Source organism: Corynebacterium uberis (assembly GCF_020616335.1).
GTDB classification, from domain to species: domain Bacteria; phylum Actinomycetota; class Actinomycetes; order Mycobacteriales; family Mycobacteriaceae; genus Corynebacterium; species Corynebacterium uberis.
The window spans coordinates 688,633-745,136 of record NZ_CP085051.1; the positions used below are offsets into that span (position 1 = coordinate 688,633).

Consider the following 56,504-nt stretch of genomic DNA (forward strand, 5'->3'; position numbering starts at 1 on the left):
TGTCGCAGGCGCTGCGCTGCTCGGCTGCGCGCGCCGCGGAGCTTGGCGGCGGCCCGCGCCCGTGCCTGGTGGAGGGCGGCGGTGGCGTCGTCGATCACGCGGGCGAGATCCGCCCCGGATTCGGGGGTGGCCGCGCGGTCTTCGTAGTCGTCGTAGTAGCCGTTGCCGGCGCCGATGCCTAGCTGTGCGGTGGCGGTGCTGGCCAGCTCATCAACGGTCATCCAGCCTGCGGTGCGCGGTTCGTCGATTTTGGGTTCGGGGCGGCCGTCGACGGCAAAGGCGGCCACGTTGATATCGGGGCCGGTGGGGGAGATCTCGACGCCGAGCCACGCGGTTTGGGCCGCGCGGGCGAGGTGGGCGGGGACGAAGGGGAGGTTGATGCCGCCGAGGGGTTCGTCGTCTTCGCCTGCCCAGAAGGGTCCCTCGAAGGGCTCGGGCAGGCCGATGTCTTCATAGACGGCGTCGCGGTGGGCGGCAAAGCTGCGTTGGAGGCGTCCGCCAGTCCAGTGGGCGAAGGCCCCGAATCCGTCGGGGTGGGTGGAAATGGCGTAGATGTCGTCGGCGGGCAGGGCGGTGAGCAGGTCCGGGCTCAGGCGGGAGGGGCGCTCGATGGCGTCGAGAAGCGTATGAACAACCGCAACCCCGGGGTAGGCGGCGATGTAGAACTCGCCGCGGGAAGCGTCGGTGGAGCGGTTGAGGGGGAACTGCCCGATGGGGGTCACCGGCCAGTCGGGGCGCAGCTGGGCGAGGAATTTTCGGCCGAATCCGCGGTCGGCGCGGGGTTCGTCGTGCAGGACGGCGGCCACGTCGGGGGTGCTGATGTACCACAGCGTCGTCGCGGCGCTGACTACTCCGCGGGTCCGGTGGCGGGGGTCAAACATGGTCACCGTGGCGTACCTGCCTCTCCGTTATTTGCGGGGCCGCTTGGTGTTGGTGCGCACCCCAAGCAGCACGTCCTCCCAGTGCGGGGTGACCGCTTTTCGACGCCGCTGTGCCGGCGGCTCCTGCTCCCGCGCCTCCGGGTGGCGCAGGAACTCGTCTTCTTCCGCCGCATCCTCGCCGCCCACCGCGGGCAGGTCATCGAGGGTCTTTTCCGTTTCCGATTCCGCGGGGGAATTGTTCATGTACCCCCTGCTCACGGCCGTCAGTGAGCGCACCGGCTGCAAAAACTCCGGGTTGATCAGGTCCGCGGCCATGGGGTCGCGGGGGGTGGCGGTAGCCGCCGAGGTGGCGTGGAGATCGATCGCCCATTCGGCGGTGTTATGGCTCAGCCCCGCATCCCAGGCGACCACGGCCACCCATTGTCCCGAGTCGTCGCGGTAGGAGTCCCACGTTGCCGCGGCCAGGTGCGCGCCGCGGGCGGCGAAGGCGGTGGCCAGGATCTCCCACAGCGTCAACGAGGCCGGGCCGTCGTCGCGCACCGGATGGGCCTGCTTAGCCAGGCCCGCCATGCGGGAGCGCTCCAGGAGCACCGGGTGGGCGAAGGGCTCCACCCGGGACTGGGCCACGCCCATCTCCTCGGCCAACTGTGCAATCGAGGCGCCGCCGCGGATGCGCTCCTGGATCTCGCGCGGGCGCATGGTCAGCGGCGCGGACAGCCCGGGGTCCACCTGGCGTACGGGGCGCGCCGGAGCGGGGGTGTCCGGCTTGTCGTCTGCATCGGATGCCGCGGTGTCCTTAGCGGTGGATTCCGCCGGGGGAGTAGGGGTGGCGCCGAGCAGGGTGCGCAGGGCGTCGGTGACCTCGATGCGGAACTGCTCACCGGCCGTCGGCTCGGTGTCTGGGCCCGCCGTGGTCACCACCAACTGTGTTGGGGTGGACTCGTCGGGCACGAGGTGCAGCTCACGCATGGGGTCTCCTCCGCTTCCGGTAAGTGGGTACGTATCGCACACCTTAACGCACGTCGGGCCCGGAAGCGGTGCAGCAGCACCCGAGTTGAGCAGCCAATTTACGGACTACTCCTGGGTAGAAGCCACTCCGGAGTCCAGTATGGCGTCAATGCACTGGGTCAGGGCAACAATATCCGCGGTGTCTATCGCCGGGAACATGCCCACGCGCAGCTGGTTCCTGCCCAGCTTGCGGTAGGGCTCCACGTCGACGACGCCGTGGGCGCGCAGCACCTTGGCCACGACCGCGGCATCAACGTTATCCGCGAAGTCAATGGTGCCTACCACCAGCGACCGTGCGGAGGGCTCCTCCACAAACGGCTGGGCCTCCGGGCGCTGGGTCGCCCATTCGTAGAGCGCCGTGGAGTTGGCCGTGGTGCGCTCGACCATGCCGGCCAGTCCGCCGTGGGCATTCATCCACTGCACCTGGTTGGCCAGCATGACCAGCGTGGCCACCGCGGGGGTGTTGTAGGTCTGGTTCTTGCGGGAATTGTCCACGGCGGTGCGCAGAGACAAAAACGCGGGGATGAAGCGCGAGGCATCCGCATCGAGCTGTTCGATGCGGTCGAGTGCGGCCGGGCTCATCGCCGCGAGCCACAGGCCGCCATCGGAGGCGAAGCACTTCTGCGGGGAGAAGTAGTAGACGTCCGTGGCGGCGATGTCTACCGGCAGCCCGCCGGCCCCGGAGGTGGCGTCAATGACCACCAGGGCGTCCTCGGGCAGACCGTCGGGGCGGGTGGGGGCGACCATCGCGCCGGTGGAGGTTTCATTATGCGCCCAGGCCACTACGTCGGCGTTGGCGAACTCCGGGGCGGCCAGCGCGGCTGGGGCGGGCACCGTCCCGGGCTGGGCGGTGACGATGTGCGGATCAGCAAGCCAGGGGGCGCGCGTGGCGGCGGTGGCGAACTTCGCGGAAAACTCGCCAAAGCTCAGGTGTGCGGAGCGCGCGCGGATCAGCCCATAGGTGGCCGCGTCCCAGAACGCGGTGGCCCCGCCTAGGGAGAGCACAATTTCATAGCCTTCGGGCAGCGCAAACAGCTCGGTCAGACCGGAGCGGATGTCGCCGACCAGGTTCTTTACCGCCGGCTGGCGGTGGGAGGTGCCCAGGACGGTGCGTCCCGCAGCGGCCAGGGCGTCCAGCTGCTCAGATCGCACCTTGGAGGGGCCGCAGCCAAAACGGCCGTCGGCCGGGAGGAGATCGGAGGGTAACTGGAAGGCAGGCGTAGACACGGTGCGCTCCTTAAAGCACTGGTAGGGGGTGGATGGTCTTCTCACCCTAGCTTGGAGTCTTCACCTGCGGGGGTGGATGCACAATTCTGTAGCCTCGATCACAGATGCTGGTACTATGTGCTGAGCCCCATCTTTTTCGGGGGTGGTCCCGTATTTCCTGCCGGGCGCGTTGTTTGCGCAGGTGGTGCGGCGGGGCTGCGTACCCAGGGCCGGCCGGGCTGTACCCCCGTTGCGGAACTGTCCATCCAGTACGCGTGTACGGTTATGGCAACGGCGGCCCACCATAATGGTGGGCGGCCACATAACTTCATAGCCGGCCAAACCGAAGGTCATTCTCCGGCGAGGAGTCGCGCTCGTGGGCCCTCCCCTTCGCCTTCGGCACGGATGTCCAAAGACACTTGGGGTCCTTGAACCGTCCCCACACTGTAGGAACCAGGAAGGGAAACATCGTGGCAGACAACACCAACGCCGACAACAAGGCGGTATTGCACTATCCCGGCGGCGAGTTTGAAATGAACATCAAACAAGCCACCGAAGGCAACTCCGGCATTGAACTGGGAGGACTGCTCTCCCAGACCGGCTACACCACCTTTGACCCAGGCTACGTCAGCACCGGATCCACCGAGTCGAAGATTACGTTCATTGATGGCGCCGAGGGCATCCTGCGCTACCGCGGCTATGACATCGCAGACCTTGCGGAAAACGCCACCTTCAACGAGGTCTCCTACCTGCTGATCAAGGGCCACCTTCCCACGCTCGATGAGCTGCACAAGTTCAACAATGAAATCCGCCACCACACCCTGCTGGATGAGGATTTCAAGGCCCAGTTCAACGTGTTCCCCCGCAACGCGCACCCCATGTCCGTGCTGGCGTCCTCGGTCAACATTTTGTCCACCTACTACCAGGACCAGCTCAACCCGCTGGATGAGGCGCAGCTGGACAAGGCCACCGTCCGACTCATGGCCAAGGTGCCCATGCTGGCGGCCTACGCCCACCGCGCCTCCCGCGGCGCCCCCTACATGTACCCGGATAACTCGCTGAATGCCCGCGAGAACTTCCTGCGCATGATGTTCGGCTACCCCACCGAGCCCTATGAGATCGACCCCATCATGGTCAAGGCCCTGGACCGCTTGCTGATCCTGCACGCCGACCATGAGCAGAACTGCTCCACCTCCACGGTGCGCATGATCGGTTCGGCACAGGCGAACATGTTCGTCGCCGTGGCTGGCGGCATCAACGCCCTGTCCGGCCCGCTGCACGGCGGCGCCAACCAGGCGGTGCTGGAGATGCTCGAGGAAATCCGCCGCAACGGCGGGGACGCCACCGACTTTATGAACCGCGTGAAGAACAAGGAAAAGGGCGTCCGCCTGATGGGCTTTGGCCACCGGGTGTACAAGAACTATGACCCGCGCGCAGCCATTGTCAAGGACACCGCCCATGAGGTGCTGGAGCACCTGGGTGGGGACGAGCTGCTGGATCTGGCGCTCAACCTGGAGGAGATCGCCCTCAAGGATGACTACTTTGTGGAGCGCAAGCTCTACCCCAACGTGGACTTCTACACCGGCCTGATCTACCGGGCGATGGGCTTCCCCACGGACTTCTTCACTGTGCTCTTTGCCATCGGCCGCCTGCCGGGGTGGATCGCCCACTACCGCGAGCAGCTGGAGATGAACACCAAGATCAACCGGCCGCGCCAGGTCTACACTGGCGAGACGCTGCGCAAGGTTATCCCCCGCGACCAGCGCTAATTCCCGGTTCTTCGGGCCCGGCCCACCACCCCGCGCCGACCCGGGTGGTGGGGTGCCTATAATGGACCGCACTGTGTTCCTCGTCGCAGCCACGTGCTGCGCTGAGAAATCCCAACTCCAAGGAGCCTTGTTTTTACATGGAAAAGCCCGCTATCGACGTCCCCACCGGCCCCGCGCCGTCAGATCTGGTCATCGAAGACATCACCGTCGGTGACGGCGCGCAGGCCACCCCTGGCGCCACGGTTGAGGTCCACTATGTGGGGGTCGATTTCGAGTCCGGCCAGGAGTTTGACTCCTCCTGGGACCGCAAGCAGACCATCGAGTTTTCGCTCGACCGGCTCATCGCCGGCTGGCAGGAAGGCATCCCGGGCATGAAGGTCGGCGGCCGGCGCAAGCTGATTTGCCCGCCGGAGAAGGCCTACGGCCCCGTCGGCGGGGGCCACCCGCTGTCCGGCCGCACCCTGGTTTTCATCATCGATCTGCTCGATGTGAAGTAACCAGCGTTCGAACCGCCTGACGTGCCCGCAGCCCCTCGCGCCTTTAGAGGCCGAGGGGCTGCACGTATCCCAGGTCGGGGCGGAAGGAGCCGCGCAGGGCGACGGGGGCGTCGATAAGCACCCATTGTCCAGAAAGGGATACCCGAATCTGGAGCAGATCGTCTCTAGGGGAGGCGACCACCTCCGCGCGGCAGGTGGGGGAGAAGGAGTGCACCTCCCGGACGTGGGCGTCGTCTAGCAGCGGGCCGAGGGCGACGCACTGCGGGTGGGACTGCGGCGGCGCGGCCTCGCCGGCGGGGGCGTGCTCGCCGAGGACAGCGGGAACGCCCTCGATGCACAGTGCCCACAGGGTGCGCTCGGGGGCGTCGGCAAATGGGGCCAGGCCGACGAGCGTGACATCGGAGCCAAAATCCGCCAGCGGGGTCACGGCCACCTCCTGGCCGGTGGGCAGGGGATTGCCGCACAGGGACAGCGCGTAGGCATGCTCATCGACGCTGTGCAGCAAGACATCACCGCGCGAGGTCACCCCCAGCAAGCGTGACGCATCACGCGGAGGGGTCTTGCCGTCTGCATAGGCGCGGGCGGCGGTGAGCAGTGCTGTCAGTTCCGTCATAAACGTCAGTTTTACCCCATCGCCGCCGCGGGGCTGTCACAATGGAACCCATGACCACCCCACGAGTGCCCACCGTCACCCTCAATGATTCCACCGAGATGCCCCAGATTGGGCTGGGAACCTGGAAGTTACGCGGCGACGAGGCCATTACTACCATCCGCACCGCCATCGAGCTGGGCTATCGGCACATCGATACCGCCAGCCTCTACCGCAATGAGGAAGAGGTAGGCACCGCCGTGCGCCAGGCCATCGCCGCCGGCGACGTCACCCGCGACGAGCTGTTTATCACCTCCAAGCTGTGGAACACCGACCAAGGATCCCAGCGAGCCGCGCAGGCCTTCCAGGAGTCACTGGGCCGCCTCGGCCTGGACTACCTGGATCTTTACCTGGTCCACTGGCCGTGCCCGCGCGCCGATCGCTACGTGGAGAGCTTCCAGGCGATGGCCAAAATCCAGGGCCTGGGCACCGTGCAGTCCATCGGCGTGTCCAACTTCTACCCCGAGGTCCTGCGCACGCTCATCGAGCGCACCGGCATCACCCCGGTACTCAACCAGGTGGAGCTGCACCCCGGGTTCTCGCAGGCCGAGCTGCGCGCGGAGCACGCCCGCCTCGGCGTGCTCACAGAGGCATGGTCGCCGCTGGGCCGCGGCATTGCGCTGAACAACCCAGTGGTCGAGCAGATTGCCGCCGAGCTGGACGCCACCGCCGCGCAGGTGATCCTGGCGTGGGAACTGGGCCACGGCATCTCCGTGGTACCCAAGTCCGTCGACCCACAACGCCTGGCCTCCAATCTGGCGGCCGGGACGATCACCCTGAGCGAGCAACAGGCCCAGGCCATCGACGCCCTCGACGACCAGCCCGGATTCGGGCGCATCTTTGACGACCCGGAGGTAGTCGAGCCCTAACACCGGGCCGCGTGTATTACTATTGCCTGGTGTTTGTCCCGGATCCCAACAATCCCGCCCACGGCGTCACCTGCGCGGTGGCGTTGGGCTGCGCTGCCGTCGTGTTCGCCGCAGCAGTGCCCCTGCTCGCAGCCACTGGGAAATCCGGGCCGCAGGCCTCCCCAGCCGTCGCAGCGGCCAGCCAGGATAACGCGCGCCGCGGGGAACAGCTCGTGGCCGCCGCGGGTTCGCTAGCCGATGTCGGCGGCGCGCCGAAGAACTGGGACGACGTAGAACTCACGGACGCCTCCCAGATCACCTACCTGGACCTGCGCGACGGCACCGTCACCGGGACCGCCAACCAGCGCACACCCCGCTCCGCGTTGAGCCTGTCCAAGCTCTACATTGCCGACTACGTCCTCGACCACGGCAGCGCCGACGAGAAATTTGAGGCGCTGGAAATGGTGGCCACCTCCGATGACCCCATAGCCAAGGACCTCTATGAGGCCTACCCGGAGGCCATCGATGCCACCGCAAAGAAATACGACCTAGAATCCACCCGCTCCGGCACCAGCTGGGGCTACGCGGTGACTTCCACGTACGACGCCGTCTCCTACATCTTCCAGGTCATGCGTGACGACGCCGCCTCGCCCATCCTCGTCGCCATGGCACGGTCCGCACCCATCGCCGCCGACGGCTACAAGCAGGACTTTGGCACCGCCGTGCTGCCCGGGGCGCGGGGAACCAAGTGGGCGTGGTCGAATGACAGGGACCAGCATTCGTCGGTGACCTTTGGCAAGGACTTCATCGCCGCTGCGGCCGTCACCGGTTCTGCCAATGACCTCACGGCCCTGGTCAACCAGCAGATCGCCGGCCCCCGTGCCGCCGCCAAGGGTGGCGGTAAAACGCAGGCGGTGGGTGCCCAGCAACCACAGCGCCAGCCGGCCCCCGCCCCCGATTCTGAGGCCACGCCCAGCCCTTCCGCCGAGCGCAAGCCCGGTGCGGGTGCTAAGGACGCGCCTGCTTCGACGGCGCCGTCGGCTACGTCGGGTTCGACGGATTCATCGCCTGCGCCCCGGTGAGGGGATTCCCAAGAACGGATTGGCGGGGCCAAAATCGAGGCAGTGGTCTATCTTGCCCCTTACAATGAAGGCCAGTAGATCCCCAATAGTGGGCACCTAAACTACTGGCACCAGGTCAATTGTGAGATTTCAATGCTTGTCCAATATCTTCCTGGGCTTTGCTTCGGTGTGGCTGGGTTCAAGCAATACCTACCCATTTTGTTTTTCTGTGTCATCAATGTAACTGATGTCGTCCGTTAGCTCCCACTTTCCATTGGCTAGTCGTGCGCGTTTCATTACTTGTTCGCCATCGTTGGACCAGTGGAGTGATACGTCCTTTACGGCTGCGGTGAGGTTATCAAGATTCGTCCCCCGTACCGTGACGTTCTGGCAAGTAAAATCCGTACTTATCACCGCTCCGTCGGGAAGTTCATGCATGGCTTCGCCCATGATCATCATTTTGTAAACTCCTTCCCCTATGTCGTCGTTTGCGGGGCGGGTGAGTACTAGTTGGGCAGTTTCAGGTCGGGGAAATTGTATCTTTGCTGCTTCAAAGCACACTTGTCCTCCCTCCTTTTGCATGGCGTCTTCCAGCTGCCACGGTTGGGAGTTCGCGCTGGAGGGGCCGTCGCCATTGATCGAGGCCATGGCGATAAGAAGGAGTCCGACGACCGGGACCGCAATTCCGGTACCGATGAGAATCTTTTTCCAGTGGGTTCCCTTGTCGTTGTTGGTGGTTGTGGTGGGGGTGGGGTTTGCTATCGGGCTTGACATTATTCCTTCTTGCGTATTGTTATAGTAGGGATTTCTCTATGAATCTTGTTGTCGGTCAAAATCCAAGTTTTTGCATACGTGTGGTTCGTATAGGTATACGACCTTTTGAAAATTTTGTGGAGTTATGGAAAGCCCCTTTGGTGTGCCCTTATGTGCTCGTCGGTCTAGGTCAATGACGTGTGCGTGACAGGTGTGTAGTCAGCTTGTCCTAGTCGTCGACTGTCTGGTGAAAACACTGGGAATGTATTTTCCTGAGCGCCTTATCTGTTCCTTTCTTGTTGTGCTGGGTTGTTTTCACTTGTGGTGTTCTGTGGTTACAGCCTGTCATGCGGGTGGGACGACGGTCCGCCGAAGTGCGAACACTCTTGCGAAATGATGCTCTGCTGGTGGTCTTGTGGGAGGGCGCTATGGGGTTGGATTAAAGGCGCCGCTCGATCGTGTCCCGAGGTTCGTGAGTCGTTGCAGTTGTGAAGGCACCGCTGAGGGCCGTGGATAGCGCATGGGGTCCATCCGGACATTCGTCATCCGTTAAACCCAGTGTGAGTGGGATAAGCGAACGGCTGTATGGTCGCTAGCACCGCGATTGCTCTAAATGAGGCCGACGTGAGCTGACTGCATGGAGGGGTGCTGGGTACGCCAACACGGCGCTGAAGCCTGGACCGTGGGAAACGCCGGTCATGCTGACTAACCACGCTTGAAGAGTGATGGAGGGAACCGGCACGCAACATTGCCGGATTTGTTCAAACCTATGACCGCAATCGAGTGCTCGGTGGTATGTGCTGGTTAGGGCCCTGGAGCTGTAGAGTGTGAAGCAGTACAGACGTGGCGGGCGAAGGTCGAGATTCCCTACTTCTTCTCGTTCTGAGGAGCAGGTTTGAAAAGGGTACCAACGTGACGATCATAGGATCTGTTTGATCCCTTGGTATCGGGCTGCTGACATCTCAAGCGTCCGAGCATTCAAATCATTGTGCGAATCTCAGATCCTGTACGGCCACGGAACTCCATGACAATTCCACGATCCGGGTTCCTAGGCGGACGGTGCTGGACAGTACTGTGCAGTCTCTTCAAAAGATGAAACCCCCTGTGAGCTGGAGCAATGCGCAACTCACAGGGGGTGATCAAGCGCCCCAGATAGGATTCGAACCTACGACACCCGCTTTAGGAGAGCGGTGCTCTATCCCCTGAGCTACTGGGGCCCGCCGGATAAGGTTACCGCATCGGCGTGCAGGCGGGGAAACGCGGGGCAGCCCGCGCCGACACGCAGCGCGGCGGGGTGTGAGTCAGCCTTGTTGTTGGCGCTCAAAGCGCAGGTGGCTGAAGGCCACGGGGTGGCCGTTGCGCCCGGGTGCGCGCAGCTGGCTGGCCTCATCCAATACCCACTCGGTGGTGGCAACCAGGCGGAAGTCCGGGGGGATTGCCGGTGCGGTGACGCAGCGCTGTCCCATGGCGGGGCGCAGCGTGGCGGCGAGCACGGCGATGTCGAGTGTGTCGCAGCGGGAGATGAGGCTGTGGTAGATCTGGCCGCCGCCGATGATCCAGCCTGACGCGGCGTCGGGAAGCCTGTCCATGACCTCTGCGCCCTGTGACCAGTCGCCGGCAGGGCGGGAGGACAACACGATGTTGCGCCGGTGGGGCAGGGGCCGGAAGCGGCTGGGGATGGACTCCCAGGTGCGTCTGCCCATGTAGACCACACCGCCTTCGGTGGTGACGTTCACGAAGTGGCGCATGTCGCCGGGGACGTGCCAGGGCATGGTGGTGCCGTCGCCGATAACGCCGTCGAGGGACTGTGCCCAGATCATGCCCAGCATTAGACGGACACCTTGGCGGTGATGGCGGGGTGGGGGTTGTAGTCGGTCAGCGAGATGTCGTCGAAGGTGTAGTCAAAGAGGCTGGCCGCCTGGCGCAGATTGAGGGTGGGGTAGGGCCGCGGCGTCCGGGAGAGTTGTTCGGTGACCTGCTCGCGGTGGTTGTCGTAGATGTGGCAGTCGCCGCCGGTCCAGATGAACTCGCCGGGTTCCAAGCCAACCTGTTGGGCGACCATGCAGGTCAGCAGGGAGTAGGAGGCGATGTTGAAGGGCACGCCCAGGAACATGTCTGCGCTGCGCTGGTAGAGCTGGCAGCTCAACCGCCCGTCGGCGACGGAGAACTGGAAGAGCAGGTGGCAGGGCGGCAGCGCCATGTTGTCTAGTTCGGCGACGTTCCAGGCGCTGACGATGTTGCGTCGGGAGTTCGGGTCGGTTCGCAGCAGGTCGAGCGCGCGGGATATTTGGTCAATGTGGTGCCCACCGGGGGTGGGCCAGCTGCGCCACTGCACGCCGTAGATGGGCCCGAGGTCGCCGTTGTCATCGGCCCACTCGTTCCAGATGCGGATGCCGTTGTCTTGGAGCCAGTGCACGTTGGAGTCGCCGCGCAGGAACCACAGCAACTCGCCGACAACCCCGCGGAAGTACACCTTTTTGGTGGTCAGCAGCGGGAAGGATGAGCTGAGGTCGTAGCGCAGCTGCGCGCCGAAGATGCTGGTGGTGCCGGTTCCGGTGCGGTCGTCTTTATGCGTACCGGAGTCCAGGATGTGGCGCAGCAGGTCCTCGTAGGGGGTCGGGATGCTTCTCGACGTCTCAGTCATAGGCATGCACTTCAGTCTAGGTGGTCCCGGCTTACAGGTAGCTTCCGTTGTCCTTGAGGTAGGCCGCGGCGTGGGCCATGATCTCTTCGGCCAGCTCAGGGCGGCAGATGAGCATGTCGGGGACGTAGGTGTCTTTGTTGTTGTAGGTCAGGGCAGAGCCATCCAGGCGGGAGCAGTGCAGCCCGGCGGCGGTGGCCACGCCCACCGGGGCGGCGGAGTCCCACTCGTACTGGCCGCCGGCGTGAATGTAGGCGTCCGAATCGCCCAGCAACACGTGGATGGCCTTTGCCCCCGCGGAGCCCAGCTGGACGGTTTCATACCCCATCTGTTGGGCGACGTAGCTGGCCACGGCCGGGGGGCGGTTGTGGGAGACAACGATCTTGCGGGAGTAGGGGCCAACCACGGCGCGCACGTCGGCGGAGTCGAAGACCACGCCCAGGTCCGGCATGCCTACGGCGGCGTGGGTGGGACGGCCGTTTTCTACCAGGGCGATGTGGACGGCCCAGTCCTGGCGTCCGGTGGCAAACTCCTTGGTGCCGTCGAGGGGGTCGACGATCCAGACGCGGTCCTTTTTCAGCCGCGCCGGGTTATCGGCGGCCTCTTCGGACAGGAAGCCGTCGCCGGGGCGGTGTTGGGCCAGCGTGCGGGAAATCCAGCTTTGGGCGAGGTCGTCGCCGGCGTCGCCGAGGCTGCGGCCGCGCAGCACGCCGACGTTGCGCACGCCTTTGAGAATCTCGCCGGTTCCTTGGGCGAGGCGGTGGGTCAGGCGGGCGTCGGTGAGCTCTGCGGTCATGACGGCAATTTTAACCGTTTGGTTTGATTGAGTCATGACCGACCACATCCTCTCGCGCTTCCGCCCTCAAGTCTCTGCGTGGTTTCGGGATGTTTTCGCTCACCCCACCGCGGTGCAGCAGCGGGCATGGGAGGTCATCGGCGCTGGTAGTAACGCTTTAGTGGTGGCCCCGACGGGTTCGGGCAAGACACTGGCGGCGTTTTTGTGGGCGATCAACTCGCTGGTGGACGATGACGGGCAAACGGCGTTGGACGTGCCGGTGCAGCCCAAAGAGCAGCCCGCGGCACAGTCAGGCGGCCAGCGGCCCAGCCGCGGTGTGCGGGTGCTCTATATTTCGCCGCTCAAGGCGCTGGGCGTGGACGTCCAGCGCAACTTGCGTGCCCCGTTGACGGGGATTGCTCGGACCGCAGACCGGCTGGGCATGCCTGCGCCGGATATCACGGTGGGGGTCCGCTCGGGCGATACGCCTCCGGCGCAGCGCGCGCGTTTGCAGCGCACTCCGCCCGATGTTCTGATCACCACCCCGGAATCGCTCTATCTCATGCTGACGTCCAAGGCGGCGGGCACCCTGCGTGGGGTGGACACCGTCATCGTGGATGAAATCCACGCGCTTGCGGGCACGAAACGGGGGGTGCACCTATCGTTGAGCCTGGAGCGCTTGGAGCATCTGGCAGAGGGGCCAATCCAGCGCATTGGGCTATCGGCCACGGTGCGCCCGGTGGAGACGGTGGCGGAGTTTCTTGGCGGGGCGCATCCGGTGGCGGTGATCGATCCGCCGAGTCAGAAGGCCTGGGATTTCAGCGTCCGGGTGCCCGTGGATGACATGTCTGATTTACCGGAGCCGGAGCAGGGCTCCACCATCGGGGAGGCGGTGATTGATGATCCCCTCGGGTTGACCACCCCCATAGACCCCGCCGCAGGAGCGGATGCGAGCGCGGTGCCGGTGGCCGCCGATTCTGCCCTTCCCACGGCCCGATCCATCTGGCCTTTCGTGGAGCAGGCGATATATGAGCAGGTCATGGAGGCACACTCGACGCTGGTGTTCGTGAATTCTCGGCGCACCGCGGAACGGCTGACCAGCCGGCTCAACGAGCTCTATGCGGCGCAGTATGACCCGGACTCGCTTGCTGCACCCACGCGCCGCGACCCGGCCCAGTTGATGAAGGCCGTGGACACCGCCGGATCGGCCCCGGCGATCATCGCCCGCGCGCATCATGGGTCGGTGTCTAAGGATGAGCGGGCGGCCACGGAAATGGCACTTAAGGAGGGGCGCCTGCGCGCGGTGGTGGCCACCTCCTCGCTGGAGCTGGGCATAGACATGGGGGCGGTGGACCTGGTCATCCAGGTGGAATCGCCACCCTCGGTGGCCTCCGGGGTGCAGCGCGCCGGGCGCGCCGGCCACGCGGTCGGGGCGGTGTCGCGCGCGACGTTTTACCCCAAGCACCGCGCGGACCTGGTGGCCACGGCGGTGACGGTCGAGCGCATGCGCGACGGGCTCATCGAGGAGCTGCACGTGCCCACAAATCCCCTCGACGTGCTGGTGCAGCAGACCATCGCCGCGGTGGCGGTCGAGGAGTGGAATGTGGATCAGTGGTACGCCACGGTGCGCCGTGCCTATGCCTACAAGCAGCTGCCGCGTCCGATCTTTGACGCGGTGATCGACCTGGCGTGCGGCGCCTACCCGTCGACGGACTTTGCGTCCCTGCGCCCGCGGCTGGTCCTTGATCCAGTCACCGGGGTGCTCTCTGCACGCCCGGGGGCCCAGCGCGTGGCGGTGACCTCTGGGGGCACGATCCCGGATCGGGGAATGTTTGGGGTGTTTTTGGTCGGCGGAGAATCCGGTGCGCGCCGGGTGGGGGAACTCGATGAGGAGATGGTCTATGAGTCTCGCGTGGGCGACGTGTTCACGCTGGGGGCGTCGAGCTGGCGCATTGAGAACATCACCCGCGACCAGGTACAGGTATCGCCCGCGCCGGGGCACACCGGCCGGTTGCCCTTCTGGGGCGGTGACCAGCCGGGGCGGCCGGCGGAGCTGGGGCGAGCCGTGGGGCAGTATCGGCGCCGCGTGGCGGGCGCGGGGGCGTCGATAAGCGCAGACCTGGACCAGCGTGCGGCGACGAACCTGCGTGCCTACCTGAGCCAACAGGAGGAGGCGACGGGGGTGGTTCCGGATGAACGCACCCTGGTCATGGAGCGTTTCCGCGATGAGCTTGGCGATTGGCGCGTGGTCCTGCACACCCCCTACGGGCGAGGCGTCAACGCGGCGTGGGCGCTGGCGGTGGGGGCGCGAATGAGCCAGGACTACGGGATTGATGCGCAGGCGGTCGCCGGCGACGATGGCATCGTGGTGCGCCTGCCGGAAACGGATGAGCCGCCCCGGGCGGAACTGTTCATCTTCGATGCGGAAGACATCGAAGAGCAGGTCACCGAGCGCGTCGGGGACTCGGCGCTGTTTGCCTCCCGCTTCCGGGAGTGCGCCGCCCGCGCCCTGCTCCTGCCGCGGCGCAATCCCGGCACGCGAGCGCCCCTGTGGCAGCAACGGCAGCGCGCCGCCCAGCTTCTGGACGTAGCGCGCAAGTACCCCAGCTTTCCCATCATCCTAGAAACGGTGCGGGAGTGCCTGCAGGACGTCTATGACCTTCCGGCGCTGACCCAGCTCTGCCGCGACATAGCCCACCGGCGCGTGCGCATCGTCGAGGTGACCACGGAGCAGCCCAGCCCCTTCGCCGCGACGCTGCTGTTCAATTACACCGGCGCGTTCATGTATGAAGGCGACGCCCCGGCGGCCGAAAAGCGCGCCGCGGCGCTCGCCCTCGACCCCACGCTCCTGGCCACCCTTTTAGGCCGCGCCGAGCTGGCTGACCTCCTTGACCCGGACATCATCGCCGAGGTTCACGCCACCTTGCAGCACACCGCCGCCGGCCGGCGCGCACGGACCCCAGAAGAACTGGCAGACCAGCTCCGCGTCCTCGGGCCCATCGCCGAAGACGAGCTCGCGCAGCACTGCGATTTCCCCGATCCGCTCCCCGCCACCCTGGCCGCGCTGACGCGCCGGGTCATGCGCGTGCGCATCAACGGCCGGCCCCACCTGGCCCAGGTCCTCGACGCACCCCTGCTGCGCGACGGCCTGGGCATTCCCGTCCCGCCCGGAATAGCCGCCCCCGTGGACACGATTGCTGACGCCCTCGATCAGCTGGTGGCGCGCTGGGCGCGCAGCAGGGGCCCGTTCAGCTCCGCCGACCTTGCCGCCGCCTTCGGTCTCTCCCCGGGGGCGGCACACACTGCGGTGCAGGCGGCCGTCACGGCGGGGATAGTCACCGAAGGCACCTTCCAGCGCGGGACCCAGACGCCCCACTACTGCGCCACCGACGTGCTCACGATCCTGCGCCGCCGCAGCCTCGCCGCAGCCCGCGCCCAAACGCAGCCCGTCAGCCAATCCGCCTTCGCCCGGTTCCTCCCCAGCTGGCAGCACGTCGCACCGGTGGGGCAGCGCCCCGAGCTGACTGGCATTGACGGCACCTACACCGCCATCGAACAGCTCGCCGGGGTGCGTCTGCCCGCCTCTGCCTGGGAATCCCTCGTCCTGCCCGCCCGGGTGGCGGACTATAACCCCGCGTGGCTCGATGAGCTCACCGCAGCCGGGGAGGTGCTCATCGTCGGCGCGGGGGCGGCCGCGGGCACGGATCCCTGGATCACCCTGCTGCCGGTAGACCTCGCCGCCGACCTCGCCCCCCAGGTCAGTCCCGAGGACGTCACGCTTACCCGGCTGCAGGAAGACATCCTGGGGATCCTCTCCCGTGGCGGCGCCTACCTTGCCAGCGAACTCATCGCGCAGCTCGGCGCGCCCACCGAGGACGTCCGGAAGGCATTGTGGGGGCTTGTCGACGCCTCCCTGGTCACCCCCGACAGTTTCGCCCGCGTGCGCGCCCACCTGGGCTCCGGGGCCGGCTCGGGTGCGCGCAGCCGTACCGCGCACCGCGCCCGGCGCGGCCGTGCACACTCGCGCACCGTCGTGCCGGCAGACCTCCTGGGGCGCTGGGCCCGCACCGTCACCCCCACCGCCGAGCCCACGGCGCGCTCCGTTTCCTGGGGCCGCACGTGGCTCGACCGCTACGGGGTGGTCACCAGAGGCAGCGTGACGTCCGAGGACATCCCCGGCGGATTCGCCCTGGCCTACAAGGTGCTCACCTCCTTCGAAGAAACCGGCAAGGCGGTGCGCGGTTATCTGGTGGAATCCCTCGGTGCCGCTCAGTTCTCCACCTCCGGGATCATCGACCGCCTCCGCGGATGCTCCGATGGGCCGGACGTGCAAGGCTGGCCGTCCGGGGCGCGCGACCCGCACGTCTACGTCCTTGCCGCCGCCGATCCCGCCAACCCCTACGGTGCGAGCTTGCCCTGGCCGCGGTCCGGCCCCACGCGGGCTGCGGGGGCTCTCGTCGTGCTGATCGACGGCCTGCTCATCGCCCATCTCACCCGCGGCGGGCGGACGCTGAGCACCTTCTTTGATGCGGTGTCCGCCCAGGTTGGCATTCCGGACCACCAGCTGGCGGCCATGGTGATCGCGGCGCTGGCCGCCGTGGTGGACAGCGGCAGGGTGCAGCCGTGGGTGATGGAAACAATCGACTCCCAGCCCGCCCTTAGCCACCCCTGGGTGCCGGAGCTGCGTCGAGCGGGCGCGCTGCTCAGTCCGCGGGGAATCAAAATCGGCGGCCATAGCGCGGGTGGTGGTTCGCCGTGGCGCGGCGCTGAGGGGGATTCCGGTGGTGCTGGCGGTCCGCGGGGGCCGCGCGGGCGGCGCGGGCGCAGCCTTGACCAGGCGCTCGATCGCCCCCGCGGGGGTCCCCGAAAGGGGTGAACCGTTCTCGCGGGTGTGCAAAAAAATGTGAGCCAGATGTGATAGTCCGCACAATAGTCTAAAAATGCAGTGAAAGAGTGCTGGCCTGTGCGTTTACCGCAATCCGGTATGCTGCGTATAGGCTGCCCATATAGCCTTGAATGACGCATGTCAAGCTGTGGACGGGAAAATCGTGCCAACTGCGGTTGGCGCGAAAAACTTCAGAATCCTGTGCACATCCCATTATCCTTTGGTGCAGCGGGAAGGACGCACCACGACGCTGTGAATCACAGGAGCCCCGGTTGGTGCCCACGGACCGCCCCGCACTGGACATCAGCGCAACGCTGTGCCGCCTTCCATGGAGTCAACGCCCCACAACCAGGGCCCTACTCCGTCTCGGTACAGGGTCTGCCACAATGGGGGGTAACCATGAAAGGCCAGTGCGAGGCGCGCCGTGGGCACGCTGCCTGGAGATTCCGTGCAGGCAACGCACGCGCCGTGGAGGGTGGGGAATAGGCTGGCTGCATGCCCGAGGGTGATTCTGTCTATCAGCTAGCGCGCCGCCTGCAATTCATGGTGGGACGCACCGTGCTGCGCTGTTCCCTGCGGGTACCGTCAGTGGCCACCGTTGACCTCGCAGGCAGCCCCGTCCGGCGCGTATGGCCCTACGGCAAGCACCTCTTCCACCTCATCGGCGAGGACATCCTGCACACCCACCTCAAAATGGAGGGAACCTGGGCCATGCACCTGGCGGGCGATCGGTGGACCCGCCCCGGGCACACCGCCCGGGTTGTTCTGACCCTCGACGGCGCCCCGCACCCGCGCCCGCTCGAAGTGGTAGGCCACAACCTCGGGCTCGTGGAGGTCTTTCCCGCCACTGCCTATTCCACCCGCATGGGCTACCTCGGCCCCGACGTCCTCGGGCAGGACTGGCCGGACTGGGGGCGCCAGGAGGCCATCCGCCGGCTGGGCAGCCAGCCGGACCGGCCCATCGGCACCGCCCTGCTTGACCAGCACCTCCTGGCCGGGGTGGGCAATGAATACCGCGCAGAAATCTGCTTTATCGCCGGGGTGCACCCGGCCACCCCGGTTTCCGCCGTGGACCTCGAGCAGGTGGTTGACATCACCCGCCGGCTGATGTGGTCGAACAAGGACTCGCCGCTGCGCGTGACCACCGGGGTGCGCCGGGCGGGGGAGTCGAGCTACGTCTTTGGGCGCCGCCACCGGCCCTGCCGCCGCTGCGGGAGCCTCATCCTTTCTGCGAACCTCGGCGGCCCGGACGCGGGTGGGCGTGAAGGGGAACTCGAGCGCATCATCTGGTGGTGCCCCCGGTGCCAGCCTGCCCCTGTCGATGCTCCCCCTGGGTTACCCGATGCAGGCGGGTTCGCTGGCCCCTGAGCTGGCAATCCGTAGGATTATTGCCATGCGACTGATTCTCAACCTCTTGTGGCTGGTTCTCGCCGGCTTCTGGCTTGCCCTGGGCTACTTCTTGGCGGGCGTGATCGCCTGCATCCTGGTCATCACCATCCCCGCCGGGGTGGCCAGTTTCCGCATGGCCAACTTCGCACTGTGGCCCTTCGGGCGCAGCGTGGTTCAGCCGGCCGGCGGCACGGGGGCGATGTCCAAGCTGTCCAATGTTGTGTGGTTTGTGGTCGCCGGCCTGTGGCTGGCCATCGGCCATATCACCACCGCCGCGGCGCAGGCCATCACGGTCATTGGTATCCCGCTGGCCATTGCCAACCTGAAGATGCTGCCGGTGACCTGTTTCCCCTTCGGCTGCCGCATCGTGGATAGTGACCGCATCCCCGTAGGCTGGGTACCCATGGTCAAGATGTGACCTGGGCAGCCCGCGGGGCGGGACACTCGGGCGGCACTGCCGCGAAGTTAGCCGCGCTGGGAGCGATACCACCCAATGAGGGCATCGGTTGAGCTATCCCCGGAGGCGGGCTCTTGCTCGCCGGCGACGGCCGGTGCCAGGTCATTGGCCTGCTGCTTGCCCAGCTCCACTCCCCACTGGTCAAAGGAGTTAATGCCCCAGATGGTGCCCTCCACAAAGGTGATGTGCTCATAGAGCGCGATGAGCGCGCCCATCACCGCGGGGGTCAATTCCGGCGCCAGGATCGTCGTGGTGGGCCGGTTACCGGGCATGACCTTATGCGCAACGACCTCGGGGGCCACGCCCTCCGCGCTGATCTCCTCGGCGGTCTTGCCAAAGGCCAGCACCTTGGTTTGCGCGAAGAAGTTGCCCATGAGTAGGTCGTGCATCGAGCCCTCGCCAGAAGCCGTCGGCAGGTCCTCCTTGGGCCGGGCAAAACCGATGAAATCCGCGGGGATCAGGCGGGTGCCCTGGTGGATGAGCTGGTAGAAGGCGTGCTGCCCATTGGTCCCGGGCTCGCCCCAGAAGATCTCGCCGGTGGAATAGCTCACCGGGCTGCCATCGCGGCGCACGGACTTGCCGTTCGACTCCATGGTCAGCTGCTGCAGGTACGCGGGGAAGCGTGCCAGGTCCTGGGAATAGGGCAGCACGGCGTGGGTCTGTGCCCCATGGAAGTTGGAGTACCACACGTTGAGCAGGCCCATGAGCACGGGGATGTTGCGCTCGAAGGGGGTAGTGCGGAAGTGGACGTCCATGGCGTGGAAGCCCTGGAGGAAGCGCACAAAGTCCTGCGGGCCGATGACTGCCATGAGGGACAGACCAATGGCCGAGTCGACGGAGTAGCGGCCGCCCACCCAGTCCCAGAAGCCGAACATGTTGGCGGTATCAATGCCAAACTCGGCGACCTTCTCGGCGTTGGTGGACACGGCGACGAAGTGCTTGGCAATGGCCGACTCGTCGCCATCGAAGGCGTCGAGGATCCACCGCTTGGCGGCATGCGCGTTAGCCAGCGTCTCCTGGGTGGTAAACGTCTTGGAGGCCACCACAAACAGGGTGGACTCCGGGTCCAGGTGATCGAGGGTGGCTGCCATATCCGCCGGGTCGACGTTGGAGACGAACTCGGCGCTGATTCCGGCGGTGGCGTAGGTGCGCAGCGCCTGGGTCACCATGGCCGGGCCCAGGTCGGACCCGCCGATGCCGATGTTGACGATCTTCTTGATGGTGTGGCCCGTGTGGCCCTGCCATTGTCCAGAGCGCAACGCGGAGGCAAAGTCGCGCATCCGGGAGAGCACCTCGTGGACGTCTGCGGCGACGTCCTGGCCGTCGACGTGCAGGTCCTCCTCCGGGGGCAGCCGCAGTGCGGTGTGCAGCACGGCGCGATCCTCGGTGTTGTTGATGTGAACGCCGGTCACCATGTCTGTGATGGCCTGCTCGAGGCCGGCATCCTGGGCGAGGCGGATGAGGGCGGTGAGCCCGGGGGCGTCGATAAGATTTTTGGACAGGTCGACGTGGAGGCCCGCGGCATCAAAGGTCATCGCGGTGGCGCGCTCCGGATCATTGGCAAATAGTTCGCGCAGCGTGACCTCGCGGGTGGCCTGGTAGTGGCGGTCTAGTTCTTGCCACGCCGTGGTCGTGGTGATGTCGGCCGACATTGTGCTCCAATCCTGTGGGAAATATCCTCTGTCGAGGATACGTCCCAATGCTAAGGCTGTAGCAATGCCCTAGGGCTGCGGATTGGGCGTCTCCTCGGCTGCGGGGGACTCGACGGCGGGCTGCTCGGCGGCTGCGTCGGGGGCCGGTGCGGGTGCAGGCGCGGGCGCGGGAGCCGGCGCCGGAGCGGGTGCGGGGGCGGGCGGTTGGGCCTGGTTCGTGGCCTGCGCGCCCCAGAAGTAGTACTTGCCGTCGTGCTTGAAGCACTCAGAGGCGGTGTCCGGCCAGCCGTCCAGGGCCGAGGTGCACGCGTTTTTCGATCCGTGTGGGCCCTTGAGCTTCCACTCCTTGCCGGCGCCGGGCAGCCCCGGGGCATCGGGCATGGGCCCGTCATCCTTGTGGTCTTTATCCTTATCTTTGTCCTTGTCCTTATCTTTCGACTTGGACTCAGACTCGGATGATTCCTCCGAGGAGGTGGTTTCTTCGGATGAGGTTTCGGTGGGCTCGGAGGTAATGGGAAGGTCGGGGTCTTCGGGGGCCTTGCCCTCTAAGAAAAGCTCAAACCACCGAGTGAAGTATTTCGCCTCGCCGAGCTTATTGGTGATGTCCTTGGCGTCAACAAATCCGTCACCATCGGAATCATCCGAGGCTTTCAGCCACTTCTTATCCGCGGCGTGGACAATGGACAGCAGGCAGGGCCCAGGCACATCCGCGCAATAGGATGCGTCGGCGGGGAAGGGCACAGACTCCACGACGCGCCGTTTGATGATCGTCGTTGTGGTCGTGGGCTCGTTCTCCCCGTCGTCGGTGGAGCACGCGGACAGGGTGCCGGCCGCACCGAGCGCGAGCGCGCAGGTGGCGGCGGCCAGGGCGGCGGGGCGAAGCAAGCGGCTGTAGGACACGTCAATCAGTCTAAAGCGGAACAGTCCTTTCCGGGGCAGCCGGGTCTGCCACGCGCCCCGCGGTGCGCCCCACCGCAGGCACCCGCGGCGCGCAGACGTAGTCTTCCGCGCGGCGCGGCACCGGGGTGGTGGGGTGTGGGCTTATCCCAATTTGCCGCGGCCCAGGCGCAGCAGAATTGCAGCCAGCGCGGGGCCTTCTTCGCCCAATTCTTCCCGGAATTGATTAATGATGGCCACTTCGCGGGTGTGCACCAGCCGGGTCCCGCCGGAGCCCATTCGGGTGCGACCTATGGTGCGAGCGATCTCGGTGCGCTGTTTGACGGCGTCCAAAATCACCCTGTCAAGGCGGTTAATCTCGGCGCGGAAGCCTTGAATCTCCGCGTCGGATAAGGGGTCGTCGGTGCCGGACGGCGGGATGATCGGGTGCGAGGGAGGAGTAGTCATGGCTGCTATTGTTCCAGGTTTGTTCGCGCAGGCAACAACCGGCCAATCGAACTCAAGTGCGGGGGTTTTCCGGCCCGGCGGGTGCGCACCGCTAAGGTGGGGAGCCATCATGGATTCTTCGCAGCCCGCGCCCGCCGCTTCCCCCTTTTCTTCGCCGCGCACCGATGGTCCCGCCGCCGCGGGGCCCGCAGGCGGTGGCCTCGCCTCGCCAGCGTCCACCGGTGGCGATCGGGGCCCGCTTATCGACGTCGCCGCGGGGCTCAACCCTGCCCAGCGTGCGGCTGTCGAGCACGCCGGCAGCCCACTGCTCATCGTGGCCGGTGCTGGTTCCGGTAAGACCGCGGTGCTAACCCGGCGCATCGCCTACCTCATGTCTCGCCGCGGTGTAGCCCCCTGGCAGATCCTGGCCATTACCTTTACTAATAAGGCCGCCGCGGAGATGCGCGAGCGCGTGGCCGGGCTTGTGGGGCCGGTAGCAGAACGGATGTGGGTGGCCACGTTCCACTCGGTGTGCGTGCGTATTTTGCGCCAGCAGGCCGGGGTGGTTCCGGGGCTCAACAGCAATTTCACCATCTATGATTCGGATGATGCGCGGCGGCTGCTCACCATGATCGCTAAGGATAAGTCGCTGGATCTGAAGAGGTTTTCCGCGCGGACTTTGGCCAATGCGATTTCCAATTTAAAAAATGAGCTCATCGATCCGGAGGATGCTGCCGCCGAGGCGCAGTCGACGAAGAATCCATTTGATACCACGGTCGCGGACGTCTACGCGGAATACCAAACCCGGCTCCGGCAGGCCAATGCGGTAGATTTTGATGATCTCATCGGCGAGGTCGTTCGCCTGCTGCGCGAGCATGACGATGTTGCGGAATACTACCGGCGCCGCTTCCGGCATGTCCTGGTAGACGAGTACCAAGACACCAACCATGCGCAGTACGAGTTGGTCTCTGTCCTGGTGGGTGCCCATGCGAAGGAGCCCGAACGGCTCGCCGGTGGCATGGGCCCGGCCGAGTTGTGTGTGGTGGGGGATTCAGACCAATCCATCTATGCCTTCCGCGGCGCCACCATTCGCAATATTGAGGAATTTGAGCGGGATTTCCCCAACGCACGCACCATCGTTCTTGAGCAGAACTATCGCTCTACCCAGAACATCTTGGATGCGGCAAACGCGGTGATTGAGCGCAACGATCACCGGCGGCCTAAGAAGCTGTGGACCTCTGAGGGGGCGGGGGATAAGATCGTCGGCTACGTTGCGGACAATGAGCAGGATGAGGCGCTGTTCATTGCCAATACCATCGACGAGTTGGGTGTTGCCTATTCAGACATCGCCATCATGTACCGCACCAACAACGCCTCCCGCGCGCTGGAAGACAAGCTCAGTCGGGAGGGGATTCCTTACAAAATTGTCGGCGGCACGCGGTTTTATGACCGCCGCGAAATCCGGGACATCATCGCGTATCTCAAGGTCCTTGATAACCCGGATGACACGGTGAGCCTGCGGCGGATTATCAACACCCCACGCCGCGGGATCGGCGACCGGGCGCAGGCCTTCGTCGCCCTGCATGCTCAACAGGGGGCGATGTCCTTTGGCCAGGCGTTGTCAGACGCCGCCGCTGGCCGGGTGGACATGCTTGGCACCCGGGCACGCAACGCCATCGGCAGTTTTACGTCCATGATGGATGATCTTCGGGCGCAACTTCCAGAGCTGCGAAACCCCGTGACAGGCATGCCGGATTTGGGCGAGCTGGTGCGCCGGGTCCTTGATACCACTGGTTATCTGCGCGAGCTGGAGGGATCTAATGATCCGCAGGATGCGACGCGGGTGGATAACCTCAATGAGCTGATCTCCGTGGCAAGCGAGTTTTCCATGGACGCCGCCCACCAATTGGCCTATGCGGCCGACCACGGCGAGGCCCCGGAGGACGGGGCGGCCACCGAGGCAGAGGGCCTGACTGCGGACGGCGAACCCGCCCCCGGGAGTTTGCAGGCGTTTTTGGAGAAGGTCTCCCTGGTGGCCGATGCGGACCAGATTCCGGATAATGACCAAGGCGTGGTCACCCTCATGACGCTGCATACCGCCAAGGGCCTGGAGTTCCCGGTAGTCTTTGTCACCGGGTGGGAAGACGGCCAGTTCCCGCACCAGCGGGCACTGGGCGATCCCCAGGAGCTCGCAGAGGAGCGCCGTTTAGCTTATGTGGGCATCACGCGGGCACGCCGGCGCCTGTACCTCACGCGCGCGATGCTGCGCTCGTCCTGGGGCAGCCCGGTGACTAACCCCGCCAGTCGCTTCCTCACGGAGATTCCCGGCGAGCTCATCGATTGGCAGCGCGAGGAGCCCGAATGGGGGGCCGTCGACCAGGGGTGGTCTAGCTCGGGTTGGGGCGCCGGAGCGGGCAACTGGGGCCGGCAGCACGCGCCGGCTCGCAGGCGGCGGCAGGTCGCGCCGCAGCGCTCGCAGAACCGCAAGGACCTTGAGCTGGCGGTGGGTGATCGGGTCAACCATGACAAGTATGGGTTGGGCACGGTGATTGCTGCCGAAGGCAGTGGTGTGCGCGCGACGGTGACCATTGACTTCGGTTCCTCCGGCACGGTGCGTCTCATGCTGATCGGCGGGGTGCCGATGGAGAAGTTGTAAACCCCGCCGCGGGGGCGGGGGAGGCAGGCCGCGGGGTGGGGGCAGCAAAAAACCGGCCGCCGAGGTTCTCGGGGCCGGTTGAGCAGGTGTGCGCAGCTGGAGTGGTGTTAGACCGTGATGCCCAGGGCTGCCAGCCAGGGCACGGGGTCGATGGCTTCGCCGCCACCGGGGTGTACTTCGAAGTGCAGGTGGGTTCCGGTGGAGAAACCGAGGGAGCCCATGCCGGCGATGATGTCACCGGCGTTGACGCGCTGGCCCACCTGGGCCAGCAGGGTGGAGACGTGGCCGTAGACGGTGATGGTGCCGTCATCGTGCTGGACGCGGACCCACTGGCCGAAGCCGGAGGCCGGGCCGGAGCTGATCACGGTGCCGGGCAGCACGGAGCGGATGGGGGTTCCTTCCGCGTTGGCAATGTCAATGCCCTTGTGGAACACGCCCCAGCGCTGCCCAAAGTTAGAGGTGAAGGTGCCCTCGGCGGGCTTGACGGCGCCGGCGGCGTTGGCAACAAGGGTCTTGAGGTCCGTGATGCCGGCTGCGGCTGCGGCCTCGGCGGCCTCGATGCGCTCCTGGGCCAGCTCGACGGACTTGCCCAATTGCTGGTCAATGTCGGCGACGGGCTTGAACTCGGAGATCGCCAGGATCTGCGGGGCAGAGGAGTCGGCCCCGGGGATGGTGGCGGCATCATTGGCCAGCGCGAAGCCGACGTTGGTTTCGGTCTTGTCCGAGTGGTTTTGAACCTGGGCTGCGGCGGCGCCACCGACACCGGCGGTGGACACTGCGCCTGTTGCTACTGCTACCAGAGCTATGCGTCCCTTCGTCGTCTGGGACGGGGAGAATCTGTGGTGCTTACCCAACTCTTCCAACTTCCATCGGTACGGTAACGGCGCACACCTGCATCGTCCCGGCTAAGGGGGGCGGATCCGCGGTGTCAGGCCGCAAGGCCGGGGCGGGCGGGAGCCGCTGTGCACGGGACGATTGTGACCGTTCTGTTATCTATGTCAGGTAACAATAGCGTCTCGGTGTCAGCGGGGCAACCTGTTTTGGGCGTATTTCCAGCAGCTTTTTGGTGCGCCGTATCCCCATGACGCAAAGTTTTGGCAAAAGAACTGGTCATGGGGGTGTATCGGCAACAGGCGGAGAGGTGTTACACGCCGCCGAAACAGCCTGCCGCAGGGGACAGGCTGGCTGTGGCACAGTATATGGGGATGAGTGCGAACAGTAATCGACAACGCCGCCCCGCGGCCGCAGGAACCGCTGCGGCGCGGCGTCGGCGGCGTACCCGCGGGCCGCGTCGTGCGTCGCGCGCGGGTGTGCAGGGGGGAAGCCGCAACCCGCAGCATCCGGTTGCGGCGGGCGGTGCGCAGCCGGTAGCCCGCAGCTGGCGGCAGCGTTTCCAGACTTTTGTTCCGAGCGTGGTTGTTCCCCACGCTGTGGTGGTGTTGGGAATTGTCGTGGTTGTCATGGCGTTTCTCATGCTTACCTCCCGCCCGCTGGGGCTGATGCCCGCCGCAATCGCGCAATTGTGGCTGGTGCTCAATATGGTTCCGGTGCGCATGGGTGGCATTGAGCTGGGCACTTTGCCCCTGTTGCCTGCGCTGGGCCTGGCGTGGTTGTTGGCGCGGCGAGTGCGCGCGGTGGTGCGTCGTCGGGTGAGCATGCGCGATTTGGTGGCGTTGGCGGTGTGCGTGGTGGGGGTGCCGGTGGCGTTGTCTGTGACCGCGGCGGCGATGCTCATGGATGCGCGCGAGGTGTATCGGGTTGATGCGCCGTCGCTGTGGGCTGCGCTGGGCAATACGGCGTTGGTGCACGTGGGTGCGCTGTTGTGGGGGCTGAAAGGGCGCGTGTGGCACGCGGTGGCACGCCATCTGCGGGTGGCACGCTCGCTTGTCGACGCCGCCGAGCTCGCCGTCCGCTACGTGGGCATCCTGTTGTGCTGCGGTGCTGCTGTGTGGTTTGTTCTTGCCCTGCTGGGCTGGCGCCGGCAGCTTGAGGTGTTTGAACTGTACGGTTCTGCCGGGGGCATTGCTGCGGCGTTGGGGGTGACGGTGCTGTATCTTCCGAACGCTGCGGTGTGGGGTGCGTCGGTGTTGGTGGGTGGTGACCTGCACTGTGGGGCGGCGTCGGCAAGCGTCTTTTCGGTGCATACGGTGCCCATGCCGCCGTTGCCGCTGTTCGCGGCGCTGCCGGGCGAGGTGCCCAACTGGGCGGTGGTGGTGTTGGCGGTCCCCGCCGCGCTGACGATTGTCATGCTGTACAAGGCCCCGCCGAGCTGGCGCCAGGCGGTGGTCTTTTCTGCCACCGCGGCGACGGTCATGGCTGTGGCGGCGTACCTGTCTGGCGGGGCGCTGGGTGTGTATGGGGAGTGCGGGCCGATCGCGTGGCTGACGGCGCTGCTGGTGGCCTTGTGGACGGGATCGATCGGGCTGATGAGCGCGGGGGTTAGCCAGTGGGATCGGTGGCGTCGGGAAGCACACGTGCCCGCTGAAGGCGCACAGCCTGCGGCTGAGGATGCGCACGCACCAGCCGCTGTAGCGGAGCCGGAGGATACGCAGGAGGAACCGGAACCGGAGGAGGATCCGGAGGAAGATCCGGAAGAGCCTGCGGAGGCGGAGGGCAGCGCCGTGGCTGCGCAGCCCGAAGCGGCGGAAGAATCAGCAGACCAGGACCTTAAGGAAGACGCTGAAGCCAGCAGCGACACCGCTGCGCAGAGCGCCGCAGCAGCCGACGCGGAGGACGCGGACGCGGGTGCGGCGGACGACGATGCGGAGCACACCCCCTAGGGCTGCACTGTGTGGCCCGGGTGCTGTGTAGGCTTAAGGGCCGTGACTTCCACAGACACTCTGGACATCCTAGAGACGCTGCGCGCTGGTTCGCCCCTTGACATTGTGGTGTTGGTCTCCGGGACGGGAACGCTGCTGCAATCGCTGATCAATCACCAGGATCCGCAGAAGTATCGGATCACGCGGGTGGTTGCGGATAAGCAGTGTGAGGCCATCGAACGGGCGCGTCGGGCGGGGATCCCCACGCAGGTTGTCGCGTTGGGTGCGGACCGCGATCAGTGGAACGCCGAGGTCGCGCAGGCGGTTGCGGCAGGCCAGCCGGATGTGGTGGTCTCCGCAGGGTTCATGCGCATCCTTGGTCCTGCTTTCTTGGATGTGTTCGCGGGGCGCACCATCAATACGCACCCGGCGCTGCTGCCGGCGTTTCCCGGTGCGCATGCGGTGCGCGATGCCTTGAATTACGGGGTGAAGGTCACCGGTTCTACCGTTCACGTTATTGATGCCGGCGTTGATACCGGTCCCATCATTGCGCAGCGGCCCGTGCTGGTGCAGCCGGGGGATACGGAAGACACATTGCACGAACGGATCAAACAGGTTGAACGCCAGCTCATCGTCGCGGTGTTGCGCGGTGAGGCCGGCGAGTTAGCCATCGGCGCAGAAACGGACAAAGAAGAAGAGAGGGTGCACGTCACCGATGAGTGAAAACAAGTTGGCCATCAAGCGGGCCTTGATCAGCGTCTATGACAAGACTGGGGTAGAGCAGTTGGCCCAGGCGTTGCATGAGGCCGGTGTGGAGATCGTCTCAACGGGCTCGACGGCTGCCACCATCGCTCGCGCCGGTGTGCCGGTGACCCGGGTGGAGGAGCTCACCGGCTTCCCGGAGTGCCTGGAGGGGCGGGTCAAGACCCTGCACCCGAAGGTGCACGCCGGGATTCTTGCCGATACACGCAAGCCGGAACACCTGACTCAGCTCGCCGACCTGGGCATCGAGCCCTTCCAGCTCGTGGTGGTCAACCTGTATCCGTTTGAGCAGACCGTGGCCTCGGGCGCGGACTTTGACGCCTGCGTTGAGCAGATCGACATCGGAGGCCCGTCCATGGTGCGTGCCGCCGCCAAGAACCACCCCTCGGTCGCCGTCGTCGTCGATCCGGGCGACTATGACGCGGTGCGCGACGCCGTGGCCGCCGGTGGCTTCACCCAGCCGCAGCGCGCCCAGCTGGCCGCCCGCGCCTTCCGGCACACCGCCGACTATGACGTTGCGGTTTCCTCCTGGATGGCCACTCAGCTTGCCGACGCCCCCGCAGACACCTTCCCCGCTACCGTCACCGCCGACTACCAGCTGGCCCATGCGCTGCGCTACGGGGAGAACCCCCACCAGGGCGCGGCCCTGTACACGGACGGCACCGGCGGACTGGCCGGCGCCACCCAGTTCCACGGCAAGGAGATGAGCTACAACAACTACCAGGACGCAGACGCCGCCTGGCGGGCCGCCTGGGACCACGAGGAGCCGTGCGTGGCGATTATCAAGCACGCCAACCCCTGCGGCATCGCGGTCTCTGACGTCTCCATCGCCGACGCGCATACCAAGGCCCACGCCTGCGACCCGCTGTCCGCCTACGGTGGCGTGATTGCCACCAACCGCGAGGTCACCCTCGCCCTGGCCGAGCAGGTGAAGAAGATCTTCACAGAGGTCATCATCGCCCCGTCCTACGAGGACGCCGCGCTCGAGCTGCTGAAGACCAAGAAGAACCTGCGCGTCTTGCAGGCGCAGCCACTCGAGCGCGCCGGCTATGATGCCAAGCCCATCTCCGGCGGGCTGCTGGTCCAGGACCGCGACATCCTCGACGCCGAGGGTGATGACCCAGCGAACTGGACCCTCGCGGCCGGGGACGCCGCCGACGAGCAGACGCTGGCGGATCTCGCCTTCGCCTGGCGTACCGTGCGCGCCGTGAAGTCCAATGCCATTCTGCTGGCCGCAGGCGGCGCCACCGTTGGGGTGGGCATGGGTCAGGTCAACCGGGTGGACTCCGCCAAGCTGGCCGTCGAGCGGGCCAACACGCTTGCTGATGGTGCCGAGCGCGCCCGCGGCGCGGTCGCAGCCTCTGACGCCTTCTTCCCCTTCGCCGATGGCTTTGAGGTGCTCGCCCAGGCGGGCGTTGCGGCCGTGGTCCAGCCCGGCGGCTCGATTCGCGATGAGGAGGTCATCGCCGCGGCAAACAAGGCCGGGGTGACGATGTACCTCACCGGGGCGCGCCACTTCGCCCACTAGTTCGCGCTGACAAACACTCCTTGCTGTGGCGGCGCCACGGTGAGGGGTGTTCTCTTTTGGGGCCCGGTAGTGGGGGACGGGGGACTAGTGGTAGCTAGCCCAGGCGAGACAGGATGTCCTCGGTGCGCTGCTGGGCGTCCGGGGGAATCTGTGCCCCGAGGACGTCGAAAGCCGCATTGGCCAACATAATCGCCGGTGCCGGCAGTTCCTCGCCCAGCGGGTAAGGCGCCACACCGGTGTTGTCGCGCATCTCAATGGCCGACATTGCCAGGTGGAAAGGCAGGTCCACGCGGGGGTCCTCATTGCCCGCAACCTGGCGGGAGACGTCATGAAAGGCGTCGAAGAGGCGTGCACGCTTCTCGTGGTATTCAGAAAACTCTGGGGAGGAGGCGATGGGCAGCTGATAGAGCTTGCCCACATTCCACCGGGTAGACAAAAGCTGGCGCACTTCCGCGGCGACCAAAGACCACAGCCGGAGAGCAGGGGTTTCGTCTTGTACTCGCCCGAGTTCTTCGACCAGCGTGATGGAGGGATCGATGGTGGAAGACAGCAGCGTGAGAAAGATCTCGGTTTTGGACGGAAAATGGTAGTACAGGGAGGCCTGCCGGATGCCTACGGCCTCAGCGATCTGGTGCGTCGAGGTGGTGGCAAAGCCCTGGGTGGTAAACAGTTCGGAGGCGGCGTCGAGAATCTCTTCGCGCGCGGTGCGGCCTCGCCGCCGCGGGCTGTTTTTACGCGGTCGGCCCACTGCACCTGCCATGCCTCAACACCTTTCCCACGACTCCACAAAGAAACGAATACAGCCGGGCGCTCCACGTCGATGCCCGCAGGATGCAGTCTAGCGTGTCGGCACCCCAGCGCCCGGGGCGGTAGCCGCCTGCCGGGCCTGCACCGCGGCGATGAGCAGCGAAACAGACCTACTCGCTGCCCCAAAGGCGGCCCGCTCCAGTGCCGGAAGGTTGCGGGAGGGCTCCGGATGCAGCGCCACGCCCTCGCGCCAGCGCGTCGCCTGGAGTTCCAGGGCCGTCATCCAGGCCTGATTAAGGCTCTCCGCCTCATCGTCGCTTAAGACCCCACCAGCTTGGGCGCAGGCGATCATCTCTGCGGTAGCCCCCGAGGTGCACCCCGCGCACACGCCAGCCCAGCGGGCCAGATCCGTCGTTGGGCGGACCAGATGCGCGTCCACGTCGATGAGTTGGTCGGGGTCCGGCAGCCCATCGATGGTGCGCAGTGGGGCGGGCCGGTGCGCAAGCACCAGGGAGAACAGCTCGGAGCAAGCCGTAGGGCGGCCCGGACCGCCCACGGAGCGGGCTCCCGCGTCGCAGATGTCTACCAGGCTATCCGTGGCGGGATGGGCAACACAGTGGGCGCGGGCCAGCACGTCGGTGAGAAGTTGGTCTTCCTGGAACCCCAGGCTCAACCACGTCACCGCGTCCCTGGGCAGGGCGCATCGACGCCCCACCGCGCCGCTGAGCCGGACCCTGGAAATCCCCTCCTGGCGCAGCGCAGGGCTGGCCAGGGCGTCGTCCACGATGAGGGAGTACCACTGGGTGATCCGCTGCGCGGATTCCCGATGATCGAGCGCATTGCGCACCAACTGGCTTGCTTCCAAAATGGCGCCGCTGACCTCAGTAAGGGTGGCGCATTGGCGTGCGTGGGCCGTCAACTCGGTCAAAGAGGGGTGAAAGGTCACGGTGGACTAGGGCTCCTTAGAAGCTGCCCCAACGAGGGGGCACGCGTCAGGCACGAAGAATTCGGCGCGACTGAGGGGATTGACCCCAATTCTATCGCAGGGACCACGTGGGTGAGCGTGGACGGGAAAAGCGCTGCACAGGAATAAGAAAAGCACCGCCCACACTGCCATTTCCGCGGTGTGGCGGAAATGCGTGTGGGCGGTGCTGCGAACTGCCTTGTGGCCAGTCGGATCATCCAGTGGCTCAAGGCCGCTGTTGTTCGATTCAGACTCTTAGAGCTTGAACTTTCAAGCGTCCCAGGTGCTGGATTTAGCGGCTGGTGAACGGCAGGAGAGCCATTTCGCGGGCGTTCTTGACGGCGGTGGCCACCTCGCGCTGCTGCTTGGGGGTCAGGCCGGTCACGCGACGCGAACGGATCTTGTGACGGTCAGAGATGAACTGACGCAAGGTGTTGGTGTCCTTGTAGTCCACCTTTTCAATGCCCGCAACCTTCAGCGGGTTCTTCTTGGGGCGGCGGCTCTGCTCCATGCGAGCGCGCTTGGCGTGATTACGCTTCATTTATTGCACAACTCCCTGATTACCAGCTGGACTTACGGACACCCGGCAGCTCACCGCGGTGAGCCATCTCGCGCATACGAACGCGCGACAGGCCGAACTTGCGCAGGTAACCGCGCGGGCGGCCGTCGTGGGAGTCACGATTACGGACGCGCACCGGGGAGGCGTCGCGAGGCTGACGGTTCAGCTCGAACTGCGCATCCAGGCGCTCCTCGTCGGTGGACTTGGGGTTCTTGATGATGGCCTTGAGCTCGGCACGACGCTCCGCGTAACGGGCGACGATTTCCTTGCGCTGCTCGTTCTTGGCGATCTTGGACTTCTTAGCCATAAATTATCGCTCCTCGCGGAATTCGACGTGCTTGCGGACTACCGGATCGTACTTCTTCATGGTGATGCGGTCCGGGTTGTTGCGCTTGTTCTTCCGGGTGACATAGGTATAACCGGTGCCAGCCGTCGACTTCAGCTTGATGATCGGACGAATGTCATTACGTGCCATCGGTTAGATCTTCTCCCCACGTGCTCGAATCTTGGCGACAACGGCCTCGATGCCGTCACGGTCGATGATCTTGAGACCCTTGGTGGAAACATTCAGGGTGATGGTACGGCCCTCGGAGGGCAGGTAGAACCGACGGCGCTGGATGTTGGGGTTCCAACGGCGCGACGTACGGCGGTGCGAGTGCGAGACGGACTTGCCGAACTGCGGCTTGCGTCCCGTGACCTGGCAAATAGCCGACATGGGTTAACTTTCTCCTAGCCGCCCACATCACAGCAATAAACCGCGCCGCACCACACCCGATATGGGCCGGAAAATCCGGCAAAAGGGCAGGTCGGGGCGCTGTTTGTGCCAGCTGACGGGGCGAAAGACGAATGATTTCGACAACAGCAAGGGACCATCATACATGGACCCTGGGGTGCGTCCTAATCCCGCCGTCTCGCCGAGGGCAGCCGTCCCAGCTGTCTGGAGGTAGCAAAATCAGGGCGATCCCCCATTGTTTCCCTGGTATATCCCCTCCATGATCAGGGTATGAGTATGAAACGGGTACTTGCGGATACCCAACGGCCCGAACGCGGCCCCTTAGCCGCCACCGGTGACTCAGCGGTTGCCCCTAGGCCCTTGATCCCTTTCAGTGCGGCAGGCTTGGCGGTGCGGGGTGTCTGCGCAGTGGCCATTTTGCTGCTTGCCAACGTTGCCACGATGGGGCTGATCGCCCTTGGGTTCAGCCTGTTGGGCCCGAACGAGATTCGTGGGGCGCTGTGGATGTCCGGCTGCTACGTGCTTGCCGCGATACTCGTGGTGGCGCTGCTTGCGGCGTGGCTGCGCTGGGTGGACCGTGACAGTATCAAAGCCATTCTGGCTGCTCCGCAGCACTCCGGCGGGATTGTCGGGGGTGTGTGTGCCGGGGCGGCGCTGGCCAGTGTGGGATTGATTCCCGCATGCCTTTTGGCCGCGGCCGTTGCGCCGGCGCCTGCGCAGGCAGCAGGCGCGGTGGGACAAACGGGACTCGCAGGCTGGGTTGTTATGGCAGTCTTCCTCCTGGCTCGCGGGGTGGCGTTGCAGGCGCTGCCTGAGGAACTGCTCTTCCGTGGCTGGTTGCTGCGCTTGGGCAAAAACCGCCCTGCGACGGCGCTGGTGGTGACCACTCTGTGGTTTATGGTCATCCATCTGGTCTCCCAAGGTGGGCAAGACGGCTGGGGGCAGCGGCTGATCTACCTGGTATTGCCGCTAGGTATAGGGCTGTTGGCGGCGGTTTTAGTGCTGAACACCGGGTCGGTGTGGTGGGGTGTCGGCGTGCACGGCGCTTTTCATCTGGTGATGCCCGTGTGTCAGTTGGTGTGGGGTTTTGACCAAGGGCCGGTGAGCTGGGTGATCATGGGGCTATCTTTGGTGGCGGTCGCCGCGGTGGTCCTGTGGATCACCCCACGGGCCTGGTGGCGGCGCACGCGAGGGGAGGGATTTTCCTCACAGGCGGCACAGGTGTAAGGTGTCAAAGGTTCATCGACGCCCAACTCAGGCACGATCGCGCACCGTGGTCAGCGGCTTATACCCAGTGATCATCGGCGTGCAGAGACGACCTGAAGTTCAACCCTGAGGGATTTCGAAGTTTATGAAGAAGGACATTCACCCTGACTACCACCCGGTAGTCTTCCGTGACGCCGGCACCGGCCACCAGTTCATCACCCGCTCGACTGCCACCAGCTCGCGCACCGTGGAGTGGGAAGACGGCCAGGAGTACCCGCTCATCGTGGTCGACGTGACCAGTGAGTCGCACCCGTTCTGGACCGGCGCCCAGCGTGTCATGGACACCGCCGGCCGCGTGGAGAAGTTCCAGCGTCGCTTCGGTGGCATGGCCCGCCGCAAGAAGAAGACCCAGGCTTAAAGGTAAGGAGGGAAAAGGAAAATGGCAGTACCTAAGTTCCGTAAGTCCCGCGCGAACACGCACATGCGCCGTTCGCAGTGGAAGGCCAACAACGTTGCCCTCCAGGAGGTCACCATCGACGGCCAGACCGTGCGTATCCCGCGCCGCCTGGTCAAGGCCGCCCAGCTCGGCCTGGTGGATGTGGAGCAGTTCTAAGCTCCCAGCCGCGAACTGACTAGGCCGGCAAGCGCTTTCCGCTTGCACGTGCGCCAGCGTCAGATAGGCACCCGCCCGCCCGCAGCGCCCATGGCATGGATCATTTCCGTGCAGGGTGCTGCGGGCGGTTGTGCTTTTTGTGGAAGCGCAGGCTGGGTGGGTTGGGCGGTGAGGAGCCTTCGGTAGCGCGCCCCTTCCGACACACGGGTATCGTCCTGGAGACATTCAGGGAACGCTCAGCAAGTCTTATGTGCTTGTGACCCCCACACAAGACAACCCGCAGTGCGCGGGTCCATAATCGTGCTCATGACTCATAGTGACAGCTTGTCTTCTCAGCCCGAACGCCCCCGTCACGGTGCCGAGCCCACTCATTCACCTGAGCCCAACACCGGTTTTGCCGCCGGGGCAGGCGTTCCTCAACAGTCCAGCCAGCCGGCCCAGCCCGGGGGTGCGTCAGGCGAAAACGTGACATCTCACCAGCCCCCATCACGGCCGGTGTCATCGGGCTCGACGCGGTATTCGCGTCCCGACGCCGAGGCCCCCGCAGCACCCACCGGGACTCCCGCCGGCGGCGCTGGGGAGGGTTCCCCTTACCGCACGTGGGCAACCTGGGAGGATACGCAGCAGATTCCCGCAGACGGCTCCGTCGCGGGGCAGGGTCATCATGCTGGTGCACCGCAGGGCCAGCCGGACTATCAGGCATCCGGGCCCGCGCAGACTCCTGGGCCTATCGACGCCCCCGCCGCCGCACCCGAAGCAAAAAAGAAGCTTCAATTCGGGGTGCTGCCCACCCTGGCGATGGTCACCGTCGCGGCGATCGCGGCGGGTTCGATCACCGGGGTAGTGGTGGGTAACCGTGCGACGCCGCAGCAGGAGGTGGTCAACTCTCTTGAGGCACCCAGCGCCGGCTCGGCGGAAAAGCCCGCCGCTCCCCAGGGCTCTGTCGCGCAGGTTGCACAATCAGTCTTGCCCTCCGTGGTGTCCATCCAGGTGATGACGCGCACCGGCGGTGGAGAAGGCTCGGGGTCGATCCTGTCCTCGGATGGGTTGGTGTTGACCAACGCCCACGTGGTTGCTGGTACGGAGGGCGGTAATGGCCGCATCCAGGTGCGGCTCAATGATGGCTCTACCCACGAGGGGGAGTTTGTTGCCGCCGACAAGGACACCGATATTGCTCTGGTGAAGATCAAGGGTGTGCAGGGCCTGCCGGCAATCACCTTAGGCAACTCGGAGCAGGTGCAGGTGGGCCAGCCGGTGGTAGCCATCGGCTCCCCGCTGGGGCTGACCTCTACTGTGACCACCGGCATCGTCTCGGCGCTTAACCGTCCGGTGCGTGCCTCTGATGGCGGCGGGGAATCCTCCCTTATTGATGCCATCCAAACCGATGCGGCGATCAACCCGGGTAACTCTGGTGGCCCGCTGGTGGACATGGAGGGCCATCTCATCGGGATGAACTCGGGCATCGCCTCGCTGAGCGCCGGCATGCAGCAGGGCGGCTCCATCGGGCTTGGTTTTGCCATTCCCTCGAACTTTGCCAAGCGGATCGCCGAGCAATTGCAGCGCACCGGTAAGGCACAGTTGCCGCTGCTGGGGGTGCATGTCTTGCGTGATGATGTGCCCGGCGGTGGCGCCAACGTGCCAGGAGCTGTGATTAATGACGTCAGCCCGGGCGGGCCGGCCGCTGCCGGTGGCCTGCGTCAGGGCGACGTTGTGACCAAGCTCAATGAGCGCAATATCGAATCGGCGGATGCGCTGATCGCGGCGGTGCGCTCGCACGAGTTCGGCGAGACTGTGACCTTGGAAGTTATCCGAGAAGGAAGCAATGATCCCATAAGGGTAGAGGTGACGCTGTCGAACGGCTAAGTTATATCTGACAGGACACCTCCTCGGCGTAGGCCCACGTGCACCGCAGGTTTCGCGCCGGGGCAGGTGCGAACACACTCTCCTATGAAGGGCAGCCACACATGAACAAGACCCTCGCCACGGCCGTTGATGATGCCACGCAGGCGCAAGGATCGGCGCTTCAAGATGTAGCGGAGCCTGATGCCAATTTCCTGTTGGCGGCCGAGCGGGAAGTTCATGTACGCCCTCCCCGAAAATCCCTGGCGGTATTAGTCACGGATCACATCAATGAGGTTGGGGTCAACATTCCGCGTCTGGTTGCAGAATCGCTGTCTGCTGCCGGTTTTGATGTTGATGCGGTCGTGGCCGTGCGGTCAAAGAAATCGCAGATTCGCAATGCCATAGAAACGGCCGTTGTTGGCGGTGTTGACCTTGTCGTCACCATTGGCGGAACGGGAGTAGGACCGCGCGATAAAACCCCGGAGGCCACCCGCTCCGTATTAGATATTCTGGTTCCCGGTATTGCGCAGGCAATTCGTCAGACCGGACGGCATAGCGGCGCTATTGATGCCTGCGTGTCCCGCGGGATTGCCGGGGTTTCTGGGTCAACGTTGGTGGTCAACCTAGCGGCCTCGCCAGAGGCCATTCAAGATGGGATTGCCACGATGCAGCCGCTCGCCCACTTTGTTATTGATGATCTCCAGGATTCGGGAGTCTAGTGTCTAGACAGCGCAAGCCGCGCAGACGGAGCCAACGGGCCGCCCAGTCGGGCTCGCCAGACGGCGGCTGGGATTCCCCAGGCATGTGGTCCGGTCGGGCACAGACAGACCCGGAACGGGTGGATGCGGATGCCGCCCGCCCGGTGATCTTCGAGGGGGAGGAGCCGGTGGACCGGGAGACGTATCTCAAGGAGCAGCGGCCTCCCCACCACGGGGGCTAGGAGCTAGCTGGGGTGAGCGGGGCTGGCGGGACCGGCAGTGTTCCCCGTGTTCGCCGCTTTTTCGGGGTGGGCAGAATTGTCACGACTTGCGGAAGTCGTCTCAGCCGCGGTGGGGCGGCGTTCGGCGAGCAGGTCGCGGATTTCTGCCAGCAGGTTGGCCTCCAAGGACGCGGGTTGCTCTTCTTCCTCGGTCACCCCGCGATACTTGAGCTGAAGCTCGTTGATCTTGTTCATCGGGGCGATGAGCAGGAAGTACACCACGGCGGCAATGATGAGGAAGTTCAACCCAGCGGTGATCACGGCGCCGAAGTCGAGGCGGGTGGCGGGGTCTCCTTGGCGCAGCTGGATGGCCAGGCCAGAGACCTCGGCGCTCCCGCCGAGGCTGGCGATCAGCGGGTTAATAATGCTCTGGGAAAACGCGGTAACAATCGCGGTGAACGCGGAGCCGATGACCACGGCGACGGCCAGCTCAATGACGTTGCCGCGCAGGATAAAGTCTTTAAAACCCTTGAGTACCTTCATGGGGGTATCCCTTCTCAAAATTGTTGAACAAGGAGATGGCGCGGCGTCATCCTACCGGTTGGGCGCGTGCCCCGGTGACAATCACTGCCAGGGGGTTGTGGAGGGCTGCCGCTGCCACCACAGCGGCCTCTGGTTCGGGCAACGCGAGCAGGACGGTGGTGCCCGTTGCCTGGGGTCGAGCGGAGTCTGATCCGGGTGCCGCGGGTGCGCCGGCAAGGACGACCCGGGCGCCGGTGGCGATGATCCTAGGTTCAGCCGAGGCGTCATCGTGGGTGACTACGGTGACGGTGTCTCCGTGGGTGAGCAGCGGGAGGGCGTCGGTAGCCGCTAGAGGGATGGGCACCAGCGTGGCGGGGCGCGGATCAGCGGGGTTGGCTAGGAGGTCTCGCGCGGTTGCCTGGCTGACCAGTCGCGCGGGCGTGACTATTTCTCCAGCGAGCGCGGCGGAGACGGTGACGTGGCCGATCAGGGCGGCCGGATCGGGGACCTCGGCGCCCAGGGCGGGAGGGATGAGATTCTGGGGGATCGCCTGGGTGGTCAGGTCGGCGGCGTCGAGAGGCGTACCGGCGGCGACGTCGCGGGCAAAGACGGTGACCTGCGGGTCGCGGTGGCCGTGTGCGGCTAAGGCGGTGATGGCGGCAAGGGCGAGGAGGAGGCCGGCGGCGGCGCGCCGGGCGAGGACCATGCGCCGCCAGCCGGGGGTGGCTAGCGCGGAGCGGACCCGGCTCAGTGGGTTGGTTGCGGGAGCTGTCGTGGCATCGTTCACACCATTGTTGGACCGCCTCCCGGGGGCGTTGGTTCCCCGTGCGTGTGGCGGGGTCCTTGCGGGGTGATGATCATGGCGACGGCGCGGTCGTGGTCCTCGATGGGCAGGTCGGCGCTGATCTCGTGGGAGAAGGCGAGTGCGACGAACAGCGGAGGGGCGGGGCACGTGGCGCTGGCGGCGAGCACGCGGTCATAGAATCCGCCGCCTTGGCCCAGCCGGTAGCCGTCGGGCGTTAAGGCCAGGGCTGGGGTTATTACCAGGTCAGTGGTGTCCAGCATCGCCGGCGTGGTCATGTGGGTTGCGGCGGGGGTCGCGGGTTCCGCAATCCCCATGGGGTTGTCGGCGCGCAGCTGCGCGCGGCTGCTGATCGGTGCCCAGGTCAGCGTGCCGGCGTCGCCGACGATGGGCAGGAGGAGGGGTGCGGGGGTGGCCAGGAGGGCGTCGAGAAGCGTGTCGTAGCCGGGCTCTTCGGGCAGGGGCGCGTAGGCGGCGATGCGGCGGGGCCGACGGGTGCGCAGCAGTTCGCTGAGGTGGCGGACGATGTCGCGGGAGGCGGCGGCGCGGGTGGCTGCGGGAAGCTGTGCGCGGGCGCGGCGGTAGTGCGCGCGGGCGGCGGATTTTGCGGAACGGCGCGGCGAAAGGTTCACACGGGACCAGGGTAGTGGTTCCGGTTGCGTGGGCTGTCCTACACCCATTTGAGGGGGCGTGATTCTTAATGGTAGGGGGCTGCTTGGGTAGGGTTGGAACGTATGAATGCTCCTATAGAGAACCACGTACATGCGGTAAAGACTGTCGTTGTCCCGGCGGCAGGATTGGGTACGCGGTTCCTTCCGGCGACCAAGACCGTTCCCAAGGAGCTCCTGCCCGTGGTGGACACCCCTGGCATTGAGCTGATTGCTGATGAGGCCGCTTCTTTGGGGGCCTCGCGGCTGGCGGTGATCACCTCGCCGAACAAGGAGGGCGTGCTCGCGCACTTCGATCCGGCCCCGGAGTTGGAACAGACCCTTCATGAGCGCGGCAAGGACGAACAGCTGCGCAAGGTGCAGCACTCCAGTCACATTATCGACGCCGTCCCCGTCACCCAGGATCGTCCCCTCGGCCTGGGGCACGCGGTATCCCTGGCGGAAAGCGTCCTGGATGATGATGAAGACGTGGTGGCCGTCATGCTTCCGGATGACCTTGTCCTTCCCATGGGCGTGATGGAAAAGATGGCGCAGGTGCGCCGGGAGTACGGCGGCTCCGTGCTGTGTGCCTTTGTTGTTCCCCACGAGGAGGTCTACAACTACGGCGTCTTCGAGGTGGCGGACCTGCCGGGCGCGGACCCGCGGGTGAAAAAGGTCACCGGCATGGTGGAAAAGCCGGATCCGCAGGATGCGCCGTCGAACTTCGTTGCCACCGGGCGCTACCTGCTGGACCGGGCCATTTTTGATGCCCTGCGCCGGATCACCCCGGGTAAGGGCGGTGAGCTCCAGCTGACGGATGCCATTGAGCTGCTCATCACGGAGGGCCACCCCGTGCACGTGGTCATTCATGAGGGTAAGCGCCATGACCTGGGAAACCCCGGCGGATACATCCCGGCCTGCGTTGACTATGGGTTGTCTCATCCGGTCTATGGACCGGGCCTGCGCAAGGCCATTGCGGCGATCCTGGCGGAGCATGAGCGCGATGATGACCAGCAGGATGTTGCGGCGGATGAGGGCCAGCAGCAGTAGTCGGGCAGGAGTAGTCAGGCAGGTGCCGGAGGGCCCGTGTGCGGGGTGCGTGGGCTGTGCGGATTGTGGTGGTGTCACGCTGCCGGTGGGGGCGGTGGTGTGACTACACTGCATGTGTCCGGGTGCGTGCGGAGCCGCGGTAGGCTTCGGCCCGCGGGCACCACGGCGTCGGCCGATGCTCGGGTGGCGCCCAGGGCGCTCAACGCCCGGCTGGTGGCCTCCCATTCGGTGGCTTCAGCCGATGGTTGCCAGCACGGTGGTTCCGGGCACGATGGTTTCTAGCCCGGTGATCGTCAGCCCGATGACCCGAAGAAGGAGGATGGTGCGTGCGCTCCGTTGAAGAGCAGTTTGCTGCGGTGACCGCTGCGGCCACGGTGCCTGAGCCGGTCCGCATATCCATCGTCGATGCGCTGGGCCGTATGTGCGCAGAAGAGGTGGTGGCCACCAACGACCTTCCGGGGTTTACCCAGGCCGCCATCGATGGCTATGCTGTGCGCGCAGTGGATCTTGGCGGGGAGCGGGCGCTGGGCTCGGGCCCGCATCCGGCGCCGCCGGCGGATCCCTCGTTGCCCGTGGTCGGTGAGGTTCCCGCGGGCTCCCAGCAGCCCCTGCGCCTGCAACCACGGCAGGCTGTGCGCGTGCACACCGGCGCGCCCATCCCCACGCTTGCCGACGCCGTCCTCCCCCTCGACTGGTCCGACCGCGGCCGCCAGCGAGTCATCGCCCACCGTCCGGTGCGCTCCGGGGATTTTGTGCGCCGCCCCGGCGATGACATTCAGCAAGGCGACGTGGCGGTGACCGCCGGCACGGTGTTGGGGCCGGCACAGATCGGATTGTTGGCCGCGGTGGGCCGCTCCAAAGTATTGGTCTACCCGCGTCCGCGGGTGTCTGTGATCTCCGTGGGCTCAGAACTGGTCGACATCGACCGCGATCCTGGCCTGGGCCAGATCTTTGATGTCAACTCCTACTCGCTGGCAGCCGCGGCCAAGGAGGCCGGGGCAGATGTGCACCGGGTGGGTATCGCGGAGGGCGAGTCGCGCCGCCTGGCGGAGATCATTGAGGGCCAACTGATGCGCTCGGAGATCCTGGTCATCTCCGGTGCGGTCGGCGGCGCGGGCTCGGCGCGCATTCAGCAGGTGCTCAGCCAGCTGGGGGAGATTGATACCACCCGGGTGGCCATGCATCCTGGTTCCGTGCAGGGTTTCGGGCGCATCGGCCCGCGCGAGACCCCGGTGTTTTTGTTGCCCGCCAATCCGGTGTCCAGCCTGGTCATTTTCGAACTCTTCGTGCGCCCGCTTATCCGCCTGAGCTTGGGCAAGCGTGCCGCCACCCGGCGGACCGTGCGCGCCCGGGCGCTGAACTCCGTGGCCTCCCTGCCTGGGCGGCGTGGCTATGTCCGCGCGCGGCTGATGCGCGATGCCCAAACCCAGGACTACCTGGTGGAGGGCCTCGGCGGTGCGACTGGGGCGCCCGCCCACCTGCTCGCGGGGCTGTCCCAGGCCAACGCGATGATTCGTATTCCGGAAGACCATGACCAGATCCGCCCCGGCGCCGTGGTTGATGTGCTGTTCCTGGCGCAAAACTCCTGATGTTTGACCTCTTTGGCGTGGCGGCACGCCGCTTCGCCCGCCCCGCATACGGCCCGGTTGATCCGGTGCATCCCGGCTGGCCAGAATCCACGCCCCAGGTGTGCCTCCCGGACGGGACCCGGGTACGGCTGCGCCCCCTGCTGCGCCGCGACGGGGAGGACTGGAGCCAGTTGCGCATCCTGGATGAGGAGCGCCTGCGCCCGGTCGAGCCGACGGTCAACGGATCCTGGGCCCTGGCGCACAGCGCCACCCAGTGGTGGTCCTACCTGTCCGGCATGCGCGATGCCGCTTTAGGCGGCACGGTGGTGCCACTGGTTATTGAGGTCGATGGGCATTTCGGCGGGCAGGTGACGCTGGGGGGCATTCAGCACGGCGCGGCAAGCGAATGCTGGATTGGGTATTGGGTGTATTCGGGTTTGTGGGGCAGGGGCATAGCTACTGCCGCGTGCGCGCTGGGCGTCGATCACGCGGTTGACCGGGTGGGTTTGCACCGGGTGACGGCAACGTACCTGGACAGCAATCCGGCCTCGGGGGCGGTGCTGGCGCATAACGGTTTTGAGCAGGAAGGGTATCTGCGGGCCAATCTGCATATTGATGGCCGCTGGCAGGACCATTATTTTGTGGCGCGACTAGCCGGTCCTTTTCCCGGTAGTTGTGTGGCGGACCTGCGCGAACAGGGGCGCGTGCGGTGAATGGTGTGCGGTTTTAGCCGTTTTTGAGTCTGAGTGTTGCGGCGTGCCTCCAAAAGGGGGGCCTTAAGGGGCCTTATCCTGGGGTGACCGTGAGCCGTCGCCCTCGGCTTGTGGGTCAATGCAGTGCGATCCCGAAAGGCGGATGATCCCGTGAACAGCGGACTGTTGATTGCCGTGATAGCGGTGCTATGGCTTTTTGTCCTGGCACCGTTGATTCAAGGCGCGCGCAAACCGGTGTCTCGGGCAGGCGATGCCTTTGATGAGACCCGGGTGGTCTATCAGGGAGGAACCGATATTCCCGCTTCTCGACGCCGCCCGCGCCTGCGCCCCAGCGACGTGCGCCCGGCACTGCAGGATGACGAGGACGAAGAAGACTATGAGCTGGTAGACGCGGCGGACATCATCGTCGATGAGGATGCCCCGGCGGCGTCGGGACGCGTGAAGGGGACGGCCGTGGCGCTGCGCGGTTACCTTTCTGCGCGCCTGCACCACCACGAGGAGCAGGCCGCCGATGCGCATGATGCGGACACCGTCGAGGGCGAGGTGGTCGGGGGATCGCACGCCCTGAGCCGCGCTGACCTCGACCATGCTGAGGAAAGCGCTTCACTCGATGAGGCGCCGGAGCAGGAGCCGCTGACCGAGACGGACAACGCCGTCGATGAGACGGATGAGGTGCAGGCACAGCCCTTCGAGCATGACGATTCCTACACCGACCCGCAGGACCTGCTTTACGGGGCACCAGCAGATGCGGCAGGCCCGGCTGACCCGGCCGACCAGGCTGGCGCAACGGCGGCACAGCTCGCGCCGGACGCGGCGGCAGAGGAGGAAAGCACCACGGCCGCAGAGGCGCGGTTGAGCACCGCAGACCTGACCGCGGAAGACTACGAGTTCGCCGCGGCCCGTCGCGGGCGGGGCAGCTGGGACCCAGAGGCAGACGCCCGCGTGGCCACCACCCGCTACCAGCGCCGCCAGCGCGCCCTGCTCATCCTGGCCGGGGCTGTGGCCTTGGCTGTGGCCGCCGGGTTTATCTGGGGCGGCTGGGCGTGGAGCGCCACCGTGATCACCGGCGCGTTGTTGGTGAGCTACCTGGTGGCCCTGCGCCGTCAGGTCCAGCAGGAAGAGCAGCTGCGTCGGCGGCGTATCCAGCACCTGCGCCGCGCCCGCCTGGGCGTGCGCCACCGCGACGATGATGCGCTGCACATCCCCCGGCAGCTGCGCCGCCCAGGGGCGGTGGTCCTGGAGCTGGACGATGCCAGCCCGGATTTCCACCACCTGCGCACCGTGACGCGCCCCGTCGCAGACCGTGACCGCACGAGCCGGCACCTGGACTATGACACCCGAGTAGCGGGCTGATGACCGCATAGCACTAAGCTGATTACCAGGCACACCTTCCGCAGGGAACCCCGCCCAGGGCCCTGCGGCTTCTTTGTGGCCGTAATCAGGTGCCCTTCATCCAGGAGGGCACAAACAGGGTAGGAACAGGAACTCCATGACCATAATTCAGCGTGGCGAGGCGAGCCCGCAGTCAGTTCATGAACACCAGGTATATAAGACGCAAGCCACCCGCATCCCCGCGGGCCACCACATTGCGCGTTGGGCGATCTTCTTCCTCGGCGCCTTTGTCATGTCGCTGGGAGTGGCCATCATGGTCCACGGCGGGCTGGGAACGTCTCCCATCTCCTCGTGGCCGGCCGTGATGATGCTGGCAACGCCGCTGACCTTCGGGCAGCTCAACATCCTGATCAGCCTGTTGTTTTTTCTGCTGCAAATCCCGCTGCTGCGCCGGCGTTTCAAGCCGCTCCAGCTCGTCCAGCTGCCGCTGTGTTTCGTCTTTGGGTTCTTTTGTGACTTTGGCCTGCAGTTGACCAGTTGGGTCCAGCCGGAGGGCTACGCCCAGCAGTGGCTGGTCACCGTCGTCGGCGCGATCATCATGAGCATGGGTGTTTATATTCAGGTGCAGCCCAAGGTGACCTACCTGCCGGGGGAGGGCCTGGTCATGGCGCTGGCTTTTGTGAGCAAGCGCAGCTTTGGTACCTGCAAGCAGATCTTCGACTGGACGCTGGTGCTCATCTCCGTGGTGTGTTCCTTTGCGTTCCTGCACGAGCTGGCGGGGATCCGTGAGGGCACGATCTTTGCCGCCTTCGCCATCGGCGGGTTGACCAAGGTGTATGCGCGTATTCACGCGGATCTGCGGCGGTGGTGGGCCGATCGGGCGGCTCGTAAAGCCTAGCTGAGCTGGGGTTTCGTCTGCTGGCGGCCAGGGGTGTAGAGTATGTATCCGTTGCGCACCCCCGGTGCACAGCCGCGGGGCTATAGCTCAGTTGGTAGAGCGTCGCGTTCGCAATGCGAAGGTCTGGGGTTCGATTCCCCATAGCTCCACAATTCCCCCTCACCAGGGCTCCTGGTGAGGGGTTTTTCTTATTGGCCCTTAGCTGCGGCGCCGGCCGTGGGCATCCCACAGCCCTGAGCAGCCGCGGCGATGGGAATCGAGCAGGTGGGTGTCTACCACCCCGATGGCCTCCATGAGCGCGAAGATGGTGGTGGGCCCGACGAAACTGAAGCCTCGGCGCTTGAGCTCTTTAGCCAGGGCGCGGGATTCCGGGGACTGGGAGGGCACCTCGTCCATGGTGCGTGGCAGCGGCGTGACGTCAGGCTGGTAGGACCAGATCAGGGCGGGCAGCCCGCCCTCGGCGCGCAGGGCGATGGTGGCGCGGGCGTTGGTGATGGCGGCGGTGATTTTGCGCTCGTTGCGGATGATCGCGGCGTCGGCACGCAATCGGGCAACATCCGCGGGGGTGAAGGCGGCGACGGCGTCCGGATCAAAGCCTGCGAAGGCGGTGCGGAAGGCCGGTCGCTTGCGCAAGATGGTCTCCCAGGACAGGCCAGCCTGGAAGCCTTCGAGGACCAGGCGTTCGAAGACGCCGACCTCGTCGCGGACGGGCACGCCCCACTCGGTGTCGTAGTAGTGCTGGAGCAGTGGTGTGCGCGTGGCCCACGGTGGGCGGCGCAGCCCATCGGGGCTCAGGGTGGTGCCGGATGCTGGATGCTGGTTAGGGGTGGAGGTCTCCACGGGCGTACTATTCATACTTTCATAGACTGCTGTGGGAGCCGGATGGCTCCCGGCGGGTGGACCGGGGTGGCTAGGAGGATTGACTCAAGTATGACTGGTGCGCACATCGCGTCGACGCCACGGCGGGCAAAGCCGGTGGTGGGCGCGGTTTCGGGGTTCATTGCCGTGGCGCTGGCCGCGGTGAACCTACGTCCCGCGATCGCCGCGGTAGGCGCGGTGCTCGATGAGATGATGCGCGACCTCAACGCGCCCGGGGTGATCTCCGGCATTATCACCGCGTTGCCGGGTGCGTGCTTTGCGCTGTTTGGTGTCGCCGCCGTCCCGCTGGCGCGCCGGTGGAGTCTGTCCGGGGTGCTCGTCGCGGCGATGGTGCTGGAGGTGTGCGGGCAGGCGGTGCGTCCCCTGTCTTCTTCCGCGTGGGCGTTCGTCGCCTTGACTGCCCCGGTCCTGGTGGGCATCGCGGTGGTCAACGTGCTGCTGCCGGCGTGGGTCAAGGCGGCCGGTGGGCGCCACACTGTGCTGTGGATGACGGTCTACACCACGGTCCTGGGCCTGGGTTCGGCCCTGGGGCCGCTGTCTCCGCTGCTGTTTCCCGGGTCCCAGTCGGCCGCCGGGGGCAGCGGGGACCAGGTGTGGCGGTGGGCCGTCGGCGTGTGGGCTATTCCCGCGGCGATCCAGCTGGTCATGTGGGCCTGGGTGCACCTGCGCACCGCGCTTCCGGCGGCACCGGCCGCCGCGGCCACCGCGGGCACGAGCATGTGGCGCAGCCCCCTGGCGGTGGCCATCATGTTCTTCTTTGGACTGCAATCCATGAACGCCTACGTGCAGATGGGCTGGCTGCCCAAGATGCTTATCGACGCCTCCGTCGCTCCCGGCACCGCAGCCGCCTGCCTGGCGGTCATCGGGCTGCTCGGCATCGTCGGCGGGCTGTTCGTGCCCACGCTCATCGCGCGGGTGCCGCACACCGGCGTGCTGGCCATCGCGTTTTCGTGCTGCACCCTGACCGGGTACGTCGGCCTCATCCTCGCCCCTGCGGCCGCCCCCTACCTGTGGGCGACGCTGCTGGGTATCGGCGGCTTCTGCTTTGTCACCGCGCTTGCCCTTATCCCGCAGCGCACCACCACGCCCCTGATCACCGCGCGGCTGTCCGGGTTCGTCCAGCCAGTCGGCTACCTCCTTGCCGCTGGCGGGCCCTTCCTGGTGGGCGTGGTGTTCAACGCCACGGGTACGTGGCGGCCCATTCTGATCGGCCTGGCGGTCTCCGCGGTGGTGATGGGGGCCGTCGGCTGGAAGGCCGGTAGCCCCGGAAACGTGGACAATCAGCTCGCGGCCCACGCGGACTAGCCGGGCGTTGGGGGGCGGGTGACATCGCCGCGCAGCAGTGCGCCGGGTACCCTGTGTGCCATGGATAGGCCGGTAGTCAGGGATGCAGCACTGCTGATTTTCCGTGCAATTTTGGGGTTGGTGTTCATCGTTCACGGGTGGCGCATCCTTTTTCAAGACGGGATCACCGCCACGGCTGAGCAGTTCGCCGCCTGGGGAGTGCCGCAGGCTACCGTGTCCACCTGGATCGCCGGCGTGGTCCAACTCCTGGGCGGCGGCCTGCTGGTGGTGGGCTTGTTGAGCACCATCGTCGCCGGCGCCTTGGCCCTGCTGCTGGTTGCGGCCCTGTACTTTGTGCACCTGGGGCCGGACATGCTGGCCGCCCGCGAGGCCGTGGAGTTTCCCGTGGTCATGCTCGCCGGGCTGCTCATGATCGTTGTCTTCGGCGCCGGGCGCGCCAGCGTGGACGGGGTATTGACCCCATGATCGATCACCACGGCATTCAGGCAGAGATCTCTGCGCGCCTGGACGGCGAGCCTGGCACCCTGGCCGATGACGTCGTGGAGGCGCACCTGGCGCAGTGCCCCGAGTGCCAGGCGTTCTACCGCCAGGCCGTCAAACTTCAGGGGCTGCTCAGCGCGGGGTCTGCCACCCCTACGGAGGTGCGCCCGCACTCCGGCCACCGGGTGGACCAGGACCTGACCGCCTCGATCCTGGCGGAGGTCGAGCCGCTGTGGCGCCGCCAGGCCGGGACCCGGCTGGCCGCCGCAGCCGTGGCCCGACTGTGCTTGGGGATCATCGCCCTCGCCTGGATTGGGTGGGCGATCATGGCGGTGGCCGATACCCAGGGGCTTCTTGCCACCAGCGACGATGGCTCGGTGCTTAGCCCCGACGCCAATCCCGCCTTAGCCGGGGTGCTCATTGATGTGGCCGCGCTGCGCTTCGGCGTGGGGGCCGCGTTGGGTTTTGGCACTTGGAAGCCGCGCATCCTCATCGGCTTTTTGCCCCTGTGTGGTGCGGTGACCATGTTTAGCTTCGGTTTTGCCATGCGCGACATCATCCTGGGCCAGATGGATAGCGCCCTGGTGGTATCCCTGGTCGCGCTGTTTGTCACCACGGGGGTTGCGGTGTGGGCGTGGGTGTCTACCGGGGCGTTGACGCGGCTGCGGATGGGACTGGTGGAGCTGTAGCGGCAGGCCCCAGCCGGCGCCCCGCCGCCGCGAGCCGGCACGCACGGGGTAGGGGCTCGCGGGAGGTGGGGCGTCGATAAGCTATTTCCAGCTGGGCAGCCACATGATGGAGTTGTAGTGCTCGTTGGTGATGGTGTAGCCGTACAGGATGGGGGAGAAGTACAAGAACATGGCGATGACCAGCGCCAGATAGCTGATGACCATAAGCGTGCGCCACGTCATGGCCGGCCCGGCGAGGCGGCGCAGCCAGCCCACCTGGATCGGGCGGCCGCGGCCCACCATGTCGCCGAGCGCGACGGCGAGCATGACGATGGTGAAGGGGACCAGCGCGGCCGCGTAGAAGAAGTACATCTGTCGGTCGAAGGCCGCCAGCCAGGGCAGGAAGCTGGCGACGAACCCAACCACCGGCACCGCCAGGCGCACATCGCGGTGAACGAGCAGCCGCCAGGCGGCCCAGAGGATCACCGGGATGGTCAGCCACCAGATTGCCGGGGTGCCAAAGAGGAAGATCATGCGACGGCAGGCGCCCGCCCCGGCGGCGCAGTCGATGTCCTTGGAGGAGAAATAGAGGATGGGGCGCCCGGCTACCAGCCAGGACCACGGCTTGGAATCCCAGGCGTGGTGATGCCCGCTCGATGAGGTCAGCGAGGCGTGGAAGCTGAGCACCGAGGTGTGATAGTGGATGAACCCGGCGATGGATTCCGGAAGCTTGTGCAGCAGGCTGTCGGCGGCGATGGAGCCATCGGAGCGGGAATGCCGGTAGATGGAGGTTTCGCTGGCAAACCAGGAGCGCCAGCTCCACAGGTAGACCGCGATGGGGACCAGGACCAGGGAGGCCAGCGCGGGCCCGATATCGCGCGCGGCGGTTCCCAGGATGGGGCGGCGGACCCCGTAGCGGCGGCGCAGCATCAGGTCCAGGGCGACACTGAGCAGCCCAAAGAACGCGATGTAGTACAGGCCGGACCACTTGACGGCCAGGGACAGCCCGAGGAGCAGCCCGGCGGCGAAGCGCCACCACCGGTAGCCCAGGCGGGGGCCCAGACTGGCCGCTGTGGTGTGCGCCGGGGCGGAAAGCAGGCCGTCGCGCCACGCCTGGTGGAAGCGGTCGCGCACCTGGAGGTGGTCGCGCAGGATGGCCCAGGCGGCGAGCACGATGAACAGCACCTGGAAGATGTCGAGCATGCCGTAGCGCGAGCTCACGGTCAGGACCCCGTCGAAGGTGGCCAGGATGCCGGCGAACGCGCCCACCTGCCAGGATTGTGCGGCGTCGCGGGCAAGCGCCACGATGGCGAGCACCAGGGCCGTGCCGCACAGCGCTGCGGCGAGCCGCCAGCCCAGGGGGGTGTAGCCGAAGAGCGCCTCGGAGACCGCGGTGAGCTTTTTGCCCATGGGCGGGTGGACCACCAGGCCGTAGCCGGGGTTCGATTCGATGCCGCCGATGAGCGGGTTGACCCAGTTGCGCATCATGTCCCAGGCCTGCGGGACGTAGTGCTTCTCGTCGAAGACCGGGGTGCCTTTAGCCGTCGCGCTGGTCAGCCCGATGAGCCGGGTGGCGGCGGCGAGCACGCCGATGACTGCCAGGCTTACCCAGTCCGGGCGGGCCCACGGCAGGCGCCGGGGGGAGCGGGGCTGGGGGCGTAAGAAGCGCGGGGCTGCGGGGCTGCGCCGGGTCCGCGCCGCCGGGTGGGTCGTGTCCATCACTTGATTGATTCTAAAGGTCCGTCCACACGGTGTGCCATGCTGTCAGGTATGAGCGATGCAGCGCAGCTTTCTTCAGACCTTCCCGCCCCGCCTCGGGGGGTGGTTGTGGCGGGCACTCCGCTGGGCAATATCGGCGATGCCGGGCCCCGGTTGGCGCAGCTGTTGGCCACGGCGGATGTCATCGCGGCGGAGGATACTCGCCGCACGCGCGCGTTGGCCCAGGCGCTCGGGGTGGATATGCGTGGCAAGGTGGTGTCCAACTTTGATCACAATGAGCAGTCCCGGGTGGGCATGCTTATCGACGCCGCCCGCACCGGCACCGTCGCAGTGGTCACCGATGCGGGCATGCCGGTGGTCTCTGATCCTGGGCTGAGCATCGTCGCCGCCGCCCATGATGCTGGCGTGGCCGTCAGCTGCGTGCCGGGCCCGTCCGCGGTGACTACGGCCTTGGCCGTTTCTGGCCTGAATGTGGGCGCCTTTATTTTTGACGCCTTCGCCCCGCGCAAGGACGGCGCGCGGCGTACGTGGCTGCACGAGCTGCGCGAGGAGCGCCGGGCGGTGTGCTTCTTCGAGTCGCCGCACCGGTTGGCAGACACGCTGGCCGTCGCCGCAGAGATCTTGGGGGAGCAGCGGCGGGCGGCGGTGTGCCGCGAGTTAACCAAGACGTATGAGGAGGTTCGCCGCGGAAATCTCGGCGAGTTGGCGGCGTGGGCGCACGAGGGGGTGCGCGGGGAGATCACGGTGGTCATCGAGGGCGCGCCGCGGGCGGAGCACCGCAGCGTCGGGGAGCTGGTGCCCGTGGTTGAGGAGCGTGTGGCCGCCGGCGAGCGGCTCAAGGCGGTGTGCAAGGACGTCGCCGCGACTACCGGCGTGCCGGCCCGCCAGCTCTATGACGCGGTGCTTAAGGCACGCGCGGGCCGCGACTAACCGGATCTTGTTACCAAATTGTGATTGAGGGCGGCGGGCGGTGCCGGCGAGCGTCGGCTCCGCCGCCGTCACGCTGCGGGTATGCGCGCCCCGGCACTCGGGCCGGCGCGCTGAACTCGCGCTGAATAATTCCGGGAAACAGCCCGTTTTCATTTGAATTATTGGCAGTGGTAGCGAATGGTGATGTTTATGACAGAACCACACGACTCACATGCCGAGGAGGCCCCGCACTCCCCTGAGGTTGATCCTCAGGGCCAACCATTGCCTGCCGATGCCCCACCGGAGGGCGCGCCGCGCGATGCGCAGGAGGCACGCGACTACACCACCGTCACCGATCAGCTCAAGCACGCGTCGGCGACCTCGCAGCTGGTGTCGATGCTGCGCGGACAGTCCGTGATCAATGAGCACCTTGATGACACGGAGGAAATCACCCTCGAGGCGGAGTCAGACTCCAACCGCATCAACTGGGCGATCGTGGCCATCGCCGGGCTCTTCGTCCTCGCCGCGGTGGTGTGGGGCCTGGTCTCCCCGGAGTCCTTCTCCGGCTTCACGGACACGGCCCTGCGGCTCGTCGTAGACAACCTCGGCTGGGCCTACGTGCTTTTTGGCACGGTTTTTGTGTTTTTTGTCATCGTGGTGGCGCTGAGCAAGTTTGGCACCATCAAGCTGGGGCGCGCGGATGAGGAACCGGAGTTTCGCACCGCCTCGTGGATTGCCATGATGTTTGCCGCCGGCATGGGCATCGGCCTGATGTTCTACGGGGCGACCGAGCCGCTGACCTTCTATCGCGACGGGGTTCCGGGCCACCAGCCGGAGGACGTGCGGGCGGCGATGGCCTCGGCCATGTTCCACTGGACGCTGCACCCCTGGGCCATCTACGCCATCGTCGGGTTGGCCATCGCCTACTCCACGTTCCGCATCGGGCGACGCCAGCTGATCTCTTCCGCGTTTACGCCCCTGATCGGCGAGAAGCTGGCCAAGGGCTGGTTGGGCCAGCTCATTGACATGCTCTCCATCATCGCCACCGTGTTCGGCACCGCCTGCTCCCTGGGCCTTGGCGCCCTGCAAATCGGTGCCGGTCTGCGCGCCTCTGGGCTCATCGCGGATCCCAGCACCTGGGTGATCGTGGGCATCGTGTCTGTTCTGACGCTGTGCTTCCTGCTGTCGGCGATCTCTGGGGTGGGCAAGGGCATCCAGTACCTGTCCAACGCCAACATGGTTCTGGCCGCGGTGCTGGCCATCTTTGTCTTCGTGCTGGGGCCAACGGTCGCGGTGCTCAACCTCATCCCGGGTTCCTTCGGGGCATACCTCTCGGAGTTCTTCGCCATGGCCTCGCGCACGGCCACGACCTCGGACGGCGAGTGGCTGTCAAGCTGGTCCATCTTCTACTGGGCCTGGTGGGTGTCCTGGTCGCCGTTCGTGGGCATGTTCGTGGCCCGCATCTCGCGGGGGCGCACCATCCGCGAGTTCTGCATTGGCGTGTTGCTGGTCCCGGCCGGGGTCTCCACGCTGTGGTTTGCCACCTTCGGCGGCACGGCCATCACCATGGAGCGGGAGGGGCGCTCCATCTGGGGTGACGGCTCTGCCGAGGGGCAGCTCTTTGACCTCCTCCACCAGCTGCCGGCAGGTTCCATCATGGCGTTTGTGGCCATCATTTTGCTGGCCACCTTCTTTATCACCTCGGCGGATTCGGCCTCCACGGTCATGGGTTCGATGTCCCAGTTCGGCCGGGCAGACGCCTCGCCGTGGGTATCTGCCGCCTGGGGCTTGCTCACCGCCCTTATTGGTCTGACGCTGCTGGTCTCCGGCGGGGACGATGCGCTGTCGAACCTGCAAAACGCGACGATCGTGATGGCCACCCCGTTCCTGTTCATCGTCATCGTGCTCATGTTTGCCATTGTCAAGGACCTGCGCAATGACGTCATCTACCTGGATTACCGGGAGACGCAGCGCTTCGCCCGCAAGCTGGCCCGGGAGCGGCGCATCCACAACGAGCACCTGCGCCGCGAGGCGCTCAAGGCGCGGCGGCGGGAACGCCACGAGGCGCGCAAGGCGCGGCCCCGGTCTGGATCCCAGCGCGTGCCGCGGGACTGACCCCGCAGGTGGGCGTGGGGGCCCGCATAAATTAAGGTGGTCCCCATGACCCAGACTGTGCTTGTTTCCGTTGCCTGGCCCTATGCCAACGGGCCCCGTCACATCGGACACGTCGCCGGCTTCGGCGTTCCCTCCGATGTCTTCGCGCGTTACCAGCGAATGACGGGCGCGGACGTGCTCATGGTCTCCGGCACGGACGAGCACGGCACCCCGCTGCTGGTGCAGGCGGACAAGGAGGGGGTGCCCGTCAAGGAGTTGGCAGACCGCTACAACCGCCAGATCGTGGAGGACCTTGCGGGCCTGGGCCTGTCCTATGACCTGTTCACCCGCACCACCACCCGCAACCACTACGCGGTGGTCCAGGAGTTGTTCCGGGGCCTGCACGATAACGGGTACATGATCAAGCAGACCACCAAGGGGGCAGTGTCCCCGAGCACCGGCCGGACCCTGCCGGACCGCTACATCGAGGGCACCTGCCCCATCTGCGGGGCGGACGGGGCGCGGGGTGACCAGTGCGATAACTGCGGCAACCAGCTCGACCCCATCGACCTGATCCGCCCCGTATCCAAGATCGACGGGGAGACCCCGGAGTTTGTAGAGACCGAGCACTTCCTGCTTGACCTGCCCGCCCTGGCCGGGGAGCTGGAAAAGTGGCTGCGCACCCGGGATTCCTGGCGGCCCAATGTGCTGAAGTTCTCCCTGAACCTGCTGGGCAACCTGCACCCGCGGGCGATGACCCGCGACATTGACTGGGGCGTGCCCATCCCCGTTGATGGTTGGGAGAATGACAACGCCAAGAAGCTGTATGTGTGGTTCGATGCCGTGATCGGCTACCTGTCTGCCTCCATCGAGTGGGCCTGGCGCAGCGGGGACCCGGACGCCTGGAAGAAGTTCTGGCAGGACCCGGATACGGCCGCCTACTACTTCATGGGCAAGGACAACATCACGTTCCACTCCCAGATTTGGCCTGCCGAGCTGCTGGGCTATGCCGGCAAGGGGGACAAGGGCGGCAGACTGCACGCCTACGGTCAGCTCAACCTGCCCACCGAGGTGGTCTCGTCTGAGTTCCTGACCATGTCCGGCTCGAAGTTCTCCTCCTCCAAGGGCGTGGTCATCTACGTCAAGGACTTCCTCAGGGAGTTCGGGCCCGACCCGCTGCGCTACTTCATCGCGGTGGCCGGCCCGGAGAACACGGACACGGACTTCACCTGGGACGAGTTCGTGCGCCGGGTGAACAATGAGCTGGCCAACGGCTGGGGCAACCTGGTCAACCGGACGGTGTCTATGGCCTACAAGAACTTCGGGGAGGTTCCCGCGCCCGCGGCGTTGCAGCCTGCGGACGAGGAGATCCTGGCGCTGGCCGCAGACACCATGGATGAGGTGGGCGGGTTGCTCGCGGAGTCCAAATTTAAGGCGGGCATCACCGCGGTCATGCATGTCGTCGGTGAGGCGAACGCCTACATTGCGGCGCAGGAGCCGTGGAAGCTGGCCAAGGATCCGGCCTTGCGGGAGCGCCTGGCCACGGTGCTGTGGACGGCCCTGCAGGTGGTTTCTGACTGCAACGTCATGCTCACCCCTTACCTCCCGCACACGGCCCAGGCGGTCCATGAGACCCTGGGGCGTACCGGGGTGTGGGCGGCGCGCCCGCGCATTGAGGATGTCACCGATGACATGCCCGTCAACCTGGTCGGCGTGGGCCTGCCCGCCGAGGGGCAGACCTACCCGATCATCACCGGCGACTATGCCGAGCAGCAGGCGCGCTGGCAGCGCATCGACGTTGAACCGGGAACCACCCTGGCCAAGCCCAAGCCGCTGATTGCCAAGCTGGATCCTGAGCTGGGGGAGACGGGCCCCGAGTGGGCGCCGGTGCACCCGGCCAGCTAGACCAGAAGCTGCAGGTAGGTCAGGTCCAGCCACTGGCCGCGCTTGCGGCCCACCTGCCGCAGAGTTCCCACCGAGGTAAACCCGGCGCGCCGGTGCATGCTTATCGACGCCCCGTTGCCGGCCTCGATCGCAGCGATGACGGTGTGCAGGTTGCGGTGGGCGGCGGCGTCGATAAGCGCTGCCAGCAGGGCGCTGCCTACCCCGCGCCCGCGCGCGGCGCTGGCCACGTAGATGGAGTCTTCCGCGGTGGCGGCATACCCTGGCAGGCCTCGGAAGCTGCTCAAACAGCCAAAGCCGAGCACCTCCTTGTCGGCGACCGCAGATAGCACCGGCAGGCCGGCGGCCTCATGGTCGCGCAACCAGGCCGTGCGCTCGGCCAGGTCGCCGGGCTCGTCGGTCCACAGCGCGAGAGTGGTGGCGATCGCCTCGTTGCGGATGCCCACGATGGCGGGCAGATCCGCCTGCGCAGTCGGCCGTATCTGGAAGTCCATGGGGCAAGGCTAGCCCACCCGCCAGCGTCACGGCAGGCAGGCCACAACCCGGGCGGGAAAACCCGAGGCCTGCCCGGCAGGCACCGGCCAGCTGGCCACCACCAGCGCGCCGGTGGCAGGAACCCGATCCAGGTTGGTCAGGCTCTCAATCATCCAGTGGTCCTGGCCCAGCCACCAGGATTGGGCGGGCAGCTGCCCGCGGGCGACGGCGCGCCCGCCGTCGGCGTCGGTGACGTCGTGGCCGATGGCGCACACCCCGCGCTCGTGAAGAAGCCGCAGCGCCGTCACCGACCAGCCCGGGTAGTGGAAATCATTGTGCATGTCCCCGTCCCAGCGCGCCGCCCAGCCGGTGTGCAGCGCCACGAAGCTGCCCGCCGGGACGCGCCCATGGGCGCGCTCCCACTCGACCAGCGTCTCCGCGGTGACCAGTGCGTCCGGATCCGCGGCGGCCTGCGCGGAGAAGTCCACAAACGCCAGCGGCGCGACGCATTCGGCGGCGGGAATCTCTCCGAGGGTGCGCGCGCCGGGGTGAAAATGCACGGGCGCGTCGACGTGGGTGCCCCACTGCCCGATCAACCGATACCGCCACACCAGGGCGCCATCGGCGGCCACGCTGGTCCACAGCTCGGTGTCCTGATCTGGGTCGGTGGGGTAGCGCGGCTGGCCAGCGGCAAACTGGTGGCTTAAGTCCACCCAGGTGTGTCCGCGCAGGGTGGCGGCTAGGTCCCACAGGCTGCGGGTCACACGCCGGCCCCGAAGTCGATGGCGATCTTGCCCACCGTGCGATCCTCCTCAATGAGGCGGTGTGCCTCGCGCAGGGTGCGTGCGGACAGCCCCTCGAGGGTGCGGGTGACGGGGGCGGTGAGGGTGGCGGCGTCGAGAAGCGAGGACACCCGGCCCAGGATCTCTCCTTGGCGGGCCAAGTCTGGGGTGGCGAACATCGAGCGGGTGAACATGGACTCCCAGTGCACCGCGATGGACTTTTGCTTGAAGGCCGCGAGGTCGAAGTCGGTGGGGTCGTCGATGAGCACCAGGTGCGACTGGGGAGCCATGATCGCGGCAAGCTCGGCCGCACGCCCAGAGGTATGGGTGGAAAGTACCCAGTCAACGCTGTGGGCGTCGAGCTGCTCATCGAGGCGGCGAGAGTGGTCAATGACGGCGGTGGCGCCGCGCTCGCGCACCCACTCGTGGGACTCCGGGCGCGAGGCAGTGGCCACCACGTGAGGCAGCTGGGTAAGCGCGCGGGCCAACCCCAGCGCCAGGGTAGGAACCCCGCCGGCCCCGCCGAGGATGAGCAGGCGTCCGTGGGGCTGATCGGTGGGGATACACAGCCGGTCGAAGAGGCATTCCCAGGCGGTCAGTGCGGTGAGCGGGACGGTGGCTGCCGCGGCGTCGGAAAGCGAACGCGGCGCGCGTGCGGCCAGGCGCTCATCGATGAGC

At 66.1% G+C, this 56,504-nt stretch carries 54 protein-coding genes and 2 tRNA genes (2 of these 56 only partly in view); 29 read left to right on the forward strand and 27 right to left on the reverse strand.

Annotation, left to right across the window (positions count from 1 at the left end; translation table 11 throughout):
* The 3 genes from LH390_RS03160 to serC all read right to left on the reverse strand — a co-directional run.
* Positions 1-881, reverse strand: partial view of a DUF6928 family protein gene (locus LH390_RS03160; RefSeq protein WP_227280628.1) — the 5' portion only. Its footprint begins 13 nt before the window's first position; only the first 881 of its 894 coding nucleotides appear in the window; it begins with the start codon at positions 879-881; the stop codon falls past the left edge of the window.
* A gap of 27 nt (positions 882-908) precedes the next feature.
* A complete protein-coding gene (sepH, locus tag LH390_RS03165) occupies positions 909-1,850 on the reverse strand; it encodes a septation protein SepH (RefSeq protein WP_227280627.1) in 942 nt (313 codons plus the stop codon).
* A 105-nt stretch (positions 1,851-1,955) separates the two neighbouring features.
* Positions 1,956-3,116 (reverse strand): phosphoserine transaminase, encoded by a 1,161-nt coding sequence (gene serC / locus LH390_RS03170; RefSeq protein WP_227280626.1) that lies wholly within the window; start codon positions 3,114-3,116, stop codon positions 1,956-1,958.
* A 449-nt stretch (positions 3,117-3,565) separates the two neighbouring features.
* Here serC and LH390_RS03175 point away from each other — a divergent pair, with 449 nt between their 5' ends.
* Together LH390_RS03175 and LH390_RS03180 are read left to right on the forward strand one after the other, a co-directional pair.
* On the forward strand, positions 3,566-4,864 hold the full coding sequence (locus LH390_RS03175; RefSeq protein ID WP_227280625.1) for a citrate synthase: 1,299 nt from the start codon (positions 3,566-3,568) through the stop codon (positions 4,862-4,864).
* 137 nt (positions 4,865-5,001) lie between these two features.
* Positions 5,002-5,361, forward strand: coding sequence for an FKBP-type peptidyl-prolyl cis-trans isomerase (locus LH390_RS03180; protein ID WP_227280624.1), 360 nt, complete (start codon positions 5,002-5,004; stop codon positions 5,359-5,361).
* A gap of 43 nt (positions 5,362-5,404) precedes the next feature.
* Here LH390_RS03180 and LH390_RS03185 read toward each other — a convergent pair whose 3' ends face one another.
* On the reverse strand, positions 5,405-5,974 hold the full coding sequence (locus tag LH390_RS03185) for a hypothetical protein (RefSeq protein ID WP_227280623.1): 570 nt from the start codon (positions 5,972-5,974) through the stop codon (positions 5,405-5,407).
* A 50-nt stretch (positions 5,975-6,024) separates the two neighbouring features.
* On the opposite strand from LH390_RS03185, the gene LH390_RS03190 reads away from it, so the two are divergent.
* Positions 6,025-6,879, forward strand: a complete 855-nt coding sequence (locus LH390_RS03190) for an aldo/keto reductase (RefSeq protein WP_227280622.1) — start codon at positions 6,025-6,027, stop codon at positions 6,877-6,879.
* An 11-nt stretch (positions 6,880-6,890) separates the two neighbouring features.
* Positions 6,891-7,940, forward strand: coding sequence for a hypothetical protein (locus tag LH390_RS03195; protein WP_227280621.1), 1,050 nt, complete (start codon positions 6,891-6,893; stop codon positions 7,938-7,940).
* A gap of 189 nt (positions 7,941-8,129) precedes the next feature.
* Here the strand turns inward: LH390_RS03195 and LH390_RS03200 are convergent, their stop codons facing one another.
* The 5 genes from LH390_RS03200 to LH390_RS03220 all read right to left on the reverse strand — a co-directional run bounded on the left by LH390_RS03200 (position 8,130) and on the right by LH390_RS03220 (position 12,109).
* Entirely contained in the window at positions 8,130-8,693 is a 564-nt protein-coding gene (locus LH390_RS03200) for a hypothetical protein (protein WP_227280620.1), read from the reverse strand.
* Positions 8,694-9,816: 1,123 nt separating this feature from the next.
* Positions 9,817-9,889, reverse strand: a tRNA-Arg gene (locus LH390_RS03205).
* Between the two features lie 84 nt (positions 9,890-9,973).
* Positions 9,974-10,501, reverse strand: a complete 528-nt coding sequence (locus LH390_RS03210; protein WP_227280619.1) for a dihydrofolate reductase — start codon at positions 10,499-10,501, stop codon at positions 9,974-9,976.
* On the reverse strand, positions 10,501-11,316 hold the full coding sequence (locus LH390_RS03215; protein ID WP_227282641.1) for a thymidylate synthase: 816 nt from the start codon (positions 11,314-11,316) through the stop codon (positions 10,501-10,503). The genes LH390_RS03210 and LH390_RS03215 overlap by 1 nt, the downstream gene beginning before the upstream one ends.
* Positions 11,317-11,347: 31 nt before the next feature.
* A complete protein-coding gene (locus LH390_RS03220; protein ID WP_227280618.1) occupies positions 11,348-12,109 on the reverse strand; it encodes a 3'(2'),5'-bisphosphate nucleotidase CysQ in 762 nt (253 codons plus the stop codon).
* Positions 12,110-12,143: 34 nt separating this feature from the next.
* Here LH390_RS03220 and LH390_RS03225 point away from each other — a divergent pair, with 34 nt between their 5' ends.
* From LH390_RS03225 to LH390_RS03235, 3 genes are all read left to right on the forward strand, one after another.
* Positions 12,144-16,964 (forward strand): Lhr family ATP-dependent helicase, encoded by a 4,821-nt coding sequence (locus LH390_RS03225; protein WP_227280617.1) that lies wholly within the window; start codon positions 12,144-12,146, stop codon positions 16,962-16,964.
* Positions 16,965-17,468: 504 nt separating this feature from the next.
* Positions 17,469-18,341: a DNA-formamidopyrimidine glycosylase family protein gene (locus tag LH390_RS03230; RefSeq protein WP_227280616.1), complete on the forward strand. Its 873-nt coding sequence runs from the start codon at positions 17,469-17,471 to the stop codon at positions 18,339-18,341.
* A 25-nt stretch (positions 18,342-18,366) separates the two neighbouring features.
* On the forward strand, positions 18,367-18,780 hold the full coding sequence (locus LH390_RS03235; RefSeq protein ID WP_227280615.1) for a YccF domain-containing protein: 414 nt from the start codon (positions 18,367-18,369) through the stop codon (positions 18,778-18,780).
* Positions 18,781-18,827: 47 nt separating this feature from the next.
* Here the strand turns inward: LH390_RS03235 and pgi are convergent, their stop codons facing one another.
* From pgi to LH390_RS03250, 3 genes are all read right to left on the reverse strand, one after another.
* Positions 18,828-20,471: a glucose-6-phosphate isomerase gene (gene pgi, locus LH390_RS03240; protein ID WP_227280614.1), complete on the reverse strand. Its 1,644-nt coding sequence runs from the start codon at positions 20,469-20,471 to the stop codon at positions 18,828-18,830.
* Positions 20,472-20,540: 69 nt separating this feature from the next.
* Complete coding sequence (locus LH390_RS03245; protein WP_227326864.1) at positions 20,541-21,371, reverse strand: hypothetical protein; 831 nt, start codon at positions 21,369-21,371, stop codon at positions 20,541-20,543.
* Positions 21,372-21,512: 141 nt separating this feature from the next.
* Positions 21,513-21,815 (reverse strand): chorismate mutase, encoded by a 303-nt coding sequence (locus LH390_RS03250; protein WP_227280613.1) that lies wholly within the window; start codon positions 21,813-21,815, stop codon positions 21,513-21,515.
* A 109-nt stretch (positions 21,816-21,924) separates the two neighbouring features.
* On the opposite strand from LH390_RS03250, the gene LH390_RS03255 reads away from it, so the two are divergent.
* A complete protein-coding gene (locus LH390_RS03255; protein ID WP_227280612.1) occupies positions 21,925-24,450 on the forward strand; it encodes a UvrD-helicase domain-containing protein in 2,526 nt (841 codons plus the stop codon).
* A gap of 107 nt (positions 24,451-24,557) precedes the next feature.
* Here LH390_RS03255 and LH390_RS03260 read toward each other — a convergent pair whose 3' ends face one another.
* Positions 24,558-25,313 (reverse strand): M23 family metallopeptidase, encoded by a 756-nt coding sequence (locus LH390_RS03260; RefSeq protein WP_227280611.1) that lies wholly within the window; start codon positions 25,311-25,313, stop codon positions 24,558-24,560.
* Positions 25,314-25,655: 342 nt separating this feature from the next.
* Here LH390_RS03260 and LH390_RS03265 point away from each other — a divergent pair, with 342 nt between their 5' ends.
* The 3 genes from LH390_RS03265 to purH are packed head-to-tail and all read left to right on the forward strand — an operon-like array spanning position 25,656 to position 29,499.
* Positions 25,656-27,230, forward strand: coding sequence for a cell division protein PerM (locus tag LH390_RS03265; protein ID WP_227280610.1), 1,575 nt, complete (start codon positions 25,656-25,658; stop codon positions 27,228-27,230).
* A 60-nt stretch (positions 27,231-27,290) separates the two neighbouring features.
* Positions 27,291-27,932, forward strand: a complete 642-nt coding sequence (gene purN, locus LH390_RS03270) for a phosphoribosylglycinamide formyltransferase (protein WP_227282640.1) — start codon at positions 27,291-27,293, stop codon at positions 27,930-27,932.
* Positions 27,925-29,499 carry a bifunctional phosphoribosylaminoimidazolecarboxamide formyltransferase/IMP cyclohydrolase gene (gene purH, locus LH390_RS03275; protein WP_227280609.1) on the forward strand — a complete coding sequence of 525 codons (1,575 nt, stop codon included), beginning with the start codon at positions 27,925-27,927 and terminating at the stop codon, positions 29,497-29,499. The genes purN and purH overlap by 8 nt, the downstream gene beginning before the upstream one ends.
* Before the next feature lie 94 nt (positions 29,500-29,593).
* On the opposite strand, the gene LH390_RS03280 is transcribed toward purH, so the two are convergent.
* The 6 genes from LH390_RS03280 to rpmB form a co-directional block, all read right to left on the reverse strand.
* Positions 29,594-30,259 carry a TetR/AcrR family transcriptional regulator gene (locus LH390_RS03280; protein ID WP_227324363.1) on the reverse strand — a complete coding sequence of 222 codons (666 nt, stop codon included), beginning with the start codon at positions 30,257-30,259 and terminating at the stop codon, positions 29,594-29,596.
* A 78-nt stretch (positions 30,260-30,337) separates the two neighbouring features.
* Positions 30,338-31,192 carry a putative nucleotidyltransferase substrate binding domain-containing protein gene (locus LH390_RS03285; protein ID WP_227280607.1) on the reverse strand — a complete coding sequence of 285 codons (855 nt, stop codon included), beginning with the start codon at positions 31,190-31,192 and terminating at the stop codon, positions 30,338-30,340.
* A 310-nt stretch (positions 31,193-31,502) separates the two neighbouring features.
* Entirely contained in the window at positions 31,503-31,751 is a 249-nt protein-coding gene (gene rpsR / locus LH390_RS03290) for a 30S ribosomal protein S18 (protein WP_227280606.1), read from the reverse strand.
* A 19-nt stretch (positions 31,752-31,770) separates the two neighbouring features.
* Complete coding sequence (rpsN, locus tag LH390_RS03295; protein WP_227280605.1) at positions 31,771-32,076, reverse strand: 30S ribosomal protein S14; 306 nt, start codon at positions 32,074-32,076, stop codon at positions 31,771-31,773.
* A 3-nt stretch (positions 32,077-32,079) separates the two neighbouring features.
* Positions 32,080-32,244, reverse strand: a complete 165-nt coding sequence (gene rpmG / locus LH390_RS03300) for a 50S ribosomal protein L33 (RefSeq protein WP_227280604.1) — start codon at positions 32,242-32,244, stop codon at positions 32,080-32,082.
* A 3-nt stretch (positions 32,245-32,247) separates the two neighbouring features.
* A complete protein-coding gene (gene rpmB / locus LH390_RS03305) occupies positions 32,248-32,484 on the reverse strand; it encodes a 50S ribosomal protein L28 (RefSeq protein WP_227280603.1) in 237 nt (78 codons plus the stop codon).
* A 426-nt stretch (positions 32,485-32,910) separates the two neighbouring features.
* On the opposite strand from rpmB, the gene LH390_RS03310 reads away from it, so the two are divergent.
* The 6 genes from LH390_RS03310 to LH390_RS03335 all read left to right on the forward strand — a co-directional run bounded on the left by LH390_RS03310 (position 32,911) and on the right by LH390_RS03335 (position 37,103).
* Positions 32,911-33,729: a CPBP family intramembrane glutamic endopeptidase gene (locus LH390_RS03310; RefSeq protein WP_227280602.1), complete on the forward strand. Its 819-nt coding sequence runs from the start codon at positions 32,911-32,913 to the stop codon at positions 33,727-33,729.
* A 124-nt stretch (positions 33,730-33,853) separates the two neighbouring features.
* Complete coding sequence (locus LH390_RS03315) at positions 33,854-34,126, forward strand: type B 50S ribosomal protein L31 (RefSeq protein WP_227280601.1); 273 nt, start codon at positions 33,854-33,856, stop codon at positions 34,124-34,126.
* Between the two features lie 21 nt (positions 34,127-34,147).
* Positions 34,148-34,321: a 50S ribosomal protein L32 gene (gene rpmF, locus LH390_RS03320; RefSeq protein ID WP_227280600.1), complete on the forward strand. Its 174-nt coding sequence runs from the start codon at positions 34,148-34,150 to the stop codon at positions 34,319-34,321.
* A 306-nt stretch (positions 34,322-34,627) separates the two neighbouring features.
* Positions 34,628-36,184, forward strand: coding sequence for a trypsin-like peptidase domain-containing protein (locus LH390_RS03325; RefSeq protein WP_227280599.1), 1,557 nt, complete (start codon positions 34,628-34,630; stop codon positions 36,182-36,184).
* Positions 36,185-36,285: 101 nt separating this feature from the next.
* Positions 36,286-36,882: a MogA/MoaB family molybdenum cofactor biosynthesis protein gene (locus LH390_RS03330; RefSeq protein ID WP_227280598.1), complete on the forward strand. Its 597-nt coding sequence runs from the start codon at positions 36,286-36,288 to the stop codon at positions 36,880-36,882.
* On the forward strand, positions 36,882-37,103 hold the full coding sequence (locus LH390_RS03335; RefSeq protein WP_227280597.1) for a hypothetical protein: 222 nt from the start codon (positions 36,882-36,884) through the stop codon (positions 37,101-37,103). Before LH390_RS03330 ends, LH390_RS03335 begins: the two co-directional genes overlap by 1 nt.
* 3 nt (positions 37,104-37,106) lie before the next feature.
* Here LH390_RS03335 and mscL read toward each other — a convergent pair whose 3' ends face one another.
* From mscL to LH390_RS03350, 3 genes are read right to left on the reverse strand one after another with little or no spacing between them, the layout of a single operon-like run.
* Positions 37,107-37,625 (reverse strand): large conductance mechanosensitive channel protein MscL, encoded by a 519-nt coding sequence (gene mscL / locus LH390_RS03340; RefSeq protein ID WP_227280596.1) that lies wholly within the window; start codon positions 37,623-37,625, stop codon positions 37,107-37,109.
* 46 nt (positions 37,626-37,671) lie between these two features.
* Positions 37,672-38,391: an SAF domain-containing protein gene (locus tag LH390_RS03345; protein ID WP_227280595.1), complete on the reverse strand. Its 720-nt coding sequence runs from the start codon at positions 38,389-38,391 to the stop codon at positions 37,672-37,674.
* Entirely contained in the window at positions 38,388-39,038 is a 651-nt protein-coding gene (locus LH390_RS03350) for a 5-formyltetrahydrofolate cyclo-ligase (RefSeq protein WP_227280594.1), read from the reverse strand. Before LH390_RS03350 ends, LH390_RS03345 begins: the two co-directional genes overlap by 4 nt.
* Positions 39,039-39,140: 102 nt before the next feature.
* Here LH390_RS03350 and LH390_RS03355 point away from each other — a divergent pair, with 102 nt between their 5' ends.
* The 6 genes from LH390_RS03355 (at position 39,141) to LH390_RS03380 (ending at position 44,763) form a co-directional block, all read left to right on the forward strand.
* Complete coding sequence (locus LH390_RS03355; protein ID WP_227280593.1) at positions 39,141-40,103, forward strand: UTP--glucose-1-phosphate uridylyltransferase; 963 nt, start codon at positions 39,141-39,143, stop codon at positions 40,101-40,103.
* A gap of 326 nt (positions 40,104-40,429) precedes the next feature.
* Positions 40,430-41,692: a molybdotransferase-like divisome protein Glp gene (gene glp, locus LH390_RS03360; RefSeq protein ID WP_227324364.1), complete on the forward strand. Its 1,263-nt coding sequence runs from the start codon at positions 40,430-40,432 to the stop codon at positions 41,690-41,692.
* A complete protein-coding gene (locus LH390_RS03365) occupies positions 41,692-42,384 on the forward strand; it encodes a GNAT family N-acetyltransferase (RefSeq protein WP_227280591.1) in 693 nt (230 codons plus the stop codon). Before glp ends, LH390_RS03365 begins: the two co-directional genes overlap by 1 nt.
* Before the next feature lie 150 nt (positions 42,385-42,534).
* A complete protein-coding gene (sepX, locus tag LH390_RS03370; protein ID WP_227280590.1) occupies positions 42,535-43,737 on the forward strand; it encodes a divisome protein SepX/GlpR in 1,203 nt (400 codons plus the stop codon).
* Positions 43,738-43,873: 136 nt separating this feature from the next.
* The gene (locus LH390_RS03375) at positions 43,874-44,614 is read left to right on the forward strand and encodes a YczE/YyaS/YitT family protein (protein WP_227280589.1); all 741 of its coding nucleotides are present in this window, start codon (positions 43,874-43,876) and stop codon (positions 44,612-44,614) included.
* Between the two features lie 76 nt (positions 44,615-44,690).
* Positions 44,691-44,763, forward strand: a tRNA-Ala gene (locus tag LH390_RS03380).
* 49 nt (positions 44,764-44,812) lie between these two features.
* On the opposite strand, the gene LH390_RS03385 is transcribed toward LH390_RS03380, so the two are convergent.
* The gene (locus LH390_RS03385) at positions 44,813-45,469 is read right to left on the reverse strand and encodes a DNA-3-methyladenine glycosylase I (RefSeq protein ID WP_227280588.1); all 657 of its coding nucleotides are present in this window, start codon (positions 45,467-45,469) and stop codon (positions 44,813-44,815) included.
* Between the two features lie 75 nt (positions 45,470-45,544).
* Between LH390_RS03385 and LH390_RS03390 the strand changes: the two genes are divergently transcribed.
* The 3 genes from LH390_RS03390 to LH390_RS03400 are packed head-to-tail and all read left to right on the forward strand — an operon-like array spanning position 45,545 to position 47,967.
* Positions 45,545-46,798, forward strand: coding sequence for an MFS transporter (locus LH390_RS03390; RefSeq protein ID WP_227280587.1), 1,254 nt, complete (start codon positions 45,545-45,547; stop codon positions 46,796-46,798).
* Positions 46,799-46,858: 60 nt separating this feature from the next.
* Positions 46,859-47,263 carry a DoxX family protein gene (locus tag LH390_RS03395; protein ID WP_227280586.1) on the forward strand — a complete coding sequence of 135 codons (405 nt, stop codon included), beginning with the start codon at positions 46,859-46,861 and terminating at the stop codon, positions 47,261-47,263.
* Positions 47,260-47,967, forward strand: a complete 708-nt coding sequence (locus LH390_RS03400) for a zf-HC2 domain-containing protein (RefSeq protein WP_227280585.1) — start codon at positions 47,260-47,262, stop codon at positions 47,965-47,967. Before LH390_RS03395 ends, LH390_RS03400 begins: the two co-directional genes overlap by 4 nt.
* Before the next feature lie 81 nt (positions 47,968-48,048).
* On the opposite strand, the gene LH390_RS03405 is transcribed toward LH390_RS03400, so the two are convergent.
* Positions 48,049-49,665 carry a dolichyl-phosphate-mannose--protein mannosyltransferase gene (locus LH390_RS03405; RefSeq protein ID WP_227282639.1) on the reverse strand — a complete coding sequence of 539 codons (1,617 nt, stop codon included), beginning with the start codon at positions 49,663-49,665 and terminating at the stop codon, positions 48,049-48,051.
* Positions 49,666-49,716: 51 nt separating this feature from the next.
* On the opposite strand from LH390_RS03405, the gene rsmI reads away from it, so the two are divergent.
* The 3 genes from rsmI to metG all read left to right on the forward strand — a co-directional run bounded on the left by rsmI (position 49,717) and on the right by metG (position 54,573).
* Entirely contained in the window at positions 49,717-50,595 is an 879-nt protein-coding gene (gene rsmI, locus LH390_RS03410; RefSeq protein WP_227280584.1) for a 16S rRNA (cytidine(1402)-2'-O)-methyltransferase, read from the forward strand.
* A gap of 189 nt (positions 50,596-50,784) precedes the next feature.
* Positions 50,785-52,689: a BCCT family transporter gene (locus LH390_RS03415; protein ID WP_227280583.1), complete on the forward strand. Its 1,905-nt coding sequence runs from the start codon at positions 50,785-50,787 to the stop codon at positions 52,687-52,689.
* Positions 52,690-52,734: 45 nt separating this feature from the next.
* Positions 52,735-54,573, forward strand: a complete 1,839-nt coding sequence (gene metG, locus LH390_RS03420) for a methionine--tRNA ligase (protein WP_227280582.1) — start codon at positions 52,735-52,737, stop codon at positions 54,571-54,573.
* Here the strand turns inward: metG and LH390_RS03425 are convergent.
* The 3 genes in view from LH390_RS03425 to LH390_RS03435 are tightly spaced (at most 27 nt apart) and all read right to left on the reverse strand, a layout consistent with a single transcriptional unit that may run on beyond the window.
* Positions 54,570-55,064 (reverse strand): GNAT family N-acetyltransferase, encoded by a 495-nt coding sequence (locus tag LH390_RS03425; protein WP_227280581.1) that lies wholly within the window; start codon positions 55,062-55,064, stop codon positions 54,570-54,572. The two genes, metG and LH390_RS03425, sit on opposite strands and share 4 nt — an antisense overlap.
* A 27-nt stretch (positions 55,065-55,091) precedes the next feature.
* A complete protein-coding gene (locus LH390_RS03430; protein WP_227337390.1) occupies positions 55,092-55,808 on the reverse strand; it encodes a cyclase family protein in 717 nt (238 codons plus the stop codon).
* Positions 55,805-56,504: the 3' portion of a zinc-binding alcohol dehydrogenase family protein gene (locus tag LH390_RS03435; RefSeq protein ID WP_227280579.1), read on the reverse strand. It continues 305 nt past the right edge of the window; only the last 700 of its 1,005 coding nucleotides appear in the window; its start codon lies beyond the right edge, outside the window; its stop codon occupies positions 55,805-55,807. Before LH390_RS03435 ends, LH390_RS03430 begins: the two co-directional genes overlap by 4 nt.

Coding starts and splice junctions, on each gene's coding strand:
- LH390_RS03375 (WP_227280589.1), top strand. CDS start 43,874: ATGACCATAATTCAGCGTGGCGAGGCGAGCCCGCAGTCAGTTCATGAA.
- mscL (WP_227280596.1), bottom strand. CDS start 37,625: ATGAAGGTACTCAAGGGTTTTAAAGACTTTATCCTGCGCGGCAACGTC.
- LH390_RS03215 (WP_227282641.1), bottom strand. CDS start 11,316: ATGACTGAGACGTCGAGAAGCATCCCGACCCCCTACGAGGACCTGCTG.
- LH390_RS03220 (WP_227280618.1), bottom strand. CDS start 12,109: ATGACCGCAGAGCTCACCGACGCCCGCCTGACCCACCGCCTCGCCCAA.
- LH390_RS03210 (WP_227280619.1), bottom strand. CDS start 10,501: ATGCTGGGCATGATCTGGGCACAGTCCCTCGACGGCGTTATCGGCGAC.
- LH390_RS03315 (WP_227280601.1), top strand. CDS start 33,854: ATGAAGAAGGACATTCACCCTGACTACCACCCGGTAGTCTTCCGTGAC.
- rpsN (WP_227280605.1), bottom strand. CDS start 32,076: ATGGCTAAGAAGTCCAAGATCGCCAAGAACGAGCAGCGCAAGGAAATC.
- purH (WP_227280609.1), top strand. CDS start 27,925: ATGAGTGAAAACAAGTTGGCCATCAAGCGGGCCTTGATCAGCGTCTAT.
- pgi (WP_227280614.1), bottom strand. CDS start 20,471: ATGTCGGCCGACATCACCACGACCACGGCGTGGCAAGAACTAGACCGC.
- LH390_RS03330 (WP_227280598.1), top strand. CDS start 36,286: ATGAACAAGACCCTCGCCACGGCCGTTGATGATGCCACGCAGGCGCAA.
- rsmI (WP_227280584.1), top strand. CDS start 49,717: ATGAGCGATGCAGCGCAGCTTTCTTCAGACCTTCCCGCCCCGCCTCGG.
- LH390_RS03280 (WP_227324363.1), bottom strand. CDS start 30,259: ATGGCAGGTGCAGTGGGCCGACCGCGTAAAAACAGCCCGCGGCGGCGA.
- LH390_RS03405 (WP_227282639.1), bottom strand. CDS start 49,665: ATGGACACGACCCACCCGGCGGCGCGGACCCGGCGCAGCCCCGCAGCC.
- LH390_RS03395 (WP_227280586.1), top strand. CDS start 46,859: ATGGATAGGCCGGTAGTCAGGGATGCAGCACTGCTGATTTTCCGTGCA.
- rpmF (WP_227280600.1), top strand. CDS start 34,148: ATGGCAGTACCTAAGTTCCGTAAGTCCCGCGCGAACACGCACATGCGC.
- LH390_RS03235 (WP_227280615.1), top strand. CDS start 18,367: ATGCGACTGATTCTCAACCTCTTGTGGCTGGTTCTCGCCGGCTTCTGG.
- rpmG (WP_227280604.1), bottom strand. CDS start 32,244: ATGGCACGTAATGACATTCGTCCGATCATCAAGCTGAAGTCGACGGCT.
- LH390_RS03400 (WP_227280585.1), top strand. CDS start 47,260: ATGATCGATCACCACGGCATTCAGGCAGAGATCTCTGCGCGCCTGGAC.
- LH390_RS03390 (WP_227280587.1), top strand. CDS start 45,545: ATGACTGGTGCGCACATCGCGTCGACGCCACGGCGGGCAAAGCCGGTG.
- LH390_RS03255 (WP_227280612.1), top strand. CDS start 21,925: ATGGATTCTTCGCAGCCCGCGCCCGCCGCTTCCCCCTTTTCTTCGCCG.
- rpsR (WP_227280606.1), bottom strand. CDS start 31,751: ATGAAGCGTAATCACGCCAAGCGCGCTCGCATGGAGCAGAGCCGCCGC.
- LH390_RS03200 (WP_227280620.1), bottom strand. CDS start 8,693: ATGTCAAGCCCGATAGCAAACCCCACCCCCACCACAACCACCAACAAC.
- LH390_RS03425 (WP_227280581.1), bottom strand. CDS start 55,064: ATGGACTTCCAGATACGGCCGACTGCGCAGGCGGATCTGCCCGCCATC.
- LH390_RS03180 (WP_227280624.1), top strand. CDS start 5,002: ATGGAAAAGCCCGCTATCGACGTCCCCACCGGCCCCGCGCCGTCAGAT.
- LH390_RS03190 (WP_227280622.1), top strand. CDS start 6,025: ATGACCACCCCACGAGTGCCCACCGTCACCCTCAATGATTCCACCGAG.
- LH390_RS03355 (WP_227280593.1), top strand. CDS start 39,141: ATGAATGCTCCTATAGAGAACCACGTACATGCGGTAAAGACTGTCGTT.
- sepH (WP_227280627.1), bottom strand. CDS start 1,850: ATGCGTGAGCTGCACCTCGTGCCCGACGAGTCCACCCCAACACAGTTG.
- LH390_RS03185 (WP_227280623.1), bottom strand. CDS start 5,974: ATGACGGAACTGACAGCACTGCTCACCGCCGCCCGCGCCTATGCAGAC.
- LH390_RS03385 (WP_227280588.1), bottom strand. CDS start 45,469: ATGAATAGTACGCCCGTGGAGACCTCCACCCCTAACCAGCATCCAGCA.
- LH390_RS03365 (WP_227280591.1), top strand. CDS start 41,692: ATGTTTGACCTCTTTGGCGTGGCGGCACGCCGCTTCGCCCGCCCCGCA.
- LH390_RS03415 (WP_227280583.1), top strand. CDS start 50,785: ATGACAGAACCACACGACTCACATGCCGAGGAGGCCCCGCACTCCCCT.
- LH390_RS03230 (WP_227280616.1), top strand. CDS start 17,469: ATGCCCGAGGGTGATTCTGTCTATCAGCTAGCGCGCCGCCTGCAATTC.
- LH390_RS03265 (WP_227280610.1), top strand. CDS start 25,656: ATGAGTGCGAACAGTAATCGACAACGCCGCCCCGCGGCCGCAGGAACC.
- rpmB (WP_227280603.1), bottom strand. CDS start 32,484: ATGTCGGCTATTTGCCAGGTCACGGGACGCAAGCCGCAGTTCGGCAAG.
- LH390_RS03325 (WP_227280599.1), top strand. CDS start 34,628: ATGACTCATAGTGACAGCTTGTCTTCTCAGCCCGAACGCCCCCGTCAC.
- metG (WP_227280582.1), top strand. CDS start 52,735: ATGACCCAGACTGTGCTTGTTTCCGTTGCCTGGCCCTATGCCAACGGG.
- LH390_RS03250 (WP_227280613.1), bottom strand. CDS start 21,815: ATGACTACTCCTCCCTCGCACCCGATCATCCCGCCGTCCGGCACCGAC.
- LH390_RS03225 (WP_227280617.1), top strand. CDS start 12,144: ATGACCGACCACATCCTCTCGCGCTTCCGCCCTCAAGTCTCTGCGTGG.